Annotated in this window: 49 protein-coding genes, 1 other RNA gene and 6 pseudogenes (2 of these 56 only partly in view); 27 read left to right on the plus strand and 29 right to left on the minus strand. The window is 41.5% G+C overall.

Annotation, left to right across the window (positions count from 1 at the left end; genetic code table 11):
* The 4 genes in view from F973_RS02425 to F973_RS02440 are tightly spaced (at most 12 nt apart) and all read left to right on the plus strand, a layout consistent with a single transcriptional unit that may run on beyond the window.
* On the plus strand, positions 1-57 hold the end of the coding sequence (locus F973_RS02425; protein WP_004759805.1) for a DUF2786 domain-containing protein. It extends 657 nt beyond the left edge of the window; 57 of the gene's 714 nt are visible here — the last part of the coding sequence; its start codon lies off the left edge, out of view; it ends in the stop codon at positions 55-57.
* Entirely contained in the window at positions 54-254 is a 201-nt protein-coding gene (locus F973_RS02430; protein WP_004759806.1) for a hypothetical protein, read from the plus strand. The genes F973_RS02425 and F973_RS02430 overlap by 4 nt, the downstream gene beginning before the upstream one ends.
* A gap of 2 nt (positions 255-256) precedes the next feature.
* Positions 257-700, plus strand: a complete 444-nt coding sequence (locus F973_RS02435) for a gp16 family protein (protein ID WP_004759807.1) — start codon at positions 257-259, stop codon at positions 698-700.
* A 12-nt stretch (positions 701-712) separates the two neighbouring features.
* A complete protein-coding gene (locus tag F973_RS02440) occupies positions 713-1162 on the plus strand; it encodes a Mor transcription activator family protein (protein ID WP_004759808.1) in 450 nt (149 codons plus the stop codon).
* A gap of 140 nt (positions 1163-1302) precedes the next feature.
* Here F973_RS02440 and F973_RS14980 read toward each other — a convergent pair.
* From F973_RS14980 to F973_RS02480, 9 genes and pseudogenes are all read right to left on the minus strand, one after another.
* A pseudogene (locus F973_RS14980) lies at positions 1303-1443 on the minus strand (KTSC domain-containing protein); the annotation flags it as partial.
* A gap of 252 nt (positions 1444-1695) precedes the next feature.
* Positions 1696-2259 carry an alkyl hydroperoxide reductase subunit C gene (gene ahpC, locus F973_RS02445; RefSeq protein ID WP_004677913.1) on the minus strand — a complete coding sequence of 188 codons (564 nt, stop codon included), beginning with the start codon at positions 2257-2259 and terminating at the stop codon, positions 1696-1698.
* A gap of 677 nt (positions 2260-2936) precedes the next feature.
* Positions 2937-4949: an esterase/lipase family protein gene (locus F973_RS02450; RefSeq protein WP_171062289.1), complete on the minus strand. Its 2013-nt coding sequence runs from the start codon at positions 4947-4949 to the stop codon at positions 2937-2939.
* A 117-nt stretch (positions 4950-5066) separates the two neighbouring features.
* Complete coding sequence (locus tag F973_RS02455; protein ID WP_004677909.1) at positions 5067-5975, minus strand: ABUW_2363 family tetratricopeptide repeat lipoprotein; 909 nt, start codon at positions 5973-5975, stop codon at positions 5067-5069.
* A gap of 136 nt (positions 5976-6111) precedes the next feature.
* The gene (gene cysE / locus F973_RS02460) at positions 6112-6924 is read right to left on the minus strand and encodes a serine O-acetyltransferase (RefSeq protein WP_004759818.1); all 813 of its coding nucleotides are present in this window, start codon (positions 6922-6924) and stop codon (positions 6112-6114) included.
* A complete protein-coding gene (locus tag F973_RS02465) occupies positions 6917-7753 on the minus strand; it encodes an RNA methyltransferase (protein ID WP_004759819.1) in 837 nt (278 codons plus the stop codon). The genes cysE and F973_RS02465 overlap by 8 nt, the downstream gene beginning before the upstream one ends.
* A 13-nt stretch (positions 7754-7766) precedes the next feature.
* Positions 7767-11330: a DNA polymerase III subunit alpha gene (gene dnaE / locus F973_RS02470; RefSeq protein WP_004759821.1), complete on the minus strand. Its 3564-nt coding sequence runs from the start codon at positions 11328-11330 to the stop codon at positions 7767-7769.
* A 396-nt stretch (positions 11331-11726) separates the two neighbouring features.
* Positions 11727-12554: an SDR family oxidoreductase gene (locus F973_RS02475; RefSeq protein WP_004759822.1), complete on the minus strand. Its 828-nt coding sequence runs from the start codon at positions 12552-12554 to the stop codon at positions 11727-11729.
* A 37-nt stretch (positions 12555-12591) separates the two neighbouring features.
* Positions 12592-13308, minus strand: a complete 717-nt coding sequence (locus F973_RS02480; RefSeq protein ID WP_004759824.1) for an enoyl-CoA hydratase/isomerase family protein — start codon at positions 13306-13308, stop codon at positions 12592-12594.
* Between the two features lie 119 nt (positions 13309-13427).
* Between F973_RS02480 and F973_RS02485 the strand changes: the two genes are divergently transcribed.
* A complete protein-coding gene (locus F973_RS02485; protein ID WP_004759825.1) occupies positions 13428-14510 on the plus strand; it encodes an AraC family transcriptional regulator in 1083 nt (360 codons plus the stop codon).
* On the opposite strand, the gene F973_RS02490 is transcribed toward F973_RS02485, so the two are convergent.
* Positions 14471-15901: an aminotransferase-like domain-containing protein gene (locus F973_RS02490; RefSeq protein ID WP_004759827.1), complete on the minus strand. Its 1431-nt coding sequence runs from the start codon at positions 15899-15901 to the stop codon at positions 14471-14473. The genes F973_RS02485 and F973_RS02490 overlap by 40 nt on opposite strands.
* A gap of 238 nt (positions 15902-16139) precedes the next feature.
* Here F973_RS02490 and F973_RS02495 point away from each other — a divergent pair, with 238 nt between their 5' ends.
* Both F973_RS02495 and F973_RS15200 read left to right on the plus strand, forming a co-directional pair.
* The gene (locus F973_RS02495) at positions 16140-16958 is read left to right on the plus strand and encodes a hypothetical protein (RefSeq protein WP_004759828.1); all 819 of its coding nucleotides are present in this window, start codon (positions 16140-16142) and stop codon (positions 16956-16958) included.
* Positions 16959-17002: 44 nt separating this feature from the next.
* Complete coding sequence (locus tag F973_RS15200; protein WP_004677895.1) at positions 17003-17173, plus strand: cbb3-type cytochrome oxidase assembly protein; 171 nt, start codon at positions 17003-17005, stop codon at positions 17171-17173.
* Positions 17174-17239: 66 nt separating this feature from the next.
* Here F973_RS15200 and F973_RS02500 read toward each other — a convergent pair whose 3' ends face one another.
* The gene (locus F973_RS02500; protein ID WP_004759829.1) at positions 17240-17956 is read right to left on the minus strand and encodes a glutamine amidotransferase; all 717 of its coding nucleotides are present in this window, start codon (positions 17954-17956) and stop codon (positions 17240-17242) included.
* A gap of 30 nt (positions 17957-17986) precedes the next feature.
* On the minus strand, positions 17987-18952 hold the full coding sequence (locus tag F973_RS02505) for an alpha/beta hydrolase (RefSeq protein WP_034432197.1): 966 nt from the start codon (positions 18950-18952) through the stop codon (positions 17987-17989).
* A 160-nt stretch (positions 18953-19112) separates the two neighbouring features.
* Here F973_RS02505 and F973_RS02510 point away from each other — a divergent pair, with 160 nt between their 5' ends.
* Positions 19113-20825, plus strand: a complete 1713-nt coding sequence (locus tag F973_RS02510; protein ID WP_004759831.1) for an AAA family ATPase — start codon at positions 19113-19115, stop codon at positions 20823-20825.
* Positions 20826-20903: 78 nt separating this feature from the next.
* Here F973_RS02510 and thiM read toward each other — a convergent pair whose 3' ends face one another.
* Positions 20904-21722: a hydroxyethylthiazole kinase gene (gene thiM, locus F973_RS02515; protein WP_004759833.1), complete on the minus strand. Its 819-nt coding sequence runs from the start codon at positions 21720-21722 to the stop codon at positions 20904-20906.
* Between the two features lie 18 nt (positions 21723-21740).
* Entirely contained in the window at positions 21741-22901 is a 1161-nt protein-coding gene (locus tag F973_RS02520) for a hypothetical protein (RefSeq protein WP_004759834.1), read from the minus strand.
* Positions 22902-23035: 134 nt separating this feature from the next.
* On the opposite strand from F973_RS02520, the pseudogene F973_RS02525 reads away from it, so the two are divergent.
* From F973_RS02525 to F973_RS02535, 3 genes and pseudogenes are all read left to right on the plus strand, one after another.
* Positions 23036-23272 (plus strand): annotated as a pseudogene (locus F973_RS02525) (DUF2147 domain-containing protein); the annotation flags it as partial.
* Between the two features lie 109 nt (positions 23273-23381).
* A pseudogene (locus F973_RS14375) lies at positions 23382-23894 on the plus strand (DUF2147 domain-containing protein).
* Between the two features lie 146 nt (positions 23895-24040).
* Positions 24041-24514: a DUF2147 domain-containing protein gene (locus F973_RS02535; protein WP_004759838.1), complete on the plus strand. Its 474-nt coding sequence runs from the start codon at positions 24041-24043 to the stop codon at positions 24512-24514.
* Positions 24515-24569: 55 nt separating this feature from the next.
* On the opposite strand, the gene F973_RS02540 is transcribed toward F973_RS02535, so the two are convergent.
* Positions 24570-24827 carry a hypothetical protein gene (locus F973_RS02540; protein WP_004759839.1) on the minus strand — a complete coding sequence of 86 codons (258 nt, stop codon included), beginning with the start codon at positions 24825-24827 and terminating at the stop codon, positions 24570-24572.
* A 345-nt stretch (positions 24828-25172) separates the two neighbouring features.
* Between F973_RS02540 and pepN the strand changes: the two genes are divergently transcribed.
* The 3 genes and pseudogenes from pepN to F973_RS02555 all read left to right on the plus strand — a co-directional run bounded on the left by pepN (position 25173) and on the right by F973_RS02555 (position 30815).
* Positions 25173-27782: an aminopeptidase N gene (gene pepN, locus F973_RS02545; RefSeq protein WP_004759841.1), complete on the plus strand. Its 2610-nt coding sequence runs from the start codon at positions 25173-25175 to the stop codon at positions 27780-27782.
* Between the two features lie 100 nt (positions 27783-27882).
* Positions 27883-30112 (plus strand): annotated as a pseudogene (locus tag F973_RS15585) (sensor histidine kinase).
* Positions 30113-30161: 49 nt separating this feature from the next.
* A complete protein-coding gene (locus F973_RS02555) occupies positions 30162-30815 on the plus strand; it encodes a response regulator transcription factor (RefSeq protein WP_034432134.1) in 654 nt (217 codons plus the stop codon).
* Here F973_RS02555 and F973_RS02560 read toward each other — a convergent pair.
* Positions 30807-31415, minus strand: coding sequence for a Uma2 family endonuclease (locus F973_RS02560; RefSeq protein ID WP_004677877.1), 609 nt, complete (start codon positions 31413-31415; stop codon positions 30807-30809). The two genes, F973_RS02555 and F973_RS02560, sit on opposite strands and share 9 nt — an antisense overlap.
* A gap of 203 nt (positions 31416-31618) precedes the next feature.
* On the opposite strand from F973_RS02560, the gene F973_RS02565 reads away from it, so the two are divergent.
* From F973_RS02565 to F973_RS02580, 4 genes are all read left to right on the plus strand, one after another.
* Positions 31619-33316 (plus strand): hypothetical protein, encoded by a 1698-nt coding sequence (locus tag F973_RS02565; RefSeq protein ID WP_004759848.1) that lies wholly within the window; start codon positions 31619-31621, stop codon positions 33314-33316.
* Between the two features lie 133 nt (positions 33317-33449).
* Positions 33450-34136: a dienelactone hydrolase family protein gene (locus tag F973_RS02570; protein WP_004759850.1), complete on the plus strand. Its 687-nt coding sequence runs from the start codon at positions 33450-33452 to the stop codon at positions 34134-34136.
* 66 nt (positions 34137-34202) lie between these two features.
* Entirely contained in the window at positions 34203-34619 is a 417-nt protein-coding gene (locus F973_RS02575) for an RDD family protein (RefSeq protein ID WP_004680975.1), read from the plus strand.
* Positions 34620-34784: 165 nt separating this feature from the next.
* Complete coding sequence (locus tag F973_RS02580) at positions 34785-36617, plus strand: monovalent cation:proton antiporter-2 (CPA2) family protein (RefSeq protein WP_004759851.1); 1833 nt, start codon at positions 34785-34787, stop codon at positions 36615-36617.
* 45 nt (positions 36618-36662) lie between these two features.
* Here the strand turns inward: F973_RS02580 and F973_RS02585 are convergent, their stop codons facing one another.
* From F973_RS02585 to tal, 3 genes are all read right to left on the minus strand, one after another.
* Positions 36663-37613 carry a benzoate/H(+) symporter BenE family transporter gene (locus F973_RS02585; protein WP_004759852.1) on the minus strand — a complete coding sequence of 317 codons (951 nt, stop codon included), beginning with the start codon at positions 37611-37613 and terminating at the stop codon, positions 36663-36665.
* Between the two features lie 108 nt (positions 37614-37721).
* Positions 37722-38372, minus strand: coding sequence for a leucine efflux protein LeuE (leuE, locus tag F973_RS02590; protein ID WP_004759853.1), 651 nt, complete (start codon positions 38370-38372; stop codon positions 37722-37724).
* Positions 38373-38445: 73 nt separating this feature from the next.
* On the minus strand, positions 38446-39435 hold the full coding sequence (gene tal / locus F973_RS02595) for a transaldolase (protein WP_004677869.1): 990 nt from the start codon (positions 39433-39435) through the stop codon (positions 38446-38448).
* A gap of 238 nt (positions 39436-39673) precedes the next feature.
* Between tal and F973_RS02600 the strand changes: the two genes are divergently transcribed.
* A complete protein-coding gene (locus F973_RS02600; RefSeq protein ID WP_004759854.1) occupies positions 39674-40735 on the plus strand; it encodes an RNA-guided endonuclease InsQ/TnpB family protein in 1062 nt (353 codons plus the stop codon).
* Between the two features lie 31 nt (positions 40736-40766).
* Here F973_RS02600 and F973_RS02605 read toward each other — a convergent pair.
* A pseudogene (locus F973_RS02605) lies at positions 40767-41063 on the minus strand (LysR family transcriptional regulator); the annotation flags it as partial.
* On the opposite strand from F973_RS02605, the pseudogene F973_RS02610 reads away from it, so the two are divergent.
* The 4 genes and pseudogenes from F973_RS02610 to F973_RS02625 form a co-directional block, all read left to right on the plus strand.
* Positions 41059-41391, plus strand: a pseudogene (locus tag F973_RS02610) (hypothetical protein); the annotation flags it as partial. The pseudogenes F973_RS02605 and F973_RS02610 overlap by 5 nt on opposite strands.
* Positions 41392-41490: 99 nt before the next feature.
* Positions 41491-44952 (plus strand): transcription-repair coupling factor, encoded by a 3462-nt coding sequence (mfd, locus tag F973_RS02615; RefSeq protein WP_004759859.1) that lies wholly within the window; start codon positions 41491-41493, stop codon positions 44950-44952.
* A gap of 193 nt (positions 44953-45145) precedes the next feature.
* Positions 45146-45580 (plus strand): HIT domain-containing protein, encoded by a 435-nt coding sequence (locus F973_RS02620; protein ID WP_004759860.1) that lies wholly within the window; start codon positions 45146-45148, stop codon positions 45578-45580.
* Between the two features lie 52 nt (positions 45581-45632).
* Positions 45633-47072, plus strand: a complete 1440-nt coding sequence (locus tag F973_RS02625) for an adenylate/guanylate cyclase domain-containing protein (RefSeq protein WP_004759861.1) — start codon at positions 45633-45635, stop codon at positions 47070-47072.
* A gap of 63 nt (positions 47073-47135) precedes the next feature.
* On the opposite strand, the gene fdx is transcribed toward F973_RS02625, so the two are convergent.
* The 8 genes from fdx to F973_RS02665 form a co-directional block, all read right to left on the minus strand.
* The gene (gene fdx / locus F973_RS02630; RefSeq protein ID WP_004680966.1) at positions 47136-47474 is read right to left on the minus strand and encodes an ISC system 2Fe-2S type ferredoxin; all 339 of its coding nucleotides are present in this window, start codon (positions 47472-47474) and stop codon (positions 47136-47138) included.
* 17 nt (positions 47475-47491) lie between these two features.
* Positions 47492-49351, minus strand: a complete 1860-nt coding sequence (hscA, locus tag F973_RS02635) for a Fe-S protein assembly chaperone HscA (protein WP_004759863.1) — start codon at positions 49349-49351, stop codon at positions 47492-47494.
* 38 nt (positions 49352-49389) lie between these two features.
* Positions 49390-49908, minus strand: coding sequence for a Fe-S protein assembly co-chaperone HscB (gene hscB / locus F973_RS02640; protein WP_004759865.1), 519 nt, complete (start codon positions 49906-49908; stop codon positions 49390-49392).
* An 83-nt stretch (positions 49909-49991) separates the two neighbouring features.
* Positions 49992-50312 carry an iron-sulfur cluster assembly protein IscA gene (gene iscA, locus F973_RS02645; protein WP_004661460.1) on the minus strand — a complete coding sequence of 107 codons (321 nt, stop codon included), beginning with the start codon at positions 50310-50312 and terminating at the stop codon, positions 49992-49994.
* Between the two features lie 31 nt (positions 50313-50343).
* The gene (gene iscU / locus F973_RS02650; RefSeq protein ID WP_004639432.1) at positions 50344-50730 is read right to left on the minus strand and encodes a Fe-S cluster assembly scaffold IscU; all 387 of its coding nucleotides are present in this window, start codon (positions 50728-50730) and stop codon (positions 50344-50346) included.
* Positions 50731-50821: 91 nt separating this feature from the next.
* A complete protein-coding gene (locus tag F973_RS02655; RefSeq protein WP_004759866.1) occupies positions 50822-52039 on the minus strand; it encodes an IscS subfamily cysteine desulfurase in 1218 nt (405 codons plus the stop codon).
* 1 nt (position 52040) lies between these two features.
* A complete protein-coding gene (locus F973_RS02660) occupies positions 52041-52514 on the minus strand; it encodes an Rrf2 family transcriptional regulator (protein ID WP_004677860.1) in 474 nt (157 codons plus the stop codon).
* A gap of 107 nt (positions 52515-52621) precedes the next feature.
* Entirely contained in the window at positions 52622-53260 is a 639-nt protein-coding gene (locus F973_RS02665; protein WP_004680960.1) for a hypothetical protein, read from the minus strand.
* A gap of 209 nt (positions 53261-53469) precedes the next feature.
* Here F973_RS02665 and F973_RS02670 point away from each other — a divergent pair, with 209 nt between their 5' ends.
* From F973_RS02670 to F973_RS02680, 3 genes are all read left to right on the plus strand, one after another.
* Complete coding sequence (locus F973_RS02670; protein WP_004677856.1) at positions 53470-53925, plus strand: phasin family protein; 456 nt, start codon at positions 53470-53472, stop codon at positions 53923-53925.
* Positions 53926-54090: 165 nt separating this feature from the next.
* Positions 54091-54363 (plus strand): HU family DNA-binding protein, encoded by a 273-nt coding sequence (locus tag F973_RS02675; RefSeq protein ID WP_004759870.1) that lies wholly within the window; start codon positions 54091-54093, stop codon positions 54361-54363.
* Between the two features lie 139 nt (positions 54364-54502).
* A complete protein-coding gene (locus F973_RS02680) occupies positions 54503-56374 on the plus strand; it encodes a SurA N-terminal domain-containing protein (RefSeq protein WP_004759871.1) in 1872 nt (623 codons plus the stop codon).
* Positions 56375-56435: 61 nt separating this feature from the next.
* Here the strand turns inward: F973_RS02680 and F973_RS02685 are convergent, their stop codons facing one another.
* Complete coding sequence (locus F973_RS02685; protein ID WP_004680958.1) at positions 56436-57299, minus strand: YbgF trimerization domain-containing protein; 864 nt, start codon at positions 57297-57299, stop codon at positions 56436-56438.
* Between the two features lie 326 nt (positions 57300-57625).
* Between F973_RS02685 and ffs the strand changes: the two genes are divergently transcribed.
* Positions 57626-57671, plus strand: an RNA gene (gene ffs / locus F973_RS14380) — signal recognition particle sRNA small type (it continues 51 nt past the right edge of the window).

The raw sequence follows: 57671 nt of genomic DNA on the forward strand, positions 1-57671 counted from the left end.
CTTAATCAAGCCATGAATGGTGGCAAACAGTTCGAAAAATTAGGAGCTGGCTCATGATTTTAGCTTTCTTTGCTGTTTTTTTGCTTGGTTTATATCACTGCTTTAATGAAGCAAGATTGGCTTGGATCACACGTAACAGCACAGGTTTAACTGTGTTTGAGCGTCGTTCTTATATTTTAAAAGCAGGCTTATCAATATCACTGGCAGTACTTGCGTTAGTAGGTCTTTTTGATGCTGCTAAGGGAGTGTTTTGATCATGCCGAAATTTAATAAAAAGCTAAATTTGATCAAACTTATTCATGTAGCTAAAACGAAACTTGGTCTTGATGATGATGTTTACCGTGACATTTTGGAAAGCACAACTGGCAAAACTAGCTCTAAACTTTTAACACCAGCACAGCTCGAAGCTGTGTTGGATCGACTCAAGCAGCTTGGCTTTGAAGTTGAATCAAACAAGACTGGCGTTAAAAATCTGGCAAGCGATGCACAAAGCAAACTGATTCGCCACCTTTGGCTTCAACTGTACCATACGGGTCAGGTCAAAAATGGCAGTGAAAAGGCACTTGCTAAATTCATTGAGAATCGTGTGAAAGTCAGTGCTTTGCAGTTCTTGAGCACTGAAAGCGCGGACATGGTCATCAATCACTTGCGTCAATGGTGCAAACGTTGTGGCATTGAGCGCGTTACTCTGGAAGCATAGGAGGTATAGATCATGGCTTATCGTCCGCATATCACCGATGCACAGCAAGTTTTCACAGACGATGAGATCATTAACTTGATGCCTAAAAATTTTATCTTCATTGCACGCTTGATTAAGGTCGAAAATGCACTGAATTTAATTGATGCCTTTGGTGGTACTAAAGTTTTCATTCCAAAACGTCAGGCATTAAACGTTCATTCTGAACTTGCTCAAGTCATAGGCTTGAACAGACTCCAACTGCTTGCAGATCAGCTTGGAAATGAAACCATCGAAGTACCAATGGGAACGCCTATCACCGTTGCTATGCGAAACAGAGCGATCCGCGAACAAGCACCAACGATGTCAAAAGAAAAGCTCGCTCGTAAATTCAGCGTGACACTGCGTACAATTCGCAGTATTGTAAACTCTGAAGAGAAGCTAAATGTTCATGAAGACCCCAATCTTGACTTATTCAGTGAATAAAAAAAGCGGACTCATAATCCGCTTTCTAATTTCACAGAATGAAAAACCTTTTCAAAAGTTATCCCACTCAATCCCACAATATCCCATCAAATCCCACAATTATCTCGTTACTCTTATATATTTATAATATTAGTACTCATATCGGTTGTGCGTAGCAAATTGTCATACACAAATTCTGGAACAGGATGATAAAGCTCGGCTGTGCCATTGCTGTAAAAAATTTTTAAATAGCGTGAAGAAATATCATATTTCCAAGAGGTTACAACAATAGTTTTTTCCATATATTTGCCCCCATTTCAGTTTGATCATTTAGTACATACAAAAAACTCTTTATGTTTCATAATTTGACATTACTCCATGTAATGCAGGCTGACAATTGATAAATGAATTTCGTTATAAATTTATAAGTATAAGAATTGTAAAAATTTTGCTATCAAGCTGGGTGAGAGCGGATAAGAAATTTATATAAAGGTAGATAAAAAGAAACCACCCTAAAAAGAGTGGCTTCTGACGAGGTTGTTCAATCTAAAGAATTAGATTTTACCCACTAGGTCGATAGATGGAGCAAGAGTTGCTTCACCTTCTTTCCATTTCGCTGGGCAAACTTCGCCTGGGTGGCTTGCTACGAATTGAGCAGCCTTAAGTTTACGTAAAGTTTCTGATACATCACGAGCAATAGCATTGTCATGAATTTCAGCAGTTTTAATTACGCCTTCAGGGTTGATGATGAATGTACCACGTAAAGCTAAACCAGCTTCTTCGATATGCACATCAAAAGCACGTGTTAATTGATGTGTAGGATCACCAACTAATGGGAATTGAGCTTTACCTACAGCAGGAGAAGTTTCGTGCCATACTTTGTGAGAGAAATGAGTATCAGTTGTTACGATATAAACTTCTGCACCAGCTTTTTGGAATTCTGCATAGTTTTCAGCAGCATCTTCAACTTCTGTTGGACAGTTGAATGTAAATGCGGCAGGCATGAAAATAAGAACAGACCATTTACCTTTAAGATCAGCGTCAGTAACTTGAATGAATTCACCGTTACGGAATGCATCAGCTTTAAATGGTTTAACTTCAGTATTAATTAAGCTCATCATTGTCTCCATGATTGAGGTTTTATTGAGAGGCTAATGCCTTACTTGTTTACGAGGTCAAGAATAAATAATTTTTAGTTATTGGGGAAATAGTATTTTTACATGACTAAAATCGGAAAATTGAATGAATCAATATAAAACGATTTTCACCCTAAGATATAAGCTTATTTGACTCCAACAAGATGAAGTAAATATGACGAATACCTAAAACTAACTTGTATAACAACATGCAGTCTATAGTATTAAAATTCAAGGGTAAAATTGAAAAAATCTAAAAATATATAAAAACAAAGATATATAGCTAAATTCTAAAAATATAACGCCAATCTCAACTTAAAATATTTGAATTTTATAATTTGAAACGACCTCATTCGAGTCTGGACAAAATGACTCCAGATGAGTTTTACTATGACCAGCTACCACAACAAAATAAGGTAGCTTAACTAGAGCAGAATATCACTTATAAATAAGCTTTTAGTTGTTCAAACAAGTGGGACCACCTCTTGCCGCAGGCGTTGAGATTATTCGGGTGGGGATGTTCCTTAATGCCAAATATGGGATTCTGTTAACATGTTAGTTCAGCTTTAAATAGTCCTAAACATATCTGATCTTTAGGATGTATGATTTAGCTAAACTTAATAATAAGCCCAAACAGGATTTGGGCTTATTAGGTTGAGTTAAGGTTTATATAAACCATGATCAACAAGGTGCTGGCGCAGGATTCGTCGCAATTCCAGAATTGCTTCTGGCGTTTCCTGAATCGAGTGGCCGCCATGAATGATTTTTTCAGAAACAGCACCATCTAAATGGGCGCTTTTATAAGGCACAATCCCGTCAGTAATTACATTAGGGTCGTCACTCTTGGTGATGTTGCCCATAATTGAATGGAACACCAGACCTTTTTCTGGTGGAATATTGGCAGTCAATTCCATGAACTTGGACTTTTTGCTCAAATCACTTGGACCATTCTGAATCACGTCATTGGTTAGGGTTTTTACGAAATCTTTCAGGTCAACATCATCACTGGTCAAGGTATCTGCCAATGTGGTAAGGAATGTTGCAGGCAGGCGAATAATCTTACGTGCAGCCAGAGTAAACCAGCGATCCGCATAATCTGTCCCACGATGTGGTGCGGCCAGGAAAATGGCACGGTCAAAGTTGGTGATCGGTTTCATTTTCAGCCGTTCACCAATCACGGGATGCTTTCTCAAGCGGGTCTGTTGGAGATTGTTCATCATCGCCAGGGCCTGTTTGGAAATGTCGGCATCACTGACCAGTAAACGACTAATAATTCCGCCCATACTATGTCCAATCAAAACAGCGTCTTTCGCAGCCACATCTTTAGGATTGACGGTGGAAAAGGCTTGCTTGAGCAGGGCATAAATCTGGAAACGGCTTTCCAGAATCGGCATGTTGGTTGAATAAAAAACTTGCCACACCTGATAATGTTCACGTAGTACAGCATCCCCCATAATGTCGTTGGTCACGGCAATCCATGCTTCAGGGCTACTGGCCAGACCATGCACCAGTACAATGATCTTCTTGTTGGGATTGTAGGGTTCCAGCATATAGAGATGCGGCATGGTTAAATGCTGCTCACGGTCAATCAGCGTTAGGTATGCTGCCGCACCAAGATTATTTTCAGCTAGCCATAAACCATAGGGTGCGGAAAAATTGGCAGCTAATGAATACGGCTGGCCTGCGATATTGACCTTGTCAATGCTATACGGGTCATAGACCTTAATCTCAAATTCAGGGCTGGTTAAAACATCATTCACTGAAGCGGTTGGTTTTTTCGGCTGGGCAATAATGGTTGCCGCCAGATAACGGGCCTTGTGAATGTTTGGATTAGTACCTTTTGGATAATGATAGGTTAAAGGGTTAAGAATATATTTATTGTCATGCTGTGACGCATCACCAGAGGGAAATACCGCAACAAAGTCAGAGCCGAAACCGTCACGGCGGTTAATGGCCCTTAAACCAGAGAAATTCATGTTATAGCTTGAAATAAACTTCTCAAGCTTCATGTCCTGTAACCGTTGATAGGACTGAATATCAAGGGTATAGGTGCTGTTAGCAATCTTAATGGTTGGGGTGATATTGGTGGTGGGATTTCTTAGACTATGCACATTGACCAATTGGGTCAGCGCCTGATTGTAAAAATCCCGAATCTGAACCTGTCGGTTATCAAAAATCCGTTCCTGTGGCTTTCGGGAGGTTTTAAATAAATAGGCATAACTATAGCGGATACTTTTATCCAGATTTTCCAGTTGTTGGTCTAGACAGTTCTCATAATTTTTCTGGATAATTTTTTGGTCATCTTCAGACTTATGTTTGGTCAGCTTACTTATTTTACATTCAGATGAATCTGAAAGTGCCATGGATTTGGCCAGATAAAGTTCACTTGCTGTTGAGAGTAACTGTTCATCCAATATTTGTGGAATTTTATGTAGGTCGGCAACACATTCATTCGGTGTCTGTGAACAGACTCTGGCTTCCTTGCCCGACATGGACAGGACATTGAGGCTGGCTTCACTTAATTTTTTCTGGGTTAAAATACTGTTACGTTCATTGGCAATGGTGACATCAATCGCCTGTTGTTTAAGGCTGACTACCTGACAACCGCTCATGACCATCGTGCTCAGCAGGGTAATAATAAATAGGCGACAATTTGGAGTAAATGCTAGCATCGGAATTCAGCAAATTAAGTACGAAGATTAGAGCTATAATACGAAAAACGGTTGCTTTTTCAATCGGTATAAAAAAATAGACTGCTTAGAGCAGTCTATTTTTACAAAAAATCTGGATCAGTTTAGCACTTGCCATACATTCCAGCGTTTACCAGATTCCACTTCGCTAATAAGGCGGTCAGCCACTTCAGCTTCATCTGGATATTTCACTTTATAGTTCTTTAAGGTCTGGATGGCATTTTTCTTTTGTTCTAACCAAAGAAAGTTGTTTGCGGCAGAAAGATAGGCTTCCTGTACACCACCTTTAATGGCCTTGTCTAAATATGGAATTGCCTCACGTTGACCGCCGCCTTCAGACAAACCAAACCCAAACCAGAAGTTGGTTTCAGGGTCATTTGGACTGATCGCCAGAATACGCTGTGCATAATTCAGGGATTTGGTGGTGTACGCTGTTCCGAGGTCCATATTGCGTGCCATCACACTGGCTTTAAAGGCACGGGTCAACACATCCAGTGATGCATTTGGCTGTTCGGCTAGAGCATCCAGCTTTTGTGTGGTTTCTTTTAATTTAGCTTCGTAACCTTTACGTTCCTGACGGTCAGGGAAACGTGGTGGATAGTGACGGGCCTTGCCTTCAACCAGTTGCAGGAAATCATCAATTTCAGTCACATCAACTTCATTATCGCCTGCAAGCACGGCATATTTCATGCTGCGCTGTTTGCTGTTGACCGTTGGCACAATCAGTTTGTTCACTTCAAGTGTGGTTGATTTTGATGGGTCATTTTGTAGGCTTACCACCATTTTGGTCACAGGCTGTGCTGTTGCATCCTTAATTGCAAGCTCAAAACTTGGTGGCGCATCATAATTAACTGGATTCAAAGCATAAAAAGGTGGTGTTGGGTCTGGTTCTTTAAAAACAAAAGGCTGGGGTGCTGCTGCCACTTCCTTTTTTACAACAGGTGGGGTACCACATGCAGTTAAAACTGAAGTTGAAAGTACAAGTAATGCCAAAGGCTTAAAATTCATGCTTTATATCCATTAATTTTAGTGAATTAACTAGGTCGGTCGTTGGTTTTACTAGTCTAGGAAAAGCAAAACCAACTTGCAACGAGAAGCTTGTTACATTTCTTTATAAATAAGGCCTATTGATACCTATCTCTTATTATGTGGCAGATGTTTTGGTTTGGGCTTCACATTCACGCCTAACTTCCTCAATAATTTTTAGCTCTTCCTTGCTAAAAGGTTGAGTGGTTGCTTTCTGACCTTTATAGGTCGGGTCAAGTAAAGAAAGACGCTGGCATAGAACATTCATGCGCTTTTCATTTTGCTGCATTCGATCCAGTAACACCCGAATACCTTCCAGTAAAGGGTCTGTTTGATCCTGAGTGGTGGCATAAGGCTGGAAACCGATGCTTTCAGCATAATCACGGCGGCGTGCCTCGTCCTGCTCAATCTGGGTTTTATCCTTGAAAATGTATCGTGCAGGGTTGCCAACGGCAGTTACGCCCTCAGGAACTTCTTTGGTTACCACCGCATTTGAACCGACTTTTGCCCCTTTATGGACGGTAAATGGTCCAAGAATTTTGGCGCCTGCGCCCACCACCACACCATCTTCAAGCGTGGGGTGGCGCTTGCCTTTATTCCAAGTGGTACCGCCAAGCGTAACACCATGATAAAGGGTAACATCATCACCAATTTCGGCAGTTTCACCAATCACCACACCCATGCCATGATCAATGAAGAAACGTTTACCAATTTTTGCACCTGGGTGAATCTCAATACCTGTGGCAAAGCGACTAAAAGAAGAAAGCAGGCGGGCGCAGCCTTTGTATTCTTTTTTCCATAGTTCATGGGCCATACGATGCATGATTAACGCATGAATCCCTGGATAGGTGGTGAGGACTTCCAGCGTATTGCGTGCAGCAGGATCACGTGCAAATACAGCCTGAATGTCTTCTTTAAGCTGTTTAATCATTGGAATGATCCTCCGTTGTTTTTTTCCATGAACCATTGGCTAAGGCCTGTACGCGGCTAAAGATTCCACGTAACAAATGATATTCCATACGATCTAATTGTATCCTTCCAAATAAACGGCGCAAGCGTAACGGTAGTAAACGGGGATTATTGGGGTCCAAAAACTCAATTTCAGTCAGCATTTTTTCCAAATAGGGATAAAACTCTTGCATTTGCTGCTGCGTGACCAAAGGCTCATCCCATTGCATGCTTTGCTGTTGCTTGAGCTGCATATCACCATCGGGTGTTTGCGTAACTGGTGTATTTTGTTCAAGGGCAGCCATACGTAATTCATAGCACACCACCTGAATGGCCTGAGCCACATTTAACACACCATACTCAGGATTGACTGGAATGGTCAGGTGGTAATTGGCAAGGGCCAATTCTTCATTGGTGAGTCCTCGGTCTTCACGACCAAACACAATCGCGATATTTTGTTGTTGGCTGGCTGCCTGCAAGGCTTCTTTAGCCGCAGGGCGAACATCGAGTAGTGGCCACGGAATGGTTCGGCTACGGGCACTGGTTCCAAAAACTAGATGGCAATCCTGAATGGCCTGTTTCAGCGTTTCCACAATTTCAATCTGCTCAATTAAATCCTGTGCGCCTGCAGCAAGGGCATCAATGTCAGGATGCGGATATGTCTTTGGTGCAACAAGCACAAGCTTGGAAAGTCCCATGGTTTTCATGGCACGTAAGGCACTGCCGATATTGGCGGGTAGCGTGGTGTTCACCATCACAATACGCACATGATCCAAATGTTTGGACACTTGATTTTGGTCAAACAGGTTCATAGATTATCCAAAATTAAGAATATTGGGAGACTTCGGCTTGATAGAGGTCTAAAGCTTCGTCCATTGACATATTGTCAGGAGGTGGCGCAACAACCGCAACTTTTGGCGTTTCAACCACTTTGGCAGCTTTAGACTTGACCTGATATTCGATGTAAATCGCATCCTTGCCGAAATAGTCACGCAGTTTAGCGAGTAGCTCGTCAAGTGGGGCAACTTTCCATTGTGCGCCCAGCAAAAGTTCAGCGCTTGCAAAACTTTGCTCAAGCTGGATTTTCACCCCAATATGCTGACACATATCAATGTTGCAGTAAGGTAAAAGCATGCCTTGCAGATCTTTTGCCAAAGATTTACCCATCAGGTCATGTGCCAGGCGAATCTGAATGTTCTGTGCCCGTTTTTGCCGTATTTCATTTAAATTAAATGCCTTGCTTAAACGTGCCATCGGGCGGTCAAAGCCCTCACGTTCATAAATCTCACCCTCAATCACCACCACCTGTTCCAGTTTAATAATGTCTTTATGGCGCTGGAAACGTTCATGATTGCAGCTGATTTCAACACGGGCAGTGCCATCATCTAGGGTAATCATAATACGGTTCGGGAAGTTGGCAATATCCACCACCAGACCCGCAAAAATGCTGGTGACACCCCGTCTTGTTGGCGTCAGTTCGTTTAGTTTTACAGAAACAAATTGCTTGAGTTCAGCACGATAGGTATCAATCGGGTGACCTGTTAAATACAGGCCCAGCGTATCTTTTTCACCTTTTAAACGGACTTCATCTGACCACGGTTTGACAGGTTTGGCTGGTTTACGCTGAACTTCTTCAACCTCACCAAACAGGTCCATAATTCCCGTTTCACGGTTGCTACGTGCCTGTTCAGCCGCCTGGACCGCTTCTGGAAGCTGTGCCATCAGGCTGGAACGTTCAATGCCCAGACAATCCAGCGCACCTGCACGGATCAAGGCTTCAAGTGTGCGTTTATTGATTTTTTTCAGGTCAATACGATGGCAGAAATCAAACAGGTCTTTATACGGGCCTTCCTTGATGCGTGAATCAATCACCGACTGCATTGCCTGTTCGCCCACACCCTTGATTGCACCCAACCCATAAACAATGGTGCGTTCATCACTGGCATGGAAATGGTATAGCGACATATTGACAGAGGGTGGCAATACGTCGAGTTTGTTGTTACGGCAGTCATCGATCAGGAATACAATGCTGTCAGTGTTCTGCATTTCCGATGACAATACCGCCGCCATAAATTCGGCAGGGTAATGTGCCTTTAACCATGCTGTATGATAGGCAACCAGTGCATAGGCTGCGGCGTGTGATTTGTTAAAACCATAGCCAGCAAACTTTTCCATATAGTCAAAGATATGGTTCGCGGTTGCCTCATCAATATCTTTCTTGGCAGCACCTTCAATAAAGATCTGGCGCTGTTTGACCATTTCCTCGGGTTTCTTTTTACCCATGGCGCGACGCAGCAGGTCCGCGCCACCCAGCGTATAGCCTGCACAGAACTGTGCTGCCTGCATGACCTGTTCCTGATACACCATGATGCCATAAGTGGGTTCCAATACACTTTCAAGCAATGGATGCAGATATTCAAACTCGCCACCATGCATACGGTGGATAAAGTCTGGAATCAGGTCCATCGGGCCAGGACGGTATAGGGAAACGAACGCGATAATCTCTTCAAACTTGCTCGGTCTGGCTTCCTTGAGCATCTTTTTCATGCCGACGGATTCAAACTGGAATACCGCAGTGGTGTTTGCCTCGGCAAAGACCAGATAGGCATCTTTATCATCCAGTTCAACATTGGCAATGTCGAGTGGGGTATCTGACTTGATTCTTTTATTAATATTCTGAACGGCATCCTCAATAACGGTCAGGTTACGCAAACCTAAGAAGTCAAATTTAACCAGACCTGCAGCTTCAACGTCATCTTTATCATATTGTGCAACGCGGTTAGTGCCATCAGCATCACATAGCACCGCGGAATAATCAGTAATTTTACCTGGTGCGATGACCACACCGCCCGCATGCTTACCTGTGTTACGGGTAATGCCCTCAAGCTTGAGCGCCATTTCCCAGATTTCGGCGGCATCATCATGATCTGGGTTGGATGGATTGGTGACGATATCCTTGAGCTGCGGCTCCATTTCAATCGCTTGCTTTAAATCCACACCCAGCGGTTTGGTTGGCACCATTTTGGAAATACGGTCAGCCAGACCATAAGACTTGCCCAGTACACGGGCAACATCACGAATCGCACCTTTGGCTGCCATAGTACCGAATGTTGCAATCTGTGAAACCGCTTCACGACCATAATGCTGTGCCACATACTCAATTACACGGTCACGGCCTGCAATGCAGAAATCCACGTCAAAATCGGGCATGGAGACACGTTCAGGATTCAGGAAACGTTCAAACAGTAGATCATAACGCAGTGGGTCAAGGTCGGTAATCTTTAAGCTATAAGCAACCAGTGAACCTGCACCTGAACCACGACCAGGCCCCACAGGTACGCCATTATTTTTTGCCCACTGGATAAAGTCCATGACGATCAGGAAGTAACCTGGGAATCCCATTTTCAGGATAATGTCGACTTCATACTTGATTCGCTCATCGTAGGGCTGGCGAACCTCTGCCCAGTCTTCACCACGTTTTTCAACTGGGTAAAGATGATTTAGACGTTCTTCCAGACCTGTACGCGACAAATGCTCAAAATAGGTGTCAATGGTATAGCCATCTGGAATTGGGAAGTCAGGTAGGAAATAAGTACCCAACTGTAAGCTGACATTGCAGCGTTTCGCAATCTCGTAGGTGTTTTCCAGGGCACTTGGAATGTCTGAAAATAGTTCAGACATTTGCTCGGCCGTTTTAAAATATTGTTCAGGGCTGTAGGGTTTGGGGCGTTTGTCGTCACTTAGGACATAACCATCGGCAATACATACACGGGCTTCATGCGCTTCAAAATCGTCCTGCTCAATAAAATGCACATCGTTGTGTGCCACCACACCAATTTGATATTTTGCGGCAAGTTTTGCAGCCTGTAGGATAAAATCCTCTTCGCCAACACGTTCGGTACGGGTCAGGGCTAAATAAACACGGTCGCCAAATTTCTCAATCCACGCTTCCAGTAACGGTTCAGCTTTCTGTGGGTTGGATGAGCAGAGCATCTTGCCAACATCACTGTGCTGACCCAGCAGAATGATCAGGTCTTGCGCCTGTTCGAGTATCCATTCTTTTTGTATGCAGGGTGTGCTGAGTTGTTGTCCCTCAATAAAACCACGCGACACAATCTCAGTTAAATTCCGCCATCCCTTGTTACTCATGGCAAGCAAAGTTGCGCGATGTTCAGCATCATTCAGGCGAATGACACTGCCCATAATAGGCTTGATGCCTTTACCCAGACATGCGCCGTAAAATTTTATCGCCGCATGCAGGTTGGACAAATCGGTGATGGCAAGCGCAGGCATTTCTTCTGCAGCAGCAACTTTGACCAAATCGGGTATGCGAACAATCGATTCGGTAATCGAAAATTCTGTATGTATACCGAGATGAACAAACTGCATAGTCAAGACGATCCTTTTTCAAACCAAGGCATAGTTTAGCATGCAAACTTATAATGACATGCTTAATATTTTGGCAAACTGTATGTCTATCTTGTTATTTGGGTTAAATTTGAAAAATAATTTTTTATTTTTATATGCTTATAAATCAAAAGCTAAGATGAATATATTTGTGGTTGGAATGTGATTGCTCAAATTTTATCTGTTTATGAATGGTGCTGGTTCTTAACCTTGCTGGTGGGTGGGTGCAGTTAAAAATAGTGGAAACTTTTATAAATGGAGCGTTTTCAAGATTGAAAGGCAGCTTTTTGGCTGCTTTCAACCTTGATAAATAGAATAGAACTAAATGGTTCAGTTCAACTATTTGAGTAGGTTGCTAAAAATGATATTGCACCCAGATCAATCCAGAAAGAAATCTTTTTGTAGTTGTGTATGACCATCAACACAAGCATATTTAGAAAAATCCATAATGCCAATTCTGGCTAAGGCCTGTTCATCGGTGAGGCTTTGTCCCGTCAGTTCACCTTTGGCGGTGGTATAAATCGCATAAGCCGCATCTGCCATAATTTCAGGTTTACGACTGACCTGTAAGGTATTTTCCTCACCTAGGTTTTTCGAAACTGCTGCCGTTGCAATGTAAGTTTCAGGCCAAAGCGTGTTACAGGAAATGCCATAGTGACGGAACTCTTCTGCCATACCTAAAGTCAGAATTGTCATACCATACTTAGACAAGGCATAAGGCGAGAGCATGCCTAACCATTTAGGCGACATATTTACAGGTGGCGATAAGCTTAAAATATGCGGATGTTGTGCTTGTTTGAGATAGGGCAAAGCGGCCTGCGCACAAATAAAGGTCGCACGGTGGTTAATGGTTTGGATCAGGTCATATTGTTTTAAGGAAGTGGCTTCGACACCTGTAAGTGCAATGGCACCTGCATTGTTTATTAATACATCAATACCACCAAATTTCCTGGCTGCTTGTTGCATGGCAGCATGAATCTGCTGTTCATCTCGCACATCTAAAAGTATGGGCAGAGCTTTGCCGCCAGCAGCATCAATCTCTTCGGCGACGCTATAAATTGTGCCCGTTAATTTCGCTGTTTCCACTTCAGTTTTTGCTGCAATGACAACATTTGCCCCAGCTTGTGCTGCTTTCAGCGCAATGGCTCTGCCAATTCCTCGGCTACCACCAGTAATAAAAATGGTTTTTCCTTGCATATTACTCATGTAGATGTCCTATATTCGAGTTGTTATAAAAGCTGATTTAAATCATAAATGGATGTGCAAATTTTTCTGGATTGTATAGCTGTCGTTGCTTGGCAATTTCAACAATGCGATGGCGTAACTGACGTTTGATTACGGCATAGGTTTGGCGATGCTTTTGTGACATCTCTTCAGCAAACTTAAATACTTCAGTATTTAATGATTCGGCAGGGTGAATCTGATGAACCACATGTGCGTCTAAGCACTCAATCCCTGTCATAGATTTGCCTGTTAATGACATCTCCCAGATCGCATGGTGATTGGGAATGAGCTGCACAATCTCTGCAATACAGTCAGTGAAAGGAATAGTGAGTTTGACTTCGGGAAAGCAAAAACGTCCTTTATCTGCCCGCATCAAGCGAAAATCACATGCAGATGCCAAGATTGCACCACCAGCATAAGCATTGCCGTTAATTTCCGCAATGACAGGTAGATTAAGCAAAGCCAAGCGCAGCAGCATATTTTCCAGTTGTAAGGTAAAGGCTTTTTTATCTTGCATGGATTGTTGCATTAACCATGCGAGGTCTAAGCCATTGCAAAATGTTTTGGGATGGTCGCTTTGAATGACTAGGCAAGCATTGTGCGAATCACGTTCGATTTCATCAAAGATCTCGATATATTCATTTAGCACATCTTGATTTAAGGCATTGTCCTGATCGCCATTGGTTAAGGTGAGAACATAAATAGACTGCTGTTGATCAAGCGTCATGGTGGTCATTGAAGCGCTTCCTCATTCTGCGATGGTTGATTGATTGCAGTCATTATTTCGAATAAAACACTCGCACAATAGGTGTGACTATGCCATATTGATGATCATTTTAGGACAGGGGATGTGCGATGCGAGATCCTTTTGGATTGTTTCAGGAAACCATCTCGGTTTCTTATGCACATCTATTATTAGAAATTGTGCATGATTATGCGATTGATACTGAAACAGTTTTGGCTGGTACAGGATTAATGCTCACAGAAATGAAACAAGCCGATGCCAAAATGAGTGCGCATCAATGGTCAAAGCTGGTGGTGAATGCTTTAAGGCTGACGGGAAATCCGCGTCTGGGTATTGAATATGGTTTTAAATTACGTCCCACTTCGCATGGAGCCTTAGGTTTTGCATTTCTGAGTTGTACGGATGTTGAAACTGCATTAACGCTGTGCCAACAGTATTTCTGTACACGAATCCAGAACTTTACTCCTGAATCGTTTATTGATGAAGACTTTGTCTATGTCTATTTGGATGGTGTACATCCTGTTAAATTTGGCAATCAGCAGCAATCTGATCAATTACGTCACTTTCTGATTGAGAGTTTGCTGTTTGGCGCAATTTATTTTCTTGGTGTATTTTCTGAAAAAATTGTTGAACGTTGTGAGGTCTTTGTCGATTGGTCCGATGCACAGAATTATAAACGTATCGATCTCTCCCAAATCAAGATTCATTTTAATCAGCAACGCAATGGTTTGCGTTTTCCCAAGCAATATCTGCATTGTAAAAATCCTAATGCTGATCAAGTCGCATTCCAGCAGGCATTATTGTATTGCGAAAATGACAAACTTAAATTAGTCAAAGAAACAACGCGGGATCTGCAAAAAAGTATTAAATCTGAACTACTTTATAACTCAAGCAATGGTTATCCAACACTTCCTTTAATTGCGCAACGCTTGAATATGTCTGAACGAACCATCAAGCGACATTTGCAGGCACAAGGAACTACTTTTTTACAGATTTTGGCTGAGGTACGTTTTAGTCAAGCCAGGAAGTTACTGCAACAACCACAATATACTATTCAGAACGTTGCAGGTCTGGTGGGTTATGAAGAAGCCACCAATTTTATTCGCGCTTTTAAAAAGATGTTTGGCGAAACACCGAGTCAGTATCGGAAAAGCTATTTGTCCAAAGCCACTTCATCCGACATCACCAACTGAATCGTTTTAATAAAGAGTTTTAGCGAATGCTGAATCTGTTCGGTCCATTCGAAAGAACAATTCATACGGATAAAATGCTGATGCGAGGACAACACATTAAATAAGGGGCTTGGTGCAACGCCGACCTGTTGTTGAATCAGCTGTTCATAGACTTGCATACTGCTGACTTTGTCTGGCAACTGAATCCAAAGAAAATAGCCACTTGGATAGTTATATACCTTACAGTCTTTCGGTAGATGTTGTTTGAGATATTGAAAAAATTGTTTTTTATTCTTTTCCAAAGCCCGTCTAAGCGTTCTTAAATGCTTTTCATAATGATGATGGGAGAGAAACTCCACCAGTGCATTCTGGATCAGCGCATTGGCTGAAATGGTGCTCATCAATTGCAAATGCTGAATATGTTCGGAAAATTTGCCAGCATAGACCCATCCCATACGGAACCCCGAACCCAAGGTTTTGGAAAAAGAAGAGCAGTGCAACACCAGATTCTGTTGGTCAAAATACTTCATTGGCAAGGGTTTTTGATTGCCATAAAACAGTTCCTCATAAACATCATCCTCGATCAAATGAATTTGATGTTCATGCAACAGCTTGGCGATTTTATATTTGATCTCATCACTGACAGTAAATCCAATCGGGTTATGGGCGTTCAGCATAAACCAGCAGACCTTAATTGGATAATTTTTGATGACTTGCTCAAAGGCTTCAATATCGAAGCCATGCTGTGGGTGCTCAGGAAGAGTAATTACCTTTAAACCCAAGCGTTCCGCAGCCTGCCATGCACCATAAAAGATGGTTTGCTGTAGTAAAATATAATCGCCAGGCTGGGTAATCGCTTGCAGTGAAAGATTCAAAGCCTCTAAGCCACCAGATGTAATGACAATGTCATCTGCATCAGTTGGAATGCCTTGCATACAATAGCGTTGAGCAATCAGTTTTCTGAGTGCTAAATTCCCAGGCGGTAGGTTGCTTGTCTGATCATAACTATGTCGATTACGGGAAAGTTGCCCCATAATCTGAATCAGTTTGGGTGGATAGAGTAACTGACTATCTGGAAATGCAGAGCCTAGTGGGCTGACCTGTTTGGATTGAATCGACTTGAGGTATTTAAACACCAAAGAGTTAATTTCAATTTTGGGGTTTAAAGAGACCACCGAATAGGCCTGTGGAATCTGGATATGATTCTGTTCAGCCACAAAATAACCTGACTTTTCCTTTGAATAAATCAGTCCCTGTGCTTCCAGCTCCTGATAGGCATTCATGACTGTGATGAGGCTCAAGCCTGAGCGTTGTACCTGTTCACGCAAAGATGGCAGTTTGCTGTGCGGCTCCCATGTCCCGTTCTGGATGAGAAGTTTCAGGCTATGCGCTAACTGTTCTGCTTTATACATAAGGTACTGAATCCAAAATGAGAACCTGTTTATGAGTATTGTGTGTAATTTATCTAATTTTATAACAGATGGGATGGAAATAAATCATCTGTTATATTTTTTTAGACAGCCTCTGTAGCTATTCAGCGATTGATATGTTCTACAAAATAACACCAAGAATGGTACGGCTTGTTAAATAATATACAAAACGTACAGATCAATCAGAAGACAATGGTTTGGCTGAAAGGTGTATAGGGCGATGTTTGTAACTAAAGAACTTAATGCGATAACCCAGCTTTTTCAGGATGGCGAGGTTTCGCAAGCAGTACAAGAACAGCTACATCTTGACTATGTAAATCTTGAAGCAACCTTGTTACGAGGCAAGGTATTAAGAGACTTTTCTAAAGAAAAAGTCGCTTATATTGTGCAAGCAAAAATAGAGGAAAATGACAATAATCTTGGGTATTTGTTTGCCCCATTTATTATTGCCAATTTAAATCAGCCCGTGATTTATACAACACCGATTTCAACCGCTGTTTTGGCGATCCTCAATCAATATTATCAGGCTGAGAAAAGTGTCAATTTAAAAATTGAAGAAGTGCTCCAAAGCCTAAAGCTTTATGTGGATTTGGTTGAACAGCCTAAAAAAGAAGCTGATTTTCTATTTCGAGCTTTGGTTAAAGCCCTCTGTCGAACAGATATTTCCCATCTTTTTTTGATTACACATTTACCTCTAAATCAGGATAAAATTCAAATCTTGCAGGATTATTTGCAGATAAAAATTGAGGTGATTTGCTGCGATACAACAGAACCTAGTGTTAATGGTAAATTGATTAATACCCGAAAATTATTGTTTAAAAACAAAGATGAGTTTCATAAAACGATTTGTACTTTGTTTTCGAACCTGAATGCGCAACTGGTGGCACAGATTGGCCAGTTTAGCCAAAAACAGGCCGCTCACTTAATTGAAGATATGTTTTATTCAGAACACATTTTTGAAAAGTTGTCGGTCTATGCTGAATATATGCAAACCCGTATTCAAAATGGTGCCAGTTACAGGGCATTATCCATGATGTAGATGATGCAGTATTGAATTTTAGTATTTAAATAGGAGCAGACGATATGTCTAAAGAGCAAGCAAAATTTCCATATCTCACCGTTGGAATCAGTATTTTATTAGGCTGTTTGTTTTTAGTCTTCTTCTTTCTTGCTGTTAGCAATGAGCCTGATTATATGCCATCGCAACAGAAGCAGAATACGACACAGATGCAAAAATCAATTCAACAGCATTAATCATTTAGGTGTCTAAAGCCGCAAAAGCCTAGAACATCTAGGCTTTTTGATTTCCACCATTTTATGTTAATGGCTGAGATTTTCTAAAAAACGTTGGATAATTTTTTGTGCCTGATTTTCCAATTGGGCTGCATAAAGCAGATTATCCTGTCTTAACTGGGGAATAGACAAATTGGCATGACGTATTTCGCAGGTATGACCAATTAACCATTTCTCAAAGCTGTATTGACTGACTTCCAGATGAAACTGTAAGGCTAAAATCTGCTTTCCGATCGCAAAGGCTTGATGAGGATAAATATCTGAACTTGCCAATAAGGTCGCATGATCTGGTAAGTCAAATGTATCACCATGCCAGTGCAACACATGGGTATCTTCAAGCGCTGCCAGAATATTTTCAGCAACAGGCTGAATGTCCAGTTTGCCCCAGCCAATCTCTTTTTGGTGTCCAGCATAGACTTTGGCACCCAGTGCATGAGCAATTAACTGCGCCCCCAGACAAATACCAATGGTGGGTTTATTGGCTGCCAAACGCTGTTTAAGCAACGCAATCTCATCAATCAGGAAAGGGTAGTCCTCAGTTTCATAAACACCAATTGGCCCACCGAGGATGATGGTTAAACCCTCATAATTGAGGGCTGGGCTGAGGTCGTCAACACCCGCTTCGAAATAACGGACGCGGAAGCCAAGTTGATAAAAAGCATCTTCCAGAGAACCTAAATCCTCAAAGGCAAGATGTTGAATTGCATAAACTGTTTTAGGTAATGAAGCTGCCATCGTATTCATGGTTTATAAAGTCACTATATTGGAAGTGAGTTAAGGCATTTTTTGCTCAAGCCAGGCAAATAAGTCCTGGTATACTTTTTCCCGTACTGGTGGGGCTGAAAGTACCAGATCGTGCAAACCGTTGTGTACTGATAAAGTCTGTATATCACCTTTCATTTTTTTGGCATTATTGGTCATGTCTTTGACATCAAGAATGACGTCGCTTTGCTGGGCATCAATTCCCCATTTTTTAGGGTATTTGGATTGATGTGAATGCATGATCAGGGTTGGAATATTCAGTGTAATGCCTTTATGGATTTCTTTTTGCGCTTCATGGATGGCATGCACAAAGCACAGTTGTACAAATGGCATGGATTCAGGTTTCCATTCCAGATTAAACTCCCATTCACCATGAAATTTTTTATGCAAACTTGGTACATACCACGGGTTTAGACCGCTTGGAAACTTGGCATTTGGGAAACGCTTGCCAAATTCACTCAGCAATGGAATCCCCACTTTTTTCTCAATGATGCTCTTAAAGAAATCATAAAATGGACTATTTGCCCATAACGCCTTAACCAGACGATGGTCAGGATAGTGTGCTGCATATAAGGTTGTGATCAAGCCACCTGTTGAATGTCCAGCAAGCAAAACCTGATTATGGTTTTCCTGACCGATGATCTCCAGTGACTTGCTGATTTCAGCATCATATTCACGTAAATCCCGCACATAATACAGGGTTTGATGGGGGAGTTTGGAACGACCATATTTTCTAAGGTCAAGTGCGTAGAAGTCATAGCCATGCTGGTTGAACTGTTCAGCCATTTCTTTTTGAAAGAAATAATCGGTAAAGCCATGAACATACAACACAGCCTTTTTGGTGGCCTGAGCAGCTTTTTTTCGCACCAATGTGGCAACAACTTTCCCATCATAATCATCAGCAAAGTTTAGGGTCAGTTGCTGATAACCATCCCCTAGGATATCTGGTTGATAAATATAAAAATTTAAAGTATTCATTTTTGATGTAAAGTCTAAATTCATTCATCAACACATTAAATGAAAACATCTGGATGTCAATGGCAATCTGAGATATGAGCGGTTTTCCAGATCGGTTTAGGTTTTTATTTTTGAGAAAAAATCGGTAAGCTATGGGTTGCTACTTTTACCTGATGAAATTATGAAACAAGAGACTGCACTGAAATTATTGAAAGCTGGAGAAAATGTTTTTTTAACGGGTTCAGCAGGTGCAGGAAAAACCTATACGCTTAATCAATACATTAATTATCTAAAGGCACGTAAGGTGCCTGTTGCCATTACTGCATCTACAGGGATTGCCGCAACGCACATGAACGGGATGACCATTCATACCTGGGCGGGTATTGGGATTAAAGACCATTTGAGTGATGACGATCTCAAGCGTATGAAAGAGCGTAAATATTTAAAAGAGCATCTGGAAAATGCGCAGGTTCTCATCATTGATGAAATCTCAATGCTGCATGCCAAACAACTGAATCTGGTCAATCAGGTATTAAAATACTTTAAAGAGAGTGATGAGGCATTTGGCGGTATTCAGGTCATTGTCGCTGGCGATTTTTTCCAGTTGCCACCAGTCGGGCGTAATGGTGAAGCCAATCGGGATAAATTCTGCTTTATGTCTGAGGCTTGGGTGGAGGCGAAATTTCGGGTGTGTTATCTCACCGAACAACACCGTCAGGATGATGAAATCCTCAACCAGATTTTAAATGCGATTCGGGCGCAGAGTATTCAGGCCGAACATATTCGAGCGTTACAGCAATCACGCCAGCACGATATTGGTGAAACCTTTACCCGTTTATATACCCATAATATGGATGTCGATAATATCAACTATCAACATCTCAATGAGATTGACAATGAAAGCCATCAGTTTAATGCGGTGCTGGATGGTAATGAAAAGCTGATTGAAACATTGAAATCGTCTGTACGTGCGCCTGAAGAACTGACCCTAAAAAAGCATGCCAAGGTAATGTTTGTGAAAAACAACTTTGACCTTGGCTATATCAATGGCAGCTTGGGAGAAGTGATTAGTTTTGAGGAAGATGATCAGAACGGTATTTTGCCTAAAGTAAAATTGACCGATGGTACAACTTTATTGGTTGAGCCAGAAACTTGGTCGATTGAAAATGAGGCAGGCAAGGTGATTGCTAGTTTTCAGCAGATTCCCTTACGTTTGGCCTGGGCAATCACCATCCATAAAAGTCAGGGCATGACACTGGAAGCCGCAGAAATCAACCTGACCCATACCTTTGAAAAAGGTCAGGGCTATGTGGCCCTGTCGCGGTTAAAGTCCCTGAATGGTTTAAAACTACTGGGTTTTAATGATCAGGCTTTAGAGTTGGATAGTCTGGCCATTAAGGCGGATCGCCGTTTTCAGGAACTTTCTACTGAAGCCGAAGTCAATTTTGAAAACGTTGATTTAACCACACAGCAAAATGCATTTATCCGTCATTGTGGTGGTACGCTAAATCCGACTGAAATTAGCCGTAATGAGAAAAAGCTCAGCAAAGGTGGAAAGCAAAGTTATGCCACCGCGACTCTGGATGAAACCAAGGCGCTGTTTGAAGAGGGTTATGATATTGAAGATATTGCCAGTGAAAGAGGGCTGACTCCTGCAACCATCATCAATCATTTGGCACGTTTGCACAAAGAACAGAATCTGGATATTTCAGTAGCTCATCCTGGCGATGAAGTAGTGGAAGAGGTGCGCAAAATCTATAAGAAATTGCAAAAACGCCAAAATCCTGAACATTTCACTGAAGATGGCTCAATCAAGCTGCGTCCAATTGTAGAGGCAACCAGTCCACGTATGGCTTATGATCAAGTGCGTTTAGCCCTGTTGTTTATTGAATAGGATGAATAAATGCCATACCTGATTCAAGGCAATGATTTAGACATTATTTAATGGCTTTTATTCATGCCAAATAGGGTTTTATTCCAATATTTCTATATCCACATATTGCTGAATCAGATTTTCATCAAGCATGTGCACATAATCCATAAACATGACATTAAAGCTGCCTACGGTTTGTGCCTGATCATAGGCAAGCTTTCCCGCAATTGCGAAATGTGTATGTGAGGCAAGTGCTGCAATGAGTGGAGAACTGACCGCACTATATGCCGCCGTTAATGCTCCCAGGGCACAGCCTGTTGCGGTGATTTTAGGCTGCAAATGACTCCCGCCGTTCACCTTAATCACAGCATCAAGCTGTCTGGAAATGAGGTAGTCCGATTCACCTGAGATTGCAATACATTCAGCATGCTGTAATAGGCTTTTTGCCTGGGCATAGACACCCTGACTATCGAGGGTGCTGTCCACACCTTTTGATTGTACCTGGCTGCCTGCAAGCGTACTGATTTCAGAGGCATTGCCCCGAATAATGGTCGGTTTAAAGTGCAGAAGCTGGTCAACCGTTTCACTCCGCCATTTTAAAACAGCACCATAACCCACTGGATCAAGCACCCACGGCACTTGATGTTGTTGCGCTGTTTGTGCCGAAATCAGCATAGCCTGAGTTTGTTCAGTCGTCGGTGTTCCGATATTGATACTTAAGGCTGAACTGATTTGCGTAAAACTTTCCGCCTCAAATGGGTTGTCAATCATGGCAGGGGACGCGCCAGCCGCCAGCAGAATATTAGCCACATAATTATTGGCAACACTATTGGTCATGCACTGAACCAAAGGTGTTTGTCGCTGTAGTTCATGCCACGCCTGAATAATCTGTTCAATCAGTTGTTGTTTTGATGACATCGCAAATCCTTATAAGCTTTAACGTGTGAAATAGTGGTCTTGATGCTTGCAATGGCGACAGATCAGCGAGACATAATCCTTGGCATCATAATCCACCACCAGATCATTTGAACCACAATACATGCAACGTTTTACAGAATAAAAACTGAGGCGCGGTTCAATTTTACGCCACGATTTCCACACAGGTTGTATGAAAATACGCTCATCATAACCAAGAAACTTAAACAGTAGAATCTCGCTCATTTTACTAAACGGAATATTATGTGGTCTTGGTAAGGTGGAGGTTTCCCAGCGTTCAGTCAAGGCACGTTCCCGATACTGTTCCAGTGTCTTTTTGAGCAGGTTGGTGTTGATAAACTTGTCATTTCGGGGCTGCAATGCCTTTTGTTTGTACAGATATTCCAGTGCGGTCTGGATTAAGTAGTAAATTTGTCCTACCGCAAGGTTTTCCATCAAGCGATAACAGAAGCCCTGAAAATGTCGATTTCCTGCTATCTGGATGCCCCAGGTACGGCAGTAAAACTGCATAAACTGAACAATTTCCTGATATAGAACAAGGTAAAGAGTATCTTTCACTTCATCCGTGGTCTGGAATGGAATACCCAAACTCAGGTTTTCATAAAACCAGTGGCGCAGTTGCTGTGTGATGCTAAAAAGACTTGGGTCAGCATAACCATCCAGACGAACATTTAAGTAATAGTGCTCGGTTTCAATGCCTGAATCCTGCGGTTTTAAAATGCCTGCTTTTAGCAGTTCCTGAACAAGATGGTTCTGAAATAGGTAATTCGGCGTAATTTCGTGATATTTGCAATTTTTCCAATGAATGAGTTCGTCATGTTGGACATCCTCACGCGCATACTGATCCAGTAGGCTGAGCAGGAATAACTTGTTGAGAAAACTGAGCTGATCAAGGCTGTAAATGACTTCATCTTTTACCTTGTTTTTACGCTGTTCCTGCAAGCGCGTTTGTTGGGTCTGTTTTTTGCGTTGTGCTGTACAGGAGGCACAATGACAATTTAGGTTGCTGTCTGACTTAAAAACGCGATGCTGGCAGTGGCTACATTCATGAAATTGCAGTTCATGTGTGTATTGTTCCGCATCAATCCAGTACATGGAAGCATGGCACAGTGGACAGTGGCTACTTTCATCTAACTGTTTTTGTAGAATCTGTAACTCCATTGATGCCTAACCCATATTTATAAAAAAAAGATTATACATGCTGGACCAAGACAATCATGCAAAGTTTGTATCGTTAAAAGTAGTTCAACATGAGACCTGATAGCGAGAACTGTAGCTAAAAATTAATTTTATGACCTTATACCAATAAGCCACGTATGGGACTTGAGGTATTAACTGGATTGGTGGAAGACCCGAAACGCCCCAATAACTACATAGATGGAGACATCCTTGAAAGCAAAACAGCTAAAACCTATAAAGGTAAAGCAGGTCTAAGCCCAGATGGCAAGCGTCTTTTTATGCATGGTTATGTTGGGATTTCTGCTTTAGGTCGTACAGTGGTATGGACTAGGACGGATAGTGCGTCATCCTAGTGGTTTATTTTTAAATATGTGAACCAGTTAAAATTCACTCTCATTTTAGACAGTCAAATATACATTTACCTTGTTGACTGTCTTCAAACATTAGAATAGATATATATAAATGAGATGGACCTGTTTTGCATTATGGAGCGTTTTATGCAAAAAAAACTCACTCATGAATGGAATCATGGGAATTTCTTTGGCAATGCTTTCAACAGATGGTTTTGCTACAACACCTGAAAGGTATTGGAAAAGCATTGACGACCGTACAGGCGAGCAGCTTTCAATTGTCGAAATAAAAAAGAAACCTGATACGACTTATACAGCAACCATTGTTTATCGTTATCCTGTTCTAGGTGGTGGGAATATACTGACCAACTGTGTCAAGTGCCCTGAACCTTTCAAAAATATACCCATTCTGGGTCTCCAGATTGCCTAGGGGTTAAAAGAAGATCCAAAGAACCCAAATCACTATATTGATGGTCGTGTTTTAGAGCCTAAAACAGGAAATATCTATAAAGGTAAGGCGCAACTCAGTGCTGATGGCAAGCGGATGCGTATGCGTGGTTACATGGGGGTGTCTGCATTGGGCCGCACCGTAGTCTGGCTTCGTACAGACAGTGCAAACCCTTAAATACAGGTCTAAATATTAAGTCGTATTTAAGCTGATTTAACTATAAAAAACTTGGTGGTATAGGGTAAGATAAACTTGATTTAATGAATAAAATTTTAATCAAGTCTGATAAGTACGAAGTGTTATTTAAAGTTAACGGAGATAATATGTTAAATCGTGTATTCATGAAAGGATTCTTGGGATTATCAATCACATTTACAAGTCTTATGACTTATGCAGCCTCTATCGAAGGTTACTGGAAAAGTATTGAAGAACGTACAGGTGAACAACTGTCAATTGTTGAAATCCGTAAAGGAAATGATGGTCGTTATCATGGAAAAATTGTTTATCGTTATCCGAACTCGCATGGTATTGCACTGACCAACTGCACCAAATGTCCAGCACCTTATACCAATAAACCCATTCTGGGTTTGGAGATTTTATCTGGATTTAGGGAAGATCCAAATAAGGCAAATGCTTATATTGATGGTCGAGTACTGGAACCTACATCTGGGCGAATTTATAAAGGTAAGGCTGTGGTGACTGGTGAAGGTAAACGCCTGCGCATGCGTGGTTATATGGGGGTGTCTGCATTGGGTCGTACCGTAGTCTGGATTCGTACAGATAGTGCAAACCCTTAATTTTATTTAAAAAAACCTCGAATCTATTGGGATTCGAGGTTTTTTATTGGGTCAACTAAACGGGGCACGGTAGATTTTCGTCTTCCTCACCGATTTTTTTCGCGGCAATCAATGCCTGTACTTTTTTGCTTGGTACTTTTTCTTTTCCAAGCACATCATAGGTATTCACGATATTGGTAACTTGCAGGGCGCTAAGATCAATACCCTCCGCCGATAAGAATACTGAAATCACATGATGATCAACGCCTGCAGCAGCAAGATCATGGATTGCCTTAATATTTTCTAGACGATACAAATGTGCTTTTAATTCCATAACAGTAGCCCTCGCTTGTTATTTTATATACCTACATTGGCATATATCATTAAGCAATAACCATGCACAAAATGTAAAAGTCTGGAAAAAAATGTAAATTGAGCGATGAAATGCAATTGCTTCTGTGGTTTTTATTTAAGAATAGAAACCTATGTTGTAATTTTGTCTAAACTATCAGCCTATTGACTCAATTTGATTTGAAAATGACAGAGTTTAGCTCAATAAAATTGTTAAAACTCATACGGGGTCTTAAAGACAGGCGGTATCAGTTGGCGTATGATCAAGTCATTACGAGTCTTGCCAACAAGACCATCAAAAAGACATGACCAAAGACAAGGAATACTGATGAACATTGCGGCACAACCTCCTGTACAGGCAGATCAAACCATTTATTTAAAAGATTATCAAAAACCCGCTTTTCTGGTTGAGTCGATTCATTTGGACATTCAGGTCTATGATGATCACACCATTGTTGATTCAACATTGGTCATGAAACGTCAGGCAGCGGGTGAGCTGGTATTGTTGGGTCGTGATCTGGAGTTACAATCCATTCAAATGAATGGACAGTTGTTGAATGCCGATCAATATCAGCTGGACAGTGAGCAGTTGGTGATCACCGATGCACCAGATCAGGTCATTGTGCAAACCAAAGTGATTATTCATCCTGAATCAAATACCCAGCTTGAGGGGTTGTATAAGGCGGGTGGCTTATTTGTCACCCAGAATGAGCCTGAGGGCTTCCGTAAAATTACATTCTATCCAGACCGTCCAGATGTGTTGGCAGAATTTACCACCCGTGTTGAAGCTGACAAAAAATATCCAGTATTACTTGCAAATGGTAACTTATTGGAAACAGGTGAAGTGGGAGAGGACCGCCATTTTGCCATCTGGCAAGACCCGACCAAGAAGCCAAGCTATTTATTTGCCTGTGTGATTGGTGATTTAGCGGTACTGAAAGATCGCTATACCACGTCTGAGGGACGTGATGTTGCTCTGGAAATTTATGCGATTGAAAAAGATATTCCAAAATGCCATATCGCGATGGAAGCACTAAAGCATTCAATGCGCTGGGACGAAGAACACTATGGTCGCCCGTATGATCTCGATAACTACATGATTGTGGCAGTGAGCCAGTTCAATATGGGTGCAATGGAAAATAAAGGTTTAAATATCTTTAATACGTCTTGTGTGCTTGCTGATGAGGAATACACCACTGATGCAGCCATTATGCGAGTGCAGTCGGTGATTGCCCATGAATATTTTCATAACTGGACAGGCAACCGTATTACCTGCCGTGACTGGTTCCAGTTGTGTCTAAAGGAAGGTTTGACAGTTTTCCGTGACCAGTCTTTCTCTGAGGATTTACAGTCTGCGGCAGTCCAACGTATTGATGATGTAGCGGTGTTGAAGTCACATCAATTTCCTGAAGATGCAGGTCCATTATCACATCCGCCACGCCCAGATCATTTTGTTGAAATCAATAATTTCTATACTGCAACGGTTTATGAAAAAGGTGCAGAAATTAACCGCATGATGGCGACTTTATTGGGTAAAGAAAAATACCGTAAAGGAACGGACGAATATTTTCGTCGTCATGATGGTCAGGCAGTGACGGTGGAAGACTGGGTTGCTGCATTAAGCGCAGGGTCAGGTGTTGATCTCTCTAACTTTCTCACTTGGTATAACCAACCTGGTACACCAAAGCTAGAAGTTAAAGGTGAATATGATGCCGCTACACAGACCTATCGTTTAAGCTTCAAACAAAGCCTAAAAGCACATCCTAAATATCCAAATTTAAAAGCAGTGCCAATTCCTGTGGCCTTGGCTTTATTTAATGCCAATACAGGTGAGCAATATACTTTGCATAGCCCTGATCTGTTTGTGGATGATGTTAAAGATGGGGTGTATTTATTTGATCAGGATGAGGCGAGTATTGAATTTACAGGTGTGACTCAACAACCTGTTGCATCGTTATTGCGTAATTTCTCTGCACCTGTCAATCTGGTGTTTGACTATTCAGATGAAGATCTTGCTTTCCTGATTCAGCATGAAACCAACGGTTTTAACCAATGGCAAGCCACACAAACCTTGCTGGAACGTATTCTTTTAGAAGAGCATAAGGTCGATGCCTATATTCAGGCGATTAAAAATACCTTGCCTGAATTGGTCAATAAAGATCCTTTGCTTGCCTCACGCTTGTTTGATGTGCCAAGCGAAAACTACTTGGGCAGCCGTATTGATCAGGATTATGAACCTGAGCTTATTCGTGAGAAACGTGAAGCAGTACTGGATCGGTTGGCTCGTGAGTTGGGTTCATTCTGGAAAGACAGCTATCTATCTTTAGACCCAGAGATGCAAAAAGAGTTTTCTTTGGCGATGGGTGTGCGGGCGCTTAAAAATATCATGCTAAATATGCTGGCACGTCAGGGCGATGAGTCGGTATTTGATTTGGCTTATGCGCAATATCAAAACACGGGCAATATGTCTGAACGTTTGGGGGCATTGCGTGTGCTGGTCTGCAATGATGCACCACAGGCTCAAGATGCTTTGGATGACTTCTATAATCGTTTTAAAGATGAAGCCTTGTCGCTGGATCAGTGGTTTAGCATTCAAGCATCCAATCCGAATGCGACTGAAGAAACCATCAAATATTTGACCCAGCATGTAGATTATGATTTGGGAACACCGAATCGTATCCGTGCAGTGAGTGGTGGGCTTGCTGCAAATCCAGTGAATACGTGGAGCTTTGGTGTCGATCATTTTATTGAGCTTGGCGCTTATTTGGATGAGAAAAACCCAATTTTAGGTTCCCGTTTATTACAGGTACTTTCTCGCTGGTACACTTTGGCTGAGCCACAACGCAGTCAGGTACAGCAGGCATTGAAGGCGTTGCAACCGAAAGTGAAATCTAAGAATGTATCTGAAACCTTGAGCAGTATGCTAAACATTGAATAACACATTATTTTCGTCAGAAAGGATGCTGTCACAGCATCCTTTTTTATATGTTCTGGATTATCATTAGCTCACAGAAAGGATACTCATATTGTGGTGATACATGGCTTTGCGTCGCAAAACACCAGCGGATCGGTTGTTTTATGCCATTTTAGGATTGTCGTTGGCCCTTATTGCGGTCATCTATTGTGCGGTAAATCAGCCCAGTAGCCATTTACGCTTTGAAGTTAAAGAACGCCAGAAAATTTCGGTATTTGATGGGCAGCGATTGATATTACAGAATGTGGATTCAGTTGCGATTTCATCAGCAGGTGGGGAGAACCGAATACTACTCAATGCAAATGACTTTACTGAAGACCCGCATTTTGTTGCGACTTATCCTGAGATGCAGCAATTTTTTATCAAGCAGAGCCAAGTTCATCAACTGATGAGCCAGCATCAGCACATATTTTTGCAGTCAGGCGATCATTCAAGCTCAACGCCATATCCTGTCAATATTCAGCCTAAACGAAAGCTTCGGGATTTACCTTTTGAGTTCTGGTTTCAGCTTGCTGTCAGTTCGATTGGGTTTTTACTGGGCTGCTGGATTTGGGTATTGCGTCCCAATGAAATCGCCCCGCGTGTTTTTGCCTTACTCAATGCGGCCTATCCAGTATTCGCCTTTTCCGCAGCCATCTATAGCACCCGTGATCTGGCTTTAAATGCCGAATTATTTCGGGTACTGGTCGCAATCAATACGGGTGGTGCATTGCTATATGGCTGTGCATTAATCAGTCTATTCCTGGTGTACCCAAAGCAGTTGATCCGAACCCAATGGTTGTGGGCAATACCGATATTTTTCTCTGGTTGGTGGTTGCTCGATAACTTATTTCTATTACCTGAACCAAGCATGGGGGGAGACTTACCCGTTACCTTACAAATGCTGAGCGCAATTTTATGTATAGTCAAACTACTTTATTATTCATACAGGATTCGAAAAAAACTCGAAATAACTCATCGACTGAGTTGTATTAGTTTTATAATGATTTGACTATATGGTTTGGCAATGGCGGGCAAACCGACATGATCCACGGGCAAAAGTGGCATTGCGCTGGTTTGCCTTATGGATTCTGGTTAGTAGCGGCGCATTTGTATTTTTGGTTCAGAGTACCCAGCTACTTGATATTCAGCTGAATATGTCACAAGCCTATTCGTTCGGTTTCTTCCTGTTTGTGACCATTGGTATTGCGATTGGCTTAAAACGCTATCAGTTATTTAGTCTGGACCGTTGGGCATTCGGAATTCTGTACTGGCTGGCAGGAGCGATTTTACTGGTGTTGCTGGATGCCTTTCTGGTGATGATGTTAAGCCCACTTATGTCACTCAGTCTGGCTATCCTGATCTGTGGTCTGATTTGGCTGCCTGTCCGTGGCTGGCTACAGGCACGGCTGTTACAACGTAAAAAATTATCCGACAGCGAACTGTTTGAGCGAATCTTGCAGGTCAGCTTTGCGGTGAATGAGCAGGAACGCCAGTTACAGTGGAAAGCCTTGTTGAATGACCTGTTTCAGCCATTAAACCTTGAAATAAGTGAACACGAAAATAATAGCCAAATTGAAGATAATGGACTGGTGATGTATACCCCACAGGTGGCAGGACTGGCAGCGATGCGTCTCAGCTATCCGCAGCAAGGCCGCCGTTTGTTTAATGCCTATGACCAACAGTTGATTCAGAATTTATTGCCATTTTTAGCTCAGGCAGTCGAGAGTCGGGTTGCCTATGACAATGGTGTGCGCGAGGAAAGACACCGTATAGCCCGAGATTTGCACGATGATCTGGGGGCAAAACTATTATCAGGCCTCTACCAGAACGATGTGGATCAAGCCAAGCAGGCCATTCGTCAGGCGATTGCCGAAATGCGTACCATCGTCAATGGTCTGTTGGGTACGGGTGTTGAGTTAAATGTGGTTTTGCAGGAGTTTGAGCATGAGGTTGTGACCCGCCTGCAAAGTTGTGGGATAGAACTGAATTGGCAACAAAATCTTGGAGATGTACCCATCACCTTAAGTTATGCACAATACAGGCATTATATTTCTATGCTTCGGGAAATCATTAGTAATATAATGAAGTATGCCAATGCCCAGAGTGTAATCATTGAGATTAGCCTGCTTGATTCACAACTGGTTTCTGTCATTTGTGATGATGGTAATGGTTTTGATGGTGAAACTAATCAGTCTGAGGGGAATGGGCTTAAAAACCTGAGGGAACGTGCAACTGAACTTTCAGCAACCTTGCATTTCCAAAGTCTGCCAGAGGCAAAAGGTTCAAGGGTTGAGTTGATCTTCCCATTATAGCGACTTTGGCAAAAAGCAATGGATGGTCAATATATAAATGGGTATAAACATGATTCGAACGGCATTGATTTTAGAAGATATACAGGAAGTCAATGCATGGATCAAACAGATGTTGCTTGAAACCTTTTCAGGTATTCGTATCCAGCAGGTTTATAGTGTAAAGGAAGCAAAACAGTCATTATTGTCACAACATTATGATCTGGCCTTGATTGATCTTTCCTTGCCTGATGGAAAGGGAACAGAGGTGATTGACTGGCTGGCACAACATTCTGCCAATACCCTGAGTGTGGTGGTAACAATTTTTGAAGATGACCAATATCTGTTTGAGGCCATTTGTCATGGTGCAAAAGGGTACTTGCTGAAAGACCTTGAACCCACTATATTTCAGCAGCATTTGAAAAACCTGATTGCTGGAATCCATGCCTTTTCCCCAAGCATGACGCAGAAACTACTCAATTATGTCAAAACACATGAACAGCTTAACCAGCAAAAGCAACAGGCCATACAGTCGCTGACTTTAACCAATCGGGAAAAACAGGTGCTTGTTTATATTGCCAAGGGGCATCAGGTGGCTGAAATCGCCTACGAATTAAAATTATCTGGCCATACCATAAATGGCTATATCAAGACAATTTATCAGAAATTGCATATCTCCTCCCGTGCTGAAGCGGCACTGCTGGCACAGCAATATGGTTTAATTTGAGAGGTTTTGTTCTGCTAGGGCTTTCTTCTCTAGCCATGTCACGACATCTTCATTTTTGACACGGTCATAAATATCTTCAACTGAAATGCTTAAACCAATTGAGTTCAGTGTAATGTGATCTCCCAAATAGTAGAAATGAGATTGCCAGTTTTGACTACGACATACTACTTCAATCTCGGCAATACCCTGTTCAATCAGGATATATTCCTGTAGGGTCGGAATCTGTAGATACTTTTCACGTTTGATCACACGGTCAATCTGGCGCGTGGATTTAGACAATACCTCAACAATAATGGTCGGTGTTTCTGTAAAAACACTGTCATCTGCTAAATCTGAACAATCAACCAGTACATCAGGATAGAAATAACAGCTATCTACTTTAACTTTCATATCTCCGCTATAAGGCTGGCAGGTTTTTCCCTTTAAGTGTTGGTGTAATGCAGAGGAAATGTTGAGGGTAATTCTGTTATGCGCCGCTTTTGCCCCAGCCATTGCATAGACTTCGCCATGAATATATTCATGTTTAATATCAGTTAGCAATTCGCCATCAAGATAATCCTGTTCACTGACTGAAAGTGGGTAGGCATGATGAGGTGACATGGCAATAACTCATAATGATATAAATACAGCCTATACCTTAGCGTGTATGAAGAAGTATCACAACTCATTGAATATTCATATTGTAAGCAAGTTTTTGAAGTCAAAATAGATTTTAGGCTATCCCCCCTGAACTGGGGATACGCAGAAAACCCTAAAAGCGTTACTGTCATCACGAAAGGAATGAAATAACGAATGGGGTTCGTATGTTAAAAAAAAGTTTATTGAGTGCTTGTATTGCTGCCAGTGTTTTACTTACAGCATGTCATGATGACGATGATCAGCACAGTAATACATCACCAACACCGACCACAACCTACAGTAATTTAGCTGGAACAGCAGCTGTTGGGGCAGCGATTAAAAATGCCAGTGTCACAGCGAGTTGTAAAGATGGCACTGGGTTTAAAAATGAGGTTAAAACCAATGAACACGGGGAATGGTCAGGCCAGGTGGATAGCACTAAACTACCTTGTGCATTGGAAGTGAAAGCATCAGATACCCAAACCTTGCATGGTTATGCTACAAAAGCGGGTAATGTCAATATCACGCCATTTACTGATCTTGCTCTGGCTTTAGCAAGCTCACAAACGCCAAGTGACTGGTTTAAAACCTATCAACCAATTTTAGAAACCACACTGAAAACTGCGGTAGAAAATTTAACCAAGCAACTCAAAGCAGATGGTTATGTATTACCAGAAAACTTTGACCTATTAACAACTAAATTTGCAATTGATGATGCATTTGATAAGGCTCTGGATGCTTTTGCGGCATCATTGGCTGCCAATCAAGCAACAATTAAAGACTACGCTGCCCTGATTGAGAAAGTAAAAGCAGGAGATGTGGCAGCAGTTCCTGATTTCGTTCCTGTAACTCCTGCCCCAGTAACAGAAACCTGTGCCAGCAAGAAACTACCTGTAGGCAAACTCAGTGATTTGACGAGCTATAGCGGTGATTACAGTGATAAAGGTACAGTGGTCTTGAATCTGGATGCAGCGACAGGAAAAGTTATTGCAAAAGGCACAACTGCAACCATTGCAGAAGTTTGCGGTGCAAACGTTCAGCAAAATGGGACAAATTATTATGTGATTACGGATAAGGGGTATGTGACACTATTTAAAGACAATGCAGGTATATATTCTGCGGAAAGTGGAAATTTTACAGGTTTTTATGGTGTAAAGACCACAGCCTCTCCACAACTTTGTGAATCAAATGGTGCGGATGATAAGCTTGGCTTTAAGAATGCCCCGCATGATTTCTGTAGCTTTAGTAAGGTGAGTTCGGTTGCAATTACATCACCTGATATTTATACATTTTTTAATGCTGATAAAAAAGAAAATGTAAAAATCACGGTTGAAAATACAGTCGTAAAAACTGTTCAGGTTGAAAATAATCAATATGCGTGGGCATGTGGTGTGGGAACAAATCCTGCCTGTAATGGTGTAACCGTAAAAGATGGACAGATCAATTCCAAACCTGCAAAAAGCTTCTATTTTAATAATACTGTATTAAAAGCAGTCAGTGGGACAACGCAAGATCTAACAGTTAAAAATAATAGTCTGTTGATGCATTTAGATAACAGTCAGTCGACGACTCCAACACCAACGATTAAAACCTGTGCCAGCCAAAAATTACCTGTAGGCAAACTCAGTGATTTGACGAGCTATAGCGGTGATTACAGTGATAAAGGTACAGTGGTCTTGAATCTGAATGCAGCGACAGGAAAAGTTATTGCAAAAGGCACAACTGCAACCATTGCAGAAGTTTGCGGTGCAAACGTTCTGCAAAATGGGACAAATTATTATGTGATTACGGATAAGGGGTATGTGACACTATTTAAAGACAATGCAGGTAAATATTCTGCGGAAAGTGGAAATTTTACAGGTTTTTATGGTGAAAAGCCATAGCCTCTAATGGTATACTGAAATTTTAAAAATTCACTCTAATCTTAGCTGGGGCATCTATTGATGCCCTTTTTTATTTGACAATATTAATTGTCAAAAATAATATAAAAGCGATTTAAAAGAATGGATAGCTGAAATGGAAATAAAAACAATTACATTACCGACACGTAAAATCGAAGTTGAAGTGTATGCACCTGCACAGACGTCAGAAAAAGTCCCTGCAATCCTATTGCTGCATGAGTTGTTTGGCATACTGGATGTGTATCGGGAAGATGCCCAAGACTTGGCTGATCGGGGCTATTTGGTTTATGTGCCTAATTTATTTAGTGGTGGTGCAGTCAAGTATTGTATTCGTGCCATGGTGAGTAAGGCAGGACGTATTAATGCAGCCGACAGTGAAGTTAATCAGGAAATTCATGTTTTACTCGATGCATTAAAGGCAGACCCAAGATCGAATGGTCGGTTAGGCATGTTAGGGCAGTGTTTAACAGGGGGTTATGTGATTCAGATGGCCAAGCGTGAGGATATGCTGGCACCTGTGGTTTATCATCATTCTCTGGGGATTCAAGGGGTGGGTGTTCCAAGCAAAGAGTCTTTAGATGAAGTGCGTATTTTACAAGGGCATTGGGCTACGGTTGATCCATTCTGTCCAGCAACCAAGCGCAACAAATTGATTCAGAAACTGGGTGATCGGGTTGAAGCCTATACCTATAACATGCCGCATGGTTTCCGCAGTGTCAGTCGTGGCCTCCCTGAAGCAAAGGTGGTTTGGCAACGCACAGTTGAATTTTTTGATCGTGAATTAAACCAAAATATTGTATAAATGATATGCTTAGGCACATATCATATATAAATATTGATTCTTATAGAAATAAAATGAGAGGGGAAAATGTCACATACATACGAATATGCAGGTTTTTGGATACGTCTATTAGCTTCAATTATTGACTCGATTATCCTGATCGTTGCTTTAATTCCGATTATGATGATTATCGCACCAAATGCTGCAAGTGGTTTTACAGGCTGGACATGGTCGGATTGGCTTGGTCAAATTATTGGTGCAGTTTTTTATATTGTATGTTGGGTAAAATTTGCAGGAACACCTGGAAAACGGTTGTTACGTTTAAAGGTACTGGATGAAAAAACAGGTGAAAACCTGACGGTTGGGCAAGCCATTCTTCGTTATATCGGTTATTTCCCATCTACGCTGGTTTTCTTTCTGGGTTTTATCTGGATTGCATTCGATAGCAAAAAACAAGGTTGGCATGACAAAATCGCAAAAAGCGTAGTTGTGCGTGAGCTATAACTTTAGATTCTCAAGATGAACACAAAAAAGTCGTCATGGTTGACGGTTTTTTTGTTTCTATCCGCATGAAAATAAATGAATTGAGAGGTTATGTCTCATAAATGATATATCAGTCTTTTAAGCTTTCACATAGAATAAAATCGCATTGATAAAAATGAGAACAACATGAGTTCAGAGGCACATTCAATTAGCTTAATTGCACCCGTGGTTTTATTGGCCGCGGCTGTGATTGCAGTCCCTATTTTTAAACGAATAGGTTTGGGTTCGGTACTGGGTTACTTAATTGCAGGCTTGATCATTGGACCATTTGGCTTTGCATTTTTCCACGACTCCACATCAATTTTACATATTGCAGAATTAGGGGTTGTCATGTACCTGTTTGTGATTGGTCTGGAAATGCAGCCTTCACATTTATGGGGACTCAGACGTGAAATCTTTGGCCTGGGGACATTGCAGATTGTAGCCTGTGCGACCGCATTAACAGGTGTCGGGCTATTATTTGGCTTCACATGGCAGGTGGCTTTTATTGGGGCGGCTGGTTTTGTACTCACGTCTACCGCAATCGTGATGCAACTTTTAGGTGATCGTGGTGATATAGCACAGCCACAAGGTCAAAAGATTGTCGCAATTTTATTGTTTGAAGACTTATTGATTGTTCCTTTACTTGCAATTGTTGCTTTCATGGCACCGAATCATGTGGTTGAAAGTACCTCAGCGCGTTTAGAAAATATTGGTATTGGTTTAATCGCAATTGCAGGTTTAATCGCCGCAGGTTATTGGTTACTCAATCCTTTATTTAGATTACTTGCCGCTGCAAAAGCACGAGAAGTCATGACCGCAGCAGCGCTGCTGGTTGTGCTGGGTGCTGCATTGCTGATGCAAGTCAGTGGTTTGTCTATGGCGATGGGTGCTTTTCTTGCAGGTGTGTTGTTATCTGAATCAACATTCAGGCATCAAATCCAGGCGGATATTGAACCATTCCGAAGGCTGTTACTGGGCCTGTTTTTCCTCGGTGTCGGGATGTCGCTTGACTTGTCCGTGGTTGCCCAAAACTGGCAGCTTATTCTAAGTGGTGTGTTGGCGATGATGTTTGCCAAGGCACTGATGATCTATATCGTTGCCCGCATTACCAAAAGTTCACATACCGAAGCACTGGATCGTGCATTGCTGATGGCCCAGGGTGGTGAATTTGCCTTTGTTCTGTTTTCTACTGCTGTCTCCGCTCAAGTCATTGATAATACCGTTAAGTCGAATCTAACAGCAATTATTGTACTGTCTATGGTATTGACTCCAATCTTAGGCATTGTGTTTAAACGTTTTACCGAAACCAAAGATCAGATCAATTTAGACAATGTCAATATTGCTGAAGGCTTGAGTGGCAGTGTGCTAATGATTGGTTTTGGTCGTTTTGGGCAGGTGACCAGTCAATTATTACTGGCAAGAGGCGTTGATGTCACCATTATTGATAATGACATTGACATGATTCAAAACGCGGAAAAATTCGGTTTTAAAATCTATTATGGTGACGGTTGTCGTTTATATATTTTGCATGCTTCAGGAGCCGCCACAGCTCAGGCTATCGTAGTGTGTGTCGATAGTAAAGAAACCACCAATCGAATTGTGGAGCTGGTGACGCACGAATTTCCACTGGCCAAGCTGCTGGTACGTTCTTATGACCGTGAACACTCACTTTATTTAGTCAAGCAAAAAGTGGATTATATGATTCGTGAAACCTTTGAATCAGCAATTAAGTTTGGCGGCGTGATTTTGCAAGAACTGGGTGTCGATGAAGATGAGGTTCAGCGCATTGCCGATGAAATTCGTGAGCGTGATAATGAGCGTTTTGAAACAGAAATCGCTGCGGATGACGTTTATGCAGGTGTGGGTCTGCAATATACCAATGCCCATCCTCGTCCAACTGCACCATTAATTCGACCTAAACAGGCTGGACGGATTTTAAACGATGAAGAGGCGCAGAAAGAGTTAGAGGAAAAATAACTGTTAACCAATTCATTTCTTAAATAAGCCTTAGGATACTAAGGCTTATTTTTTTAGTTTCAACCTGAATAGGATCAAAACAAAAATACCTAAGATCAATCCCCAAAAAGCGGAACCAATCCCCCAGAACTGCACACCAGAAGCGCTACATAAAAAAGTCAGCAAGGCGGCTTCACGTTCTTCGACATTGGCAAAAGCAAGTGCAACGTTATGGCTAATGGTTGCAAACAGGGTAACTCCAGTCCAGCCGACCAGTTGATTGACATGCGGTTGATAGCCATAACTTTTGATCATGGCAATCCCAGGCAAGTTCTGTGAGATCATATTAATCACAAACAATGGTAAAGCCAGACCGAGTAAGGCAGACCATGAAAATGCAGGTTGCATCCAGACAGGTTGTGCCAAAGACCATGTGATGGAATGCAATTGAAACTCGATAAAGAATGGGCAAATGATTGCCCCTAAAATTACGGTGAGGACGATGCTGTAACGCGGAAACAGTCTTTTTGAGACCAGATAAATCAGCAGCATACTCAGGATAAAACCCAGATAAGTTTGCATACTGCTAAAAATCTGTATGCCAAATTTTAATAAAATTCCTGCAAGCATCGCACACGTGAGGCTTTGCGGAATATGCGCCATTAACTTTTGGAAAATACCTGAAAATCCAACGATTGCGATTGCGACGCCACACATTAAGAAAGCACCAATTGCTTCATACAAATCATAATGGCCTGTAGAAGCGATAATCAACGCAATCCCAGGGGTCGACCATGCTGTTGCAACGGGATATTTATATTTCCATGACAGGATTAAGCCTGATAGACCAATTGCCAAACCCAGTGCCCAAAACCATGAGCTGATTTGTGCAGTATTTGCCCCTAAAGATTGTGCGCCTTGAATCACCAAGACCGCAGAAACGCTAATCCCGATTAAAAAGGTGATAAAACCAGCAAATACCGCAGGAATGGAAAAATCTTGAATAAGGCGTTGCATCAATGCATCTATAGTTGATTAAAATTTGTTGAAAAGTATATCGTTAATATTCGCTAAATCGTAGTTCTAAAATGATTGAATAAATTGATCATTTGATCAAAAGTAGCATTAAGCCAGCGTTGAGGTTGCGAGTTTAACACCAAAACCAAAAAACAGGATGCCAACCAGACAAATACCACTTGCTGCCAGTTTAAGGTTATGTTTAAAAAAAGCTGCCAATTTAATACCAGAAAAGATCAAGGCGGTTAAATAACTAAAACTGATCAATTGCAGAATAATCGCCAGAATTAAAAAACTTAATGCAGGATAGGCATAGTCTGGTTTGACGAACTGCACAAAGAAAGACAGAAAAAATAGGATGGCTTTGGGATTAAGCAGGCTGATACTCAATGCTGTACGGTAAGGATGAACTTGATCTAATTGAGGTAAATCAGGCAGTTCAGCGTGCTGTTGTGGTGTGTTCCATGTTTGATAAGCGCCCTGTAATAATTTAAAACCTAAATAGGCTAAGTAGGCACCCCCGATTATTTTTAAAATCACAAATAAAATTGGAAAAGCTTGTAACAGGGATGCTGCTCCAAAAATAGTCAGCAGGATTAAAATAGAATCGCCTGTTAATACGCCCAATGCACCCCAAAAACCTGTTTGGATCCCATAACGTGAGGCAACCGACATGACATATAGCGAGTTGGGGCCAGGTAATAAGATAATCAACACTGTACCAATAATGTAAGCGGTTAAATCTGTGATACCAAACACAATCAACTCATTAAAAAACCGATTCTTGCTATAGTAACAAAAATCGGTTTTTTATAGTTGAAAAATCGACTAATTAAGGCTGGATTTCAGCATCAATACCAAATGATTGGCGTAGTAATAAACTGAGCTGGTCACGCGCCTTGATAAAGCCATCAATACCGCTTTGCAGTAACTGGAAAGCCATCAAGTCGTGTTCAAGTTCTGCCTTAAAGCTTTCTTTGCTTTGGGCAGGACGTTCAATTTTTTCTGCCTGTTGTGCTGCTTCGGTACTGAGCTGAGCTGTAACCGTTTGCTGATCCTGTTCCAGTTGCGCCAATAAATTTGGCGCAATCGTCAATAAATCACAACCTGCCAAACCTAAAACTTGCGCTGTGGTGCGGAAGCTTGCACCCATGACCTGGGTTGGAATCCCATGTTGTTTGTAGTAGTTATAGATTTTCTTAACTGACAGCACTCCAGGGTCTTTTTCAATTGGATATTGATCAACGCCCTCAGCTTTTTTATACCAGTCCAGAATACGACCAACAAATGGGGAAATCAGTGTGACTTTGGCATCAGCACAGGCTTGGGCTTGATGTAGACCAAACAACAAAGTCAGGTTACATGGAATTCCCTCAGCTTCCAGCACTTTAGCTGCTTGAATGCCTTCCCATGTTGACGCAATCTTGATCAGGATGCGTGACTGTTCAATGCCATAGCCCTGATAAAGCTTAGAGAGTTCACGTGCCTTGGCAATCGTCGCTTCGGTATCATAAGACAGTGAAGCATCTACCTCAGTTGATACACGGCCATCAATCAGCTTTAAAATTTCAACACCAAATTTCACAGTTAAAATATCAATGGTGCGTTCAATCAGTTCATCACCCTGATAATTTTCCTGTTTTGCCTGAGTATAGGCATCTTCAATCAGTTCCTTGCTTTCGGGTTGTTCAGCAGCAGCAGTGATTAGCGATGGATTGGTGGTGGCATCCAAAGGGCGAAATTTTTCAATTGCTTCCAGATCACTACTATCGGCAACCACAGTGGTTAAATTCTTTAATTGATGTAATGCAGATTCAGTCATTGCTATAGATTTCTTGCTAAACAATATTATTGGTAACTTCTGTTATAGCACAATCTGCGTGAAAGCAAAGCATGGCTTTGATTGTAGATAGAGATTTATCAAATCGAACGTAAAACCCCGTCCTTTAGGTCGGGGATATAAGCGAGTCGCGTCAGCGATACGACATGAAATGTCGTTTTTAATTAAATTATTTACTTTTTGCCATTCTATTCTTTGATTAAATTGATAAAGTAATCGTATGAAAACACTTAAATTACGCATAAAAGACAAATACAGCAAGGTGCTCGAACAGTTAGCATCTGAGGTGAACTTTGTCTGGAATTATGTCAATGATTTAAGTTTTAGACACCTAAAAAAGAAAGGTGAATTTCTCAGTGCTTACGACATTGCCAAGTATACAAAAGGCACATCCAAGGAATGTAATTTACACAGCCAAACGATTCAGGCTGTGACCGAAGAATTAGTCATACGAAGAAAGCAGTTTAAAAAATCAAAATTGAAATGGCGGGTCAGCAACAGGAAATCAGCCAAAAAATCACTTGGATGGATACCATTCAAAAAAGTTGCTGTGAAATATACAGATGGCTATATCCAGTATGGCAAGCATCAATTCAAACTATGGGATAGCTATGGCATTGGCGCATACAAGGTTAAATCGGGTTCATTTGTTGAAGATAGTCGTGGGCATTGGTATGTCTGCCTGACAGTTGAAGATCATGCCAAGTCTGTCCAGTCCAAAGGTACAACTGCGATTGGCATTGATTTAGGCTTAAAAGACCTAGCCACCTGTTCAGATGGTTATGTGGTGACAAATCCAAAGCACTATCGTAAATATGAACAGAAACTAGGTGTTGCTCAAAGAGCAAAGGATAAAAAACGTGTACGTGCATTACACACCAAGATCAAGAACTGTCGCAAAGATCATTTGCATAAAGAGAGTTCTAAGCTTGTAAAACGACATGCAATGATTGTAGTGGGAAATCTGAGTGCAGCTAAACTGGTCAAAACTAAAATGGCAAAATCTGTTTTAGATTCAGGGTTTAGTGCATTCAAAACAATGCTTCGGTATAAATGCGAGAGCGCAAAAGTATTGTTTGAAGAAGTGAGTGAGAGATTCACGACCCAAATCTGTTCGAGCTGCGGTGAGATCACCGCAAGCAGTCCGAAAGGTAGGATAGATTTGCGAATAAGAGTATGGGAATGTGAATGCGGTGCTGTCAATGATCGTGATTGCAATGCTGCCAAGAACATACTCGCGCTTGGACATAAGCGTCTAGCAGTAGGAATCCCCGTCCTTTAGGTCGGGGAGGATGTCAACTGTTTGCTTTTTATTATTTGTTATTGAGTTGGCGTTGTGTGCGGATATGCTCAATTAAGAAGCGTGCTGCTGCACCCAAGTCGCTTTCACGACTCCAGACCAAATCCACATAATATTCAAATTTGGGGGTAAAATCATAAAGTTCCATGATTTTTAATTTTTTCTTTAAGTCAGGATTTTCATTAAACATTTCCAGCGGTAAAACCCCCCAACCCAGATTCCTAACAATCATCATACAGGCGGAGTGATGATTATCAGTACGCCAGTAATCTTTGCAAAATAACAGCTCAGGTTTAATGGTATGATCTCTGCAAATCAACTATTTTGCAGCGGTTCGTTTGACATTAGGTCTGTTGCCACATTTTCTGGAAAATGGTGGAGGACATGTGATTAATATCTCGACCATGTCCACCCATGTTCCGATGTCATCTAAAACAACGATTTATAAACATATGCAAATGCGGGATACCTCTACCGCAGCAGGATGGATTGTCAAGGCAGTACAGCAAAAGTCCTATCGTATCACCAGTACCAGTGGTGCAATTGCCAATGCCTTGCTGAATACTGCACCTGCTACGGTTATGAATTTAACCCGCCCCTTATTTCGCTTGATGGACCGCCAGTTAGAGAAAAAATGAAAAGATAAATCCAGTTAGTCTTCTTCCTGGATTTATATCCACATAAAAAACATCATGCTAAACTAAGTCAATTGTCCTTTAAATTGCACGATTTTCTCTATGTTTCAACAAGAAATCTCTCAATTAAATCTACAACAATTCAAAGCAGGCGAAAAACGCTGGATTGGTTCATTGCTTGGATCATCAGCTGCATTATTATTTAAAGAAATAGCCACGCAAAGTTCCAGTCTCTATGTGATTGTTGCAAGCAATAACCAGCATCTTGCGCAATTAGAAAGTGAACTTGAATTCTATGGCATCAAGCCTACCATTTTCCCTGACTGGGAAATTTTGCCTTATGACCGTTTGTCACCGCATCAGGATATTGTGTCAGAACGTTTGGCTATTCTGTCCAATATGCCACAAAAGGGCATTTTACTGATTTCGGCAAGTACACTTGCTCAAAGGGTTGCACCATATTCATGGGTTGTGGGCGAGCACTTTGATATTAAGGTGGGACAGAAACTTGATCTGGAAGCTCAAAAAAAGCAGTTGGTACAAGCAGGCTATCGGTTGGTTGATACGGTGTATGATCATGGTGAATTTGCGGTTCGTGGCAGCATCATGGATATTTACGCCTCTGGACAAGATCAACCGATTCGGATTGACTTATTTGATGATGAAATTGAGAGTCTGAAATTCTTCGATCCAGAAACGCAGCGCACCACTGAATCCTTAAAAAACTTTACTGTTTTACCTGCTAAAGAGTTTCCATTAAAAGAGGGGCGTTCGACTTTTAGAGATCGTTATGCCGAAAGTTTTCCCACTGCCAATCCTAAGAAAAATCCAATTTATCAGGATGTCCTAGAGGGCATTGCGACCCCTGGTCTGGAATTTTACCTACCATTATTCTTTGATAAAAAGCTGATGGAAGCACAAAGCACTCTCACAACCTACTTACCAAAGAATTGCGTTGTCATTACAAATAATGAAGTTGAGGATGAACTCATCAACTTCTGGAAAGAAGTGGTTCGTCGTTATGAGGATCGTCGTCATAACATTGATCAACCGATTCTTCCTCCCGAGGAATTATTTTTAATGCCAAATCATGTGTTACAGGCATTAAATCAATTTCCACGAATTCTGGCCTCAGCAGAAGCATTTGAAGCCAAAGCAGGTGTACTCAATCTTGCTGCTGAGCAGCCACCCAAACTTGCGGTTGATCCTAAAAAGCAACAGCCTTTTGAGGCAGTGAAACATTATGTTGATCAAGCTAAACATCCTGTTTTATTGGTTGCGGAAAGTGCAGGTCGCCGTGAAACTTTAAAAGATGCTTTGCGGGCGGTATTAGGTGAAATTCAAACCGTAGAGAGTTTTGCCCAGTTCCAGAAAGATCAGCTACAGGTTGCCATTACCAGCGCGCCTTTAGATCGGGGCTTGTTGCTAACGAATCAACTTTCAGTCATTTCTGAAAATCAGCTCTATGAACATCGTGTGGTACAACGTCGCCGTAAACGTCAACAGGAAGTGTCGGAAGAATTCTTGATACGTAGTCTGACGGAACTGAGTATTGGCGCACCTGTGGTACATATTGATCATGGTGTTGGACGTTATGCAGGCTTGACGACGCTGGAAATTGATCAGCAGGATCACGAATTCTTACAGCTTGACTATGCTGATGGTGCAAAAGTTTATGTGCCTGTGACCAATTTACACCTGATTAGCCGTTATAGTGGCGGTGATCCCGATCTTGCACCTTTGCATAAATTAGGTACGGATACATGGAGCAAGGCCAAGCGTAAAGCACTGGAACAAATCCATGATGTTGCGGCTGAGTTGCTGCATATACAGGCACGTCGTCAGTCCAAGCCAGGCTTTGCATTTGAAATGGACCATAGCGCTTATATGCAATTTGCCAGTGGCTTTGCTTATGAGGAAACACTTGACCAAGCCAATGCGATTGAAGCGACCCTACATGATATGCAACTGGCCAAGCCAATGGATCGTCTAGTCTGTGGTGATGTGGGCTTTGGTAAAACAGAGGTGGCGATGCGTGCCGCCTTTGTCGCTGTGCAAAATGGTAAACAGGTTGCCGTACTGGTTCCAACCACGCTATTGGCACAACAACATTATGAATCGTTTAAAGACCGTTTTGCTGATACGGCCGTTCGTATTGAAGTATTGTCCCGTTTTGGCACTAATAAAACTCATCTCAAAATTATTGAGGATTTGGCTGAGGGCAAAGTGGATATCGTGGTGGGAACACACAAGATTCTTCAGGAAAATATTCAGTTTAAAAACCTTGGTTTAATGATTGTAGATGAAGAACATCGTTTTGGGGTTCGGGATAAAGAACGGATTAAAGCCTTACGTGCCGATGTGGATATGTTGACTTTAACCGCAACTCCAATTCCCCGTACCTTGAATATGGCATTCTCTGGAATGCGGGATTTATCGATTATTGCGACACCGCCTGCACGGCGTTTGGCAGTGAAAACCTTTGTACAGGAACATACGAATGACTCGATTAAAGAAGCAATTTTACGTGAATTGCTGCGTGGTGGTCAGGTCTATTTGCTGCATAATGAAGTGGAAACCATTGAAAGGGCAGCAGAAACGATTCGTAATTTAGTCCCAGAAGCACGTGTTGCAGTTGCACATGGACAAATGCGCGAACGTGAACTGGAACAGGTGATGCAGCAGTTCTACCATAAAGATTACAACGTTCTGGTGTGTTCAACTATTATTGAAACAGGAATTGATGTTCCAAATGCCAATACCATTATCATTGAACGTGCCGACAAACTGGGCCTGGCGCAATTACATCAGCTACGCGGACGTGTAGGGCGCTCACATCATCAGGCTTATGCATATTTGATGGTACCGTCATTAAAAGCCTTAAAAGGTGATGCAGAAAAACGTCTGGATGCCATTCAGCGTGCTTCAACTTTGGGTGCCGGTTTTATGCTGGCAACTGAAGATCTGGAAATCCGTGGCGCAGGTGAGTTACTGGGTGAACAGCAAAGTGGTTCAATGCAGGCAATTGGTTATAGTCTGTATATGGAAATGCTGGAAAAAGCCACCAAAGCTATTCAGAAAGGCAAGGCACCGAACTTCGATGCGCCATTGTCATTGACGGCTGAAATCAACCTGCACATGCCAGCCCTGATTCCAGATGATTATCTGGGGGATGTACATCAACGTTTATTATTTTATAAACGTATCAGTAATACCGATACTCAGGAGAAACTCGATAACATCCGTATGGAGTTGATTGACCGTTTTGGTATTCCGCCACAGCCTGTAAAGCAACTGTTTAGTGTGCACCAGATTCGTTTAGGGGCAGAGCAACTGGGCATTACCAAAGTGGATATCAATAGCAATGGTGGCTACATTGAATTTTCGCCCGATACACCTGTGCAGGCGATCAGCATTATTCAGCTTATGCAGAAAAATCCGAGCTACTACCGTATGGAAGGTGGGCAGCGCTTGAAAGTGATGGTGCAACTGGCTGAATATGACAAACGTATCCAGTTTATCGTTGAGCTACTGAATAAATTGCTGGGTGAATTGCATAGTTAGTTGAAAAATGGATTGATGTTTAATTAAGCGAATATAGGTTTGTCGGTGAAAAATAACCATTTTTTGATCGGATGTTGCGCCAATAAATGAGGAAAATCATTGTTATTTGTAATCAAACAGGTGACTAATAATATTCACATCAAAACTGATGTGATAGTATTGATCATCATTATTCTGCATCATTTATAAAGATATGTTTAGTTTGCATCCACAACTTGCTCAAGATACATTTTTTGTAGGCGACTTCCCGCTTTCAACATGTCGTTTAATGAATGATATGCAATTTCCTTGGTTGATCCTTGTACCACGTGTGCCAGGCATTACAGAACTATATGAACTCAGCCAGGCAGATCAGGAACAGTTTCTACGTGAGTCAAGCTGGTTATCCAGCCAGCTCGCCCGTGTATTTCGTGCGGATAAGATGAATGTTGCCGCTCTAGGAAATGTGGTTCCACAACTGCATTTTCACCATGTCGTGCGCTATCAGAATGATGTGGCATGGCCTAAACCTGTATGGGGTACACCAGCTGTGCCTTATAGCAATGATGTATTGGCACATATGCGCCAGACCTTAATGCTTGCATTGCGTGGTCAGGGTGACATGCCATTTGACTGGCGCATGGACTGAGCCAGAAAGAAAATAGAATAAAAGTCGTATTCTATAATAATAGGAGGATGGAGTGCCACTAGATAGGTTAATTGATAAAGAGCCTAGACAGTTCGCTTACTTTCATCGATTGATGGGATATTCGATCTTGTCGCTGATTTTGGTCATCTATACTTTTACTTCTACCAGTGCTAGCTATCAACTCTATATCCTCCCTTTGTTATTGGTCTATTTTCTGTTCTGTCCTAAACTGGAAAAGTGGCTGCAATATAAATATGACAAAACCATTGAAAAGAATGTTGTCTTTGCCTGTGAAGCCATCATTGTTGCCATTGTTCTTGCGGGCCTGCATTTAAGTCTTGTCCCTACGTTTACCATTTTATTTGCCTTATTGTATGTTGGTCTAAATAACAAGATTTCCCTGCCAATTGGCTGCCTGATTGGGCTGATTGGTGTGGTGGTTTTTTATTTCTGTACTTTTTTTATCTTTAATGCCGAAGAATACTTTGAGCCAACCAATCCTGAACTGACCGTTGTGAGCTTGCTTGGTCTGATGATGTTTATTGTGATTGGTAACTACTATCAGCATCGTCGTCTCAATATTCTGGGACAGCAACGCCAGCATTATCATAATCAAATGACGCGCTATATTGCGTTTGCCAACCAGCTCAGTCGTTATGCGCCACTTCAGTTGTGGCAATCGATTATGCGGGGTGAGGCTGAGGCAAAAATTGAATATAAACGTAAAAAATTAACGGTTTTCTTCTCAGACATTCAAGGTTTTACCGAACTCTCAGAAACACTTATTCCAGATGATCTGGCTTTCCTGCTCAATGATTATCTCAGCCACATGACTGAAATTGCCAAGCAGTATGAGGCAACCGTGGATAAGTTTATGGGAGATGCGATTCTCATCTTCTTCGGTGATCCAAATTCTCAGGGTGTTGAACAAGATGCGAAGTCTTGTGTAGAAATGGCGATCGCAATGCGTCAGCAAATGAAATTGTTACGTGAGCGTTGGAAGAAAATGGGCTATCCAGCCTTGCACATTCGAATGGGTATTAGTACGGGTTATTGTCACGTTGGGAACTATGGGGCTTCACACCGTATGGCCTATACCATTGTGGGACGTGATGTAAACTTGGCAGCGCGTTTGCAGTCTGCGGCTGAAGTGGATGAAATCCTGATTGCGGATGACACACATCAGCTGATTAAAAATGAATTTCTATGTGTGCCTAAAGTACCAATCTACTTAAAAGGCATTCAGGGGCCCGTAAAAACTTGGCAGGTGATGGAAAAATTCACTGGCAAGAAATCAGATACCCAAAAATGGTTTGATTTTGAATATAAGGGTTTTCATTTGGTACTTAATTTAGAGGAAGTACAAAATTATGAATATCCTGAACTGGTTGAAATTCTGGAAAAGATGATAGACCGAATTAAAAAGCAGCAGAAAATTACCAATGCACAGGGAATTCCAAAACTGACGTTGGATGATGAGATTAGACAATAATCCAGATTTATTCTTGAATAAAAAAACTCCTCTAATAAAGAGGAGTTTTTTTATGGATAAAGCTTAGTGATTTTCCGAAGCATGATTAATCGTATATTTCGGAATTTCAATTTCTAAGTCTTCATCAACGATCTCAACCTGACATGACAGGCGAGAGTCAGGCTCTAAACCCCATGCACGATCAAGTAGATCTGCTTCAACATCGTTCATTTCTTCAAGGCTATCGAATCCTTTACGAACAATCACGTGGCAAGTCGTACATGCTGCAGACATGTCGCAAGCATGTTCAATTTTAATGCCTTGTTTTAATAAACTTTGGCATAAATTGGCATTTTGTTCGACTTCAAATTCTGCACCTTCTGGGCAAATTTGTGCATGAGGAAGAACTTTAATACGTGGCATATTGATCACCTATACCTTTAGTTTGAGTTTGACCAATCTTCAAGTTTTGTACCTTTTAAGGCATGGTCAATATGTCGATTCATACGAAGTGCTGCAAACGCATCGCTGTGAATTTTAAGTTGTTGAACAGCATGTTCAATCGTTGCAAGCTCATCGGTTTTAAGGCGAGCTTTTAACGCTTCAGCGGCAAGAATTAAATCTCGAGCTTGTTGCTGCGAGAGTAAATCCGTATCTGCTTTTAACGCTTGTTCGAGTGCTTCCAACTCACGTTGTGCTTCCACTTTTGTTTCTTGCAGATGGCGCAATTGTTTGTCTTCTTCAGCATGTTGGAAACCTTCAACCAAGAGGCGTTCAGTATCCGCTGCAGATAGACCATAAGATGGTTTGATATCAATTTGCGCTTGAACACCAGAAGTGGTTTCTTTCGCAGATACTGTCAGTAAGCCATCCGCATCAACTTGGAAGGTCACTTCAATACGTGCTTGACCCGCAGTCATTGGTGGGATGCCATGTAAAACAAAGCGACCCAATGAACGACAATGCTCGACTAAATCACGTTCACCTTGTACCACATGAATCAACATCGCGGTTTGGCCATCTTGATAAGTGGTAAATTCTTGACGGCGTGCGACTGGAATTGCGGTATTTCTTGAAATTAACCGTTCAACCAATCCTCCCATGGTTTCTAGACCAAGAGAAAGTGGCGTGACATCAAGTAATAATGAACCATCTTGACTGTTGCCAATGAGCTGGTTGGCGGTAATAGATGCGCCAATTGCAACGACTTCATCAGGATTGATCGTACAGAGTGGTTCACGTTCAAATAATTCGCGTACAGCTTTTTGTACGGCATATGAACGTGTTGAACCACCTACTAAAACCACATGTTCGATTTCATCGAGTTCAAGTTTAGCATCACGCAGTACACGTTTACATACACTCATGGTTTTATCGAGTGCAACTTGAATAATCGATTCAAAGGTCGGACGATCTAAAGTGAGACGATCATCCAGTAATTTTAATTCAGCAGCTTCATGATCTGTTAAGTATTCTTTGGCTTGACGCGCTGCCACAATAAAAACAGCATATTCTTCATCGCTTAAAGTTTCGATATTAAGCTGTTTTTTTGCCCATTTTACGATTAAGCGGTCAAGGTCATCACCACCAAGCGCGGTATGTCCACCAGTCGCAAGAACTTCAAAAACACCTTGTGAGAAACGTAGGATGGAGACGTCAAAAGTACCGCCCCCTAAATCGTAAATCACATAATTACGGTCTGTACTGAGATTGGTATCTTGGTCTAATCCATAGGCAACCGCGGCAGCCGTTGGTTCATTCAACAAACGTAAAACATTCAAACCTGCAAGTTGAGCAGCATCACGTGTCGCTTGGCGTTGTGCTTCATCAAAATATGCTGGAACAGTGATCACTGCACCGTTGATAGGGTTGTTGAGGCTTGCTTCGGCACGATCTTTTAACTGCTTTAAAATGTCTGCAGAAATTTCGACAGGCGTTTTACGACCAGCAGCAGTTTGAAATGCTGGCATCTCATTTTCTGCACCAACAAGTGTATACGGATGCTGAAATTTGATATCTGCTTGCGAGCGACCCATAAAACGTTTTACTGAAACAACAGTATTTTTGGGGTCAGTCATCATAAACGGCTTGGCTTCATAACCAAACGTCGTTGAATCTTTTGCGTAATGAACAATCGACGGTAGTAATACACGATCTTTGTCATCTTGCAGAACTTTCGGTTTTCCCGATAGCACTGTCGCCACTAAAGAGTGGGTTGTCCCTAAGTCAATGCCGATCGCAATACGATGTTGATGCGGAGCAGTAGATTGACCTGGTTCAGCAATTTGCAAAAGTGCCATGCGTGCGGTATCCCTTGAAAATATTTGGTAACAGCGGATTAAAAATCATCATCGAGATCGAAGCCATCTTCTTCGTCCAACATACGATCTTCAGCTTTATCAATATCATTCATGACACGTTGAAAAAAACGTAGTTTACGAACGGTATCACGAGCCTCAGCCCAATCTTCTTCAGCAAAATCAATTTTAAATTCACGAACTAACCCGTCAATCCATTGCTGAACTTCAACTTTTAAGGTACTAAGCTGCTCGCTAGAGGTGGCTTCGTCAAGCTGTTCACGCATTTCGAGTGCAGATTGTAAAAATTCAAAATCGCTAATGGACTGATCCAAGTGATGATCTTGTTTTTTTAAGCCAAGTAAATACGCCGCACGACTATCAACTTGTGAGAGTACTTTATACGCTTGATTGATTTCACTCGACTTGATCAATGCTTGATCTTTGTCAGTGGCTTTATCGGGATGATATTGCTGTTGCAAACTTAAAAATTGTTTTTTTAAAGCTGCTAAATCTATATCGAGTGCTTCTGGTAATTGGAACAACTCAAAATGATTCATGGGAGATGAATTCCGCTATTAATAAATACGTTAAAACAGTGCGGAACACACTGTTTTGACGAAAAGAAAGAGGGTGTTGCTAGTTAGACGGTAAATGATTCACCGCAACCACATTCACCTTTTTGGTTAGGGTTGTTAAATTCAAAGCCTTCATTCAAACCATTTTTCACATAATCCATCTCTAAACCATTGAGATAAACCAGGCTTTTCGGGTCTACAAAGACTTTAACGCCGAGTTGTTCAAATACTTGGTCGTGTGTGTCGATGTCATCGACAAACTCAAGTACATAAGCCAATCCAGAACAACCCGAAGTTTTCACACCAATACGAATGCCTTCACCCTTACCTCGGTTTTGCAGGTAATTGCTGATGTGAGTCGCAGCATTTTCAGTTAAATGGATCATGAAAACTCCAATGTGTTACGCCGTTAAACTATTAAGCTTTCGCTTTTTTGCCACGATAATCTTCAATCGCAGCTTTAATCGCATCTTCAGCCAAGACAGAGCAGTGTACTTTTACTGGTGGAAGTGCAAGTTCAGTCGCGATATCAATGTTTTTGATCGCTTGAGCTTCATCAAGCGTTTTACCTTTTAACCATTCGGTTACCAGTGAACTTGATGCGATTGCAGAACCACAGCCATAAGTCTTGAAGCGAGCTTCTTCAATTACGCCATTGTCATCGACTTGAATTTGTAAACGCATCACGTCGCCACATGCAGGTGCACCGACCATACCTGTACCTACGTTTTCTGCATTTTTGTCTAATACACCAACATTACGAGGGTTTTCGTAATGATCAATTACCTTTTCGCTATAAGCCATGTCGCTTCTCCAAACCTCGGGGTCAGCCTAATATTAATATGAGGGTTAAAACATACTTTTCAATGAAGTGCTCAATAGAGCACCTTATAAATTAGTGTTCAGCCCATTCAACTGTTGAAAGGTCAATCCCTTCTTTGTACATATCCCAAAGCGGAGAAAGTTCACGTAATTTCTCAACAGCAGCTTTGGTAATTGTTAACACGTAATCAATATCTGCCTCAGTGGTGTATTTACCAAAACTGAAACGGATTGAGCTGTGTGCCAACTCGTCAGATAAACCTAAGGCACGCAATACGTATGATGGTTCTAAAGTTGCAGATGTACATGCTGAACCACTTGAAACGGCAGCATCTTTTAATGCCATCATCAGTGACTCGCCTTCAACGAAGTTGAAGCTGACATTTAGATAGTTTGCAACGTTCTCAGTCGGATGACCATTCAAGAACACTTGCTCAAGGTCTTGGAAGCCATTCCAAAGTTTGTCACGTAGGTGGCGAAGACGCTCTTGTTCTGCTTGCATGGTTTTCCCAGCAATTTCAAAAGCTTCACCCATACCTACAATTTGATGAGTTGCTAAAGTACCAGAACGCATACCGCGCTCATGACCACCACCATGCATTTGTGCTTTTAAGCGAACACGTGGGCTACGGCGGACAAATAGAGCACCGATTCCTTTAGGGCCATAAATTTTATGACCAGAGAAGCTCATTAAATCAATTTTCATGGTTGAAAGATCGATTTCGACTTTACCAGCGGCTTGTGCAGCATCAACGTGTAAGAATGTTTTATTCGCACGTGTTAACTCGCCAATAGCTGCTACGTCAGTAATGGTGCCGATTTCATTGTTCACCATCATCAGCGAAACAAGAATGGTATCTGGACGTAAAGCCGCTTTCACCATTTCAGGCGTAATTAAACCTGTACGTGGTTCAGGTTCTAAATAAGTAATTTCAAAACCTTGTTCTTCTAGCTCGCGGCAAGTATCTAACACAGCTTTGTGTTCGATTTTACTAGTAATGATGTGTTTGCCTTTTGAACCGTAGAATTGGGCAATTCCTTTAAGTGCCAGGTTGTCAGATTCGGTTGCACCAGAAGTCCAGACGATTTCACGAGGATCAGCCTTGATCAGATTGGCCACTTGCTCACGGGCATATTCAACTTTTTCTTCAGCCTGCCAGCCATAAGCATGTGAACGTGAGGCAGGGTTACCAAAAGTCCCTTCGAAAGTTAAGCATTCCATCATGCGTTCTGCAACTTCAGGCAGAACAGGAGTGGTGGCTGCATAATCAAGATAAATTGGGCGTTTCATGTCAAATACCTGTAACCGATAGAAAGGCTGAATCGAGACTTACTGAATTCTGGCGAATGGCAACAGTTTGAACGTTGTCACGGGAAATCAGGTCAGCAAGATTGATTTTTGCAAGATAATCGGCAATATGGTGGGAGAGTTCTTGCCATAAGTCATGCGTTAAGCACATTGCACCATTTTGGCAGTTGCCTTTGTGGTCACAACGAGTCGCATCGACCGTTTCATTTACAGCTTCAATAATTTCTAGTACGGTGATTTCACTGGCATGTCGTGCAAGGTGATAACCACCATTTGCACCACGAACACTTGAAACTAACCCGTGACGCTTAAGTTTTGCAAATAACTGTTCCAAATAAGCGACTGAAATGGATTGGCGAGCTGCTATTTCCGCAAGCGTGATTGTTTGTTCAGTTGGCTGCAAAGCTAAATCAAGTAGAGCAGTCACTGCGTAACGACCACGAGTTGTAAGACGCATAATTCGATACACATGATTAGACTAGATGACTAAATTTTATGAATTCCGACTAAAATAGTCAAGTTTTAAATCGTCATTATGCGTGTGAAAAGTAAAATATTATGAAATTATTGTATCCACATATTATAAACAAAAAAGGCAATAAAAATAAAGCTCAATACAGCAAAGCCAATATTGATCAGGCGCTGGCGTTTTTGCATGCGGTGAATACGGTTCTGGTATTGTTTTGCTTCAACCAGCAAAGTGTTGATTTCAGAACGTTGCTGGTCAATTTTATCAAGCAGTGGGGTAATGCGCTGTTGGGAAGCAACGGCTTCCGCATCATTCTCAAAGTGGTTGAACCATTCACGCCAGTTGACCAAAATTCTGGACAGGGTGAGGTGCTGTAATACATCGGTCAGGTCTGTTGTAAGTTCGGGCTTACCCATAATCCGCATATTGTATAGACTTTGCTGATTGCTAAAGATGAAAATTTTAATTAGGTCAATCAGTGTGGTGTTGATCTCGACATCAATTGTACGATCATTGGCGGCAAGGTCGAATAAAATGCCTTTTTCAGTGAACTGAATGTAAAAATCAAAGAAAGGGATGTAGCTGTTTATCCTGATCGTGGTTTTTTTCTGGATCAGTTTCTGTGCCTGTAAGCGCAGGGTGGCATCGTGGGTTAAAATAAAGGAAAAAAAAGTCTCTAAAGCAATCAATGTCACATTTAGCCATAAATGTTTGGATTTTGAGCTTTCGTTCATTGATTGATTTTTCCTTACCAATATCGCTATAAAACAACAAGACTTGTAAGCCTGATCATCCTTACTCAATTATTAAAAATAATTTACAGGTCTTTGTTGCTTTGTAGAACAGTTTTATAAAACGATCAAGTCTTAATTTTGATATTATAAAATCATTTTTATGGTTAAATACCACATACTGTTTGTAAAGTGCTTGGGAGCAATGGTCAATGGATAACTCGAACATAGAAAATCCGAATGAAGAAGCTGAGGTAAAAACTAAGCCAAAATCAAAGAGTTCGAAGAAATCTGCACTCGATTTCAAAAAGTATACACAACAAATCTGGCTGGCAGGTTTGGGAGCTTTTTCACGCGCCGAAGAAGAGGGAAATAAATTATTTGACTCTCTGGTCAAGGTGGGTGAAGAGCTAGAATCCAAGACTGTAGATTTTGCTGATAACACCGTTGGAAAAGTGACTGAGAAAGCCAAAGAGTCGGTGACTGACACCAAAGACAAGGTGGAAAAAATTCTGGATACAGGTGTGAATCATTCGTTGAATCGTATTGGTCTAGTCACTCCAAAAGATCTCCAGCATATCGAGCAACTTTTAGTTCAGCTACATATTAAAGTAGATGCATTGATTGAAGAAAATAATCAATTAAAGAGTAAATTGAATAAAAAGTAAAAAATATAGGCACTCGTCTGTTTATGTGGTTTTTGAGTATTTATTTTTGCTAAAAGGTCTTTCTGGTATTGCGTTCTCCCCTAAAGCATTGCTATAAAGGCGGCATGGCCTTTTAAACTATAGCCTTGGATCTTAACAAACGATATTAAGAGGATGTTTTTTATCATGAATAAATCAGAATTAATTGATGCGATTGCTGAAAAAGGGGGAGTATCTAAGTCGGATGCTGGTAAGGCACTCGATGCAACAATTGCATCAATCACTGAAGCGCTTAAAAACGGTGACACTGTTACTTTAGTTGGTTTTGGTACTTTTAGCGTTAAAGAACGTGCTGCACGTACTGGTCGCAATCCTAAAACGGGTGAAGAGCTTCAAATTAAAGCAAGCAAAGTGCCTAGCTTTAAACCAGGTAAGGGTTTGAAAGATTCAGTTGCGTAATCTTTTTAAATCAATAAACGCACCGTTTCGGGTGCGTTTTTTATTTATTGAATGAAAAATTCGCTTTGAGCCGTATTCTGCATTCATTCGCTTTGTTTTTTCAGTTAAAATTGCCCCGAAATAAAATATTGGAATTCTTATGGAATCGTTTCGTACAGTCATTAAGGGTTGGCTTGGCAAAGTCCTGTTAGTTTTGTTTTTGACCCCTTTGGCACTTGTAGGTATTGAAGGATATTTTAGTGGTAGCAATAAGGCAGACGTTGCGAAATCGGTTAACGGTCAGGATATTTCTAATAAAGAATTAGAAAGTGCAACCAAAAATTATAAAGATCAATATTTATCATTGGTTAAGGGTGATGAATCACTGCTCAACCTGCCTGTGATTCAGCAAAAGGCACTGGATGCGCTGGTTGCGCGTAGCTTGCTTTTGCAGCAGGCCGAAAAACTCGGTATTTCTTTAAGCGATGTACAGCTTGAGCAAATGTTGGCTCAACAGCCGAGTTTTCAGGAAAATGGCAAGTTTTCCCAGCAGCTCTATGAAAATTACCTGCGTTCAGTGGGCATGACCAATCAGGGGTTGATTGCCAGCCTACGTCAGGACCATGCCTTGAAAATGATTTCAACCACCTTGATGGATTATGCATTGGTGAGTCAGTCAGACCTACAGCAATTGGCTAACTTGCAGACAGAACAGCGTACCCTGCATTTGGCAAGCATCAAGCTGGATGATTATAAAAAGGGTGTAACTGCTTCCAGTCAGGAAATCACAGATTACTACAACAAGCATAAAAATGAATTCAAGCAGCTTGCAAGTGTTGATGTAGATTATGTGGTTTTAAGCCCAGCATTACTTCCTGCGACCAATCTTGCAGTAACAGATGCCGATTTACAGCAAGCTTATAAAGCATTTGTTGAAAAACAGCAAAAAGATGTAAAACGTCAAGTTAAACATATTTTGATCACCACGGATGCCCGTGATGATGCTGCGGCTCAAAAGCTTGCCAATGAGGTCTATGCAAAAATTCAGGCAGGCATGACATTTGCTGATGCCGCTGCTCAGTTTTCTGATGATCCAGGCTCTAAAACTCAGGGCGGTTTGGTGGCGACCTATGCACCAGGTGTTTTCTCAACTGATTTTGACAATGCAGTCAATGCATTAAAGAATGGTGAAATTTCAAAACCTGTTAAAACCCAATATGGTTATCACATTATTGAAGCAAATTCTCCAATGGTGAAATTGCCGTCGTTTGAATCAGAAAAGGTACGTTTAACTGCTGAAGTTGAGAAAACCAAACTGGCGAATCTATTCAGTGATACGGTCAATAGCCTGAATGAAATGGTAGTTGGTAGTGATTCTCTGGATGCGGTTGCACAGGAAGTAAAAGGTGCTCGTGTTGAATCTGTTAAGGGTGTAACCTTAACCACTGATAACCCATATTTGAGCGATTTGAATGTTAAGGCCAAATTGTTTAATGATGATGTGAAGAATGGTGATCGTAACGCATCTTCAAATATTCAGTTGGCAAATGGCGATACCATCTGGATTAAGGTTCGTGACTATCATCCAGCAGGGATCAAGCCATTGGCACAGGCCACAGCAGAAGTAAAGGCGAAAGTGGTTGAAGAGAAAGCCTATAAGGCTGCTCAGGCAAAAATTGCCAGCATCCTTGCTGATTTTAAAACCCAACCTGCGGCGCAGGTGGTTGCAAAATCACAGGTAACTTTTGAAGATGCAGGTACATATGCACGTTCTCAGGGCTTAAAGCGTGCGATTGAGCGTGCAGCATTTAGTATCCCAGCACCGAGCAAAGAGGGTATGTGGTCTGCTACAACAGCTAAACTGCCAAATGAACTGGTGATTGTTGCTGTTTCCAATGTGAACACCAGTATTGCGAGTGAGTTGCCACCAGAACAAATGCATGAGTTGAGCAAACTCTATCAACAGTTCCGTGGTCAACAGATTTTGGAAGACTATACTGAATATTTAAAATCCAAGGCGAAGATCAAATGAGTTTGTTCTAAGCATAAAAAGCCAGTTTTCATCAACTGGCTTTTTTATTGGAAGAGGTTGGTTATTTTTTTTGAATAAATTTCGCTTCCTCAGATTGAGGATACTTGTTAAGCAACTTGGCCTTATACTGGTTTGCCAAGGCTGTATTTTTATCTACATCTTTTGCAATGCTATACAGCTGATAAACTGCACGTGAAGCTTTTGCAGAGTTAGGATAGCGTGTGGCAACAATATTGTAATTCTGCTTGGCTGCCTTATAGTCCACAGGCTCAACAGCTAAATAGAACTCAGCCAGCCAAAAATAGGCATTGCCCACATAAATACCATTCGGGTGGTTTTTAATAAAGTTTTGCATTGGCTCAATTGCCTTTTTAGCGCCACCTTGTTTATATGCATCTAATGCAACCGTATAAGCTGCTTTTTCGAGTTCAATCTGGTTATTGGTGGTGTTTGTTGTTGCCGTATTTGTCTGTGGCTGCACAGCAGCACGTGCCTGTGTCTGGGCTGGAGGTTTAGGTGTCACATCCGCTACTGGAGGCGGGGTGGGTGTTATTGGGGTTGCTGTCCGCTCTGTTCCAGCCTGAGCGGTATCTGTAGCACCATTTTCTTCGGTATTTTCTTCTGGTGGATCAATTTTCTGTGAAAGTAGCTCCAGACGCTGGTCTAAATCTGTATAGCGGTTTGCAAGCTCTTTCTTGAGTTGTTCAATCGCATTGTCATGTTCTTCTAACTGGCCGCGTAATTTACGAATTTCTTCTTCAAGTTTTTGATTCTTTTGCATGATTTCCCAGTTTAAACTTGGAGAACCTGCAACGACGTTATTGGCTTGCTGTTGGCTTAGGGCACGAGATTCAATCGGGACATTGGCATATAAATGCGTACTGCTGAGTAGCGCAATAAAAAGTATAGAATGCTTTTTTAGCATGAAAATTCATCCATAAAGTTGAAAAACAAAGCTGTGGGCGAACAAGTCTTCATTTTTTACTTGCAACACACCGAATACACGTTTTTGATTTAGCCATTAAAACAGCAACTCGTGTAAATGCAATAAGCATTTACAATCTTCAAGCACTTTTGAAGAGAATTAGAGGGCTGTTGTTTAATGTTTATACAGCTTTTAAGTCGGTTATAAAGATATAGTGGCAGTATTGATGAGGAATTAGGCAGTTGAATTAAAAACTTACTGAAAAACATAGACAAGTCTTGCAACTCAGGTAAAAATCTCTATACTTTGTCAGGCAATGGTAGCCCTACTGGTAGCTTCGCAATTGTACTCTACGAACCCCGCCAGGACCGG

The organism is Acinetobacter sp. CIP 102129, assembly GCF_000368305.1.
In the GTDB taxonomy this organism is placed as follows: Bacteria; Pseudomonadota; Gammaproteobacteria; order Pseudomonadales; family Moraxellaceae; genus Acinetobacter; species Acinetobacter parvus.

What these genes read in the sequence shown, in the direction of transcription:
- F973_RS02430 (WP_004759806.1), top strand. Translation starts at nt 54, where the DNA reads ATGATTTTAGCTTTCTTTGCTGTTTTTTTGCTTGGTTTATATCACTGC.
- F973_RS02435 (WP_004759807.1), top strand. Translation starts at nt 257, where the DNA reads ATGCCGAAATTTAATAAAAAGCTAAATTTGATCAAACTTATTCATGTA.
- F973_RS02440 (WP_004759808.1), top strand. Translation starts at nt 713, where the DNA reads ATGGCTTATCGTCCGCATATCACCGATGCACAGCAAGTTTTCACAGAC.
- ahpC (WP_004677913.1), bottom strand. Translation starts at nt 2,259, where the DNA reads ATGAGCTTAATTAATACTGAAGTTAAACCATTTAAAGCTGATGCATTC.
- F973_RS02450 (WP_171062289.1), bottom strand. Translation starts at nt 4,949, where the DNA reads ATGCTAGCATTTACTCCAAATTGTCGCCTATTTATTATTACCCTGCTG.
- F973_RS02455 (WP_004677909.1), bottom strand. Translation starts at nt 5,975, where the DNA reads ATGAATTTTAAGCCTTTGGCATTACTTGTACTTTCAACTTCAGTTTTA.
- cysE (WP_004759818.1), bottom strand. Translation starts at nt 6,924, where the DNA reads ATGATTAAACAGCTTAAAGAAGACATTCAGGCTGTATTTGCACGTGAT.
- F973_RS02465 (WP_004759819.1), bottom strand. Translation starts at nt 7,753, where the DNA reads ATGAACCTGTTTGACCAAAATCAAGTGTCCAAACATTTGGATCATGTG.
- dnaE (WP_004759821.1), bottom strand. Translation starts at nt 11,330, where the DNA reads ATGCAGTTTGTTCATCTCGGTATACATACAGAATTTTCGATTACCGAA.
- F973_RS02475 (WP_004759822.1), bottom strand. Translation starts at nt 12,554, where the DNA reads ATGAGTAATATGCAAGGAAAAACCATTTTTATTACTGGTGGTAGCCGA.
- F973_RS02480 (WP_004759824.1), bottom strand. Translation starts at nt 13,308, where the DNA reads ATGACCACCATGACGCTTGATCAACAGCAGTCTATTTATGTTCTCACC.
- F973_RS02485 (WP_004759825.1), top strand. Translation starts at nt 13,428, where the DNA reads ATGCGAGATCCTTTTGGATTGTTTCAGGAAACCATCTCGGTTTCTTAT.
- F973_RS02490 (WP_004759827.1), bottom strand. Translation starts at nt 15,901, where the DNA reads ATGTATAAAGCAGAACAGTTAGCGCATAGCCTGAAACTTCTCATCCAG.
- F973_RS02495 (WP_004759828.1), top strand. Translation starts at nt 16,140, where the DNA reads ATGTTTGTAACTAAAGAACTTAATGCGATAACCCAGCTTTTTCAGGAT.
- F973_RS15200 (WP_004677895.1), top strand. Translation starts at nt 17,003, where the DNA reads ATGTCTAAAGAGCAAGCAAAATTTCCATATCTCACCGTTGGAATCAGT.
- F973_RS02500 (WP_004759829.1), bottom strand. Translation starts at nt 17,956, where the DNA reads ATGAATACGATGGCAGCTTCATTACCTAAAACAGTTTATGCAATTCAA.
- F973_RS02505 (WP_034432197.1), bottom strand. Translation starts at nt 18,952, where the DNA reads ATGAATACTTTAAATTTTTATATTTATCAACCAGATATCCTAGGGGAT.
- F973_RS02510 (WP_004759831.1), top strand. Translation starts at nt 19,113, where the DNA reads ATGAAACAAGAGACTGCACTGAAATTATTGAAAGCTGGAGAAAATGTT.
- thiM (WP_004759833.1), bottom strand. Translation starts at nt 21,722, where the DNA reads ATGTCATCAAAACAACAACTGATTGAACAGATTATTCAGGCGTGGCAT.
- F973_RS02520 (WP_004759834.1), bottom strand. Translation starts at nt 22,901, where the DNA reads ATGGAGTTACAGATTCTACAAAAACAGTTAGATGAAAGTAGCCACTGT.
- F973_RS02535 (WP_004759838.1), top strand. Translation starts at nt 24,041, where the DNA reads ATGTTAAATCGTGTATTCATGAAAGGATTCTTGGGATTATCAATCACA.
- F973_RS02540 (WP_004759839.1), bottom strand. Translation starts at nt 24,827, where the DNA reads ATGGAATTAAAAGCACATTTGTATCGTCTAGAAAATATTAAGGCAATC.
- pepN (WP_004759841.1), top strand. Translation starts at nt 25,173, where the DNA reads ATGAACATTGCGGCACAACCTCCTGTACAGGCAGATCAAACCATTTAT.
- F973_RS02555 (WP_034432134.1), top strand. Translation starts at nt 30,162, where the DNA reads ATGATTCGAACGGCATTGATTTTAGAAGATATACAGGAAGTCAATGCA.
- F973_RS02560 (WP_004677877.1), bottom strand. Translation starts at nt 31,415, where the DNA reads ATGTCACCTCATCATGCCTACCCACTTTCAGTCAGTGAACAGGATTAT.
- F973_RS02565 (WP_004759848.1), top strand. Translation starts at nt 31,619, where the DNA reads ATGTTAAAAAAAAGTTTATTGAGTGCTTGTATTGCTGCCAGTGTTTTA.
- F973_RS02570 (WP_004759850.1), top strand. Translation starts at nt 33,450, where the DNA reads ATGGAAATAAAAACAATTACATTACCGACACGTAAAATCGAAGTTGAA.
- F973_RS02575 (WP_004680975.1), top strand. Translation starts at nt 34,203, where the DNA reads ATGTCACATACATACGAATATGCAGGTTTTTGGATACGTCTATTAGCT.
- F973_RS02580 (WP_004759851.1), top strand. Translation starts at nt 34,785, where the DNA reads ATGAGTTCAGAGGCACATTCAATTAGCTTAATTGCACCCGTGGTTTTA.
- F973_RS02585 (WP_004759852.1), bottom strand. Translation starts at nt 37,613, where the DNA reads ATGCAACGCCTTATTCAAGATTTTTCCATTCCTGCGGTATTTGCTGGT.
- tal (WP_004677869.1), bottom strand. Translation starts at nt 39,435, where the DNA reads ATGACTGAATCTGCATTACATCAATTAAAGAATTTAACCACTGTGGTT.
- F973_RS02600 (WP_004759854.1), top strand. Translation starts at nt 39,674, where the DNA reads ATGAAAACACTTAAATTACGCATAAAAGACAAATACAGCAAGGTGCTC.
- mfd (WP_004759859.1), top strand. Translation starts at nt 41,491, where the DNA reads ATGTTTCAACAAGAAATCTCTCAATTAAATCTACAACAATTCAAAGCA.
- F973_RS02620 (WP_004759860.1), top strand. Translation starts at nt 45,146, where the DNA reads ATGTTTAGTTTGCATCCACAACTTGCTCAAGATACATTTTTTGTAGGC.
- fdx (WP_004680966.1), bottom strand. Translation starts at nt 47,474, where the DNA reads ATGCCACGTATTAAAGTTCTTCCTCATGCACAAATTTGCCCAGAAGGT.
- hscA (WP_004759863.1), bottom strand. Translation starts at nt 49,351, where the DNA reads ATGGCACTTTTGCAAATTGCTGAACCAGGTCAATCTACTGCTCCGCAT.
- hscB (WP_004759865.1), bottom strand. Translation starts at nt 49,908, where the DNA reads ATGAATCATTTTGAGTTGTTCCAATTACCAGAAGCACTCGATATAGAT.
- iscA (WP_004661460.1), bottom strand. Translation starts at nt 50,312, where the DNA reads ATGATCCATTTAACTGAAAATGCTGCGACTCACATCAGCAATTACCTG.
- iscU (WP_004639432.1), bottom strand. Translation starts at nt 50,730, where the DNA reads ATGGCTTATAGCGAAAAGGTAATTGATCATTACGAAAACCCTCGTAAT.
- F973_RS02655 (WP_004759866.1), bottom strand. Translation starts at nt 52,039, where the DNA reads ATGAAACGCCCAATTTATCTTGATTATGCAGCCACCACTCCTGTTCTG.
- F973_RS02660 (WP_004677860.1), bottom strand. Translation starts at nt 52,514, where the DNA reads ATGCGTCTTACAACTCGTGGTCGTTACGCAGTGACTGCTCTACTTGAT.
- F973_RS02665 (WP_004680960.1), bottom strand. Translation starts at nt 53,260, where the DNA reads ATGAACGAAAGCTCAAAATCCAAACATTTATGGCTAAATGTGACATTG.
- F973_RS02670 (WP_004677856.1), top strand. Translation starts at nt 53,470, where the DNA reads ATGGATAACTCGAACATAGAAAATCCGAATGAAGAAGCTGAGGTAAAA.
- F973_RS02675 (WP_004759870.1), top strand. Translation starts at nt 54,091, where the DNA reads ATGAATAAATCAGAATTAATTGATGCGATTGCTGAAAAAGGGGGAGTA.
- F973_RS02680 (WP_004759871.1), top strand. Translation starts at nt 54,503, where the DNA reads ATGGAATCGTTTCGTACAGTCATTAAGGGTTGGCTTGGCAAAGTCCTG.
- F973_RS02685 (WP_004680958.1), bottom strand. Translation starts at nt 57,299, where the DNA reads ATGCTAAAAAAGCATTCTATACTTTTTATTGCGCTACTCAGCAGTACG.